This is a genomic window from Lentzea californiensis (assembly GCF_024648825.1).
Classification (GTDB): domain Bacteria; phylum Actinomycetota; class Actinomycetes; order Mycobacteriales; family Pseudonocardiaceae; genus Lentzea; species Lentzea californiensis.
This window is the reverse complement of the sequence record NZ_JANBBE010000016.1, coordinates 1-55,838: the sequence shown is the minus strand read 5'-3', so window position 1 is coordinate 55,838 and position 55,838 is coordinate 1. Positions and strand designations below refer to the sequence as shown.

The following is a 55,838-nucleotide window of genomic DNA, read 5'->3' as shown; positions in this document are numbered from 1 at the left end:
GGGGTCCGGCCGCGCTCGTGTTCGACAACGTCCGCGTGCCGCACGAGAACATCCTCGGCGAGGAGGGCAAGGGCTTCCACCTCGCGATGCAGTGGATCGGCCAGGGCCGCTACCTGCTGCCCGCCCGAGCGCTCGGCAGCGTCGAGCGGCTGGTCGAGATGGCGATCGAGCAGGCCAAGAACCGCGTCACGTTCGGGCAGCCCATCGCCGAGTACCAGGCCATCCAGTGGATGATCGCGGACTCCGCGGTCGAGATCGAGGCACTGCGCTGGCTCGTGCTGCACGCCGCGTGGCTCGTCGACCAGAAGCAGGACTCGCGGCAGGCGCAGTCGATCGCGAAGCTCTACGGCGGCATCAAGGCCAACGAGATCGTCGACCGCGTGCTGCAGATCCACGGCGGCATGGGCTACACCCGTGAGCTGCCGATCGAGCGCTGGTACCGCGAACTGCGGCTGCTGCGCATCTACGAGGGCACCGACGAGATCCAGCGCCGCACGATCGCCCGCAACCTCCTCAAGGGCCACGCGAACATCCGCGGCACGCTCGGGTAGCCCTATGTTGGGGTGATGCTCAACCACGGCATCCTCGGCGTCGTCGAACGACAGGTCCGCACCTGGTCGGCCGGCGACGCCGGGGTGTACGCGGCGGCGGCCGGCGGCTACTCCCCCGCGTTCGCCATCCCGCTGCTGCAGCAGGGCGGCCCGCAACTAGGGCTGACCGGCGCCGACATGACCCAGGTCCTGCACGCCGAGCAGTCCTTGTGGCTGCACGGCCCGCTCCCGTCGCACGGCTCGGCGGTCGTCACCAAGACCGTCACCGACATCTACGACAAGGGCTCCGGCGCGCTCGTGGTCAGCACGTGGGAGTCGACCCACGCGAGCACGCGGTCGTCGTGCTTCGTCAAGGGCGAAGGCGGTTTCGGCTGCGAACGCGGTGAGACGCGCGAGTTCACCGTCCCCGGCACCGCTCCCGAGGTCGGCTTCTTCCAGACGACCGGGGACCAGGCCCTGCGGTACCGCGAGACCGGCGACGTGAACCCGATGCACCACGACGCCGAGTTCGCGCGCCGGGCCGGGTTCGCGCAGCCCATCCTGCACGGCCTGTGCACGCTCGGGATCACCGTGCGCGGCCTGGACTTCACCGAGCTGCACGCCCGGTTCACCGCGCCGGTGACGCCCGGTGACGAGCTCCGGATCGAGCGCTGGCCGACCGGCGAGTTCCGCACGTTCGCGAACGACCGGCAGGTTCTGCTCGGATCGGTTCGGTTTTCCGAAGTGGACAGCCGCTGAAAGCTCGCACGATCGAGTCATGAGCAGCGCCCTGGCAACCGTGGACTCCGGAATCGAACCGGTGCGCGTGGCGGTGGAGTCCCGTGACCTGATCAGCTCGGCCGGCGTGACGCACCTGTTGAAGAACTCACCACGCGTGCGGGTGGTCCAGGACCGCTCGGACGCACATGTGCTGCTGGCCCTGGTGAACGAGCTGTGCGCGCAGCAGGCCGCACGGCTGAGGGCCTGCGGTTCGCCCAAGATCGTCGTGATCGCGGCCCGAATCCACGACCTCACCCCGTCGATCGCGGCCCAGGCCGGGCTGGCGGTTCCGTTGCGGCGGGCGGACGTCAACGCCGAACGGCTGATCAAGCTGCTCGTCGGTGGCCACGCGGTGCAGGACCGCTCGCCGGTGCTGAACGACCGCGACCTGCAACTGCTGAAGCTGCTGGCCGACGGCGCGACGATCGCGGAGGTCGCCGCGCGGCTGTTCTGCTCGGAGCGGACCGTGAAGTACGCGCTGCACCAGCTGCTGGAACGGTTCGGGCTGCGCAACCGGGTGCACGCGGTGGCGTGGGCGCTGCGTTCCGGCTTGCTCTGACAGCTCAGCGACTCCTGTTGAGACGCAACGGATCGAACAAACACGAATGGCCTATAACCTCTCCCCGAGATCGCTCCCGCGGAATGGCCGTCGTCGTCCGGACGAGGTGGGCGACGACCCCCTGCCGTTCCGACGAAGGAAAGTCATGCGTTTCAGCCCGTCCATCGTGCTGTCCCGGATCATCGAGGGCACACTCGCCCTGCTCGGCATCCCCATCTTCTTCGCGGAGGTGGGCGACACCCGTTGGATCGCGTTGTGGGACGTCCTCGCCGTCGTCTACCTCACGATCCGCGTCATCCGCCTCAGCCGGAGCAAGCGGGCGGGCGACGACCAGGGCGCCTGGGTCAAGACCGCGCTGGGCCGCCGCAGCGGCACCCTGTTCACCCTGTTCACCAGCCTGGTCGGGATCACGTCCGGCCTGACCATCGTGCTCATCGAGGAAGGCACCCCAGCCGCGGTGGCCGACAAGGCCTTCGGTGTGCTCGCCGTGCTGCTGGCATGGGCGATCCTGCACTTCGGCTACGCCGACCGCTACGCGCAGGCCTACTACAGCGCCCTGCCCGAGAAACTGCTGGTGTTCCCCGGCACCGAACACCCGACCTACATCGACTTCACGTACTTCTCCTTCACCGTCGGCACCACCTTCGCCGTCTCCGACGTCGACGCGCACACCTCCGCGATGCGGCTGCGGATCCTCGCGCACGGCGTGCTCTCGTTCATCTACAACACCGCGATGCTCGGCATCGCCATCGGCGTGATCGGCGGCTGATCACGCGTCAGGCGAGGCCGAAGACGGAGGAGAGCTGCACCCGCCTGCTGATGCCGGCTTTGCGGTAGACGCGGGTGAGGTGCAGCTCGACCGCCCGTTGCGTGACGTTGAACCGCGCCGCGATCGACCTGTTCGTCTCGCCTTCCAGCACCAGCGAGACGATTCGCGACTCGTGCGGCGTCAGCCGGTCCCACGCCGCCCCACGCGGCGGCCGGTGTTCCCGGCCCAGCGCCGCACGCGCCTGATCCGCCAGTTCGGCCGCCCCGGCGCGTTCGGCGTCGGCCAGTGCGGCACGGGCGGTGCCGAGCGCGAGGTGCATGCGGGCGCGCTGGTGCAGCAACAACGCGCACGTCCAGACCGGCGGCAGCGTGCCCGTGTAACCGAGCCGCACCAACATCTCCCGTGCGTCGCCAGGACGACCGGCGTCCACACAGGACGCGACGAACGCCGCCGCCCCCAGCGCCACGCAGCCCCGCAGCGGTGACGCCTGGGCGAGTTCGCGCATCAGCCGGGAGACCTCGGCGTGGTCGCCACCGGCCCGATGAGCCCACATCTCCAGCGCGGTCAGCCAGTCCCGTTCCGCACCGACGAGCCGGATCCGCAGCTCTGGCGCCAAGTCCAGCACGACTCGTTCGGAACCCCTGCGCAGCAGGCCGAGTCCGGCGAGAGCGAGCGGAACGATCCGCGGCCCCGTCTCGGGGAGATCTCGCAGGGCCCGTTCAGGATCCTCCGGCACGACGGGCGCGGCCGAGTGGCCGAGCAGGTCCTCGTCGCACTGCCAGTCGAGCACCACCGCGTCGAACCACTCCCCCGCGGCGGGCCGCTGCCGGGCGAGTTCGCCGGCCCGGGGCGCGATGCCGCAACGCAGGTGGAGTTCCGCCATCGTTACGGCCACGTGCTCGGCGATCTCGCCGTCCACCGGCTCGCGCAGAGCGGCGCGCAGGCACCTCACCGCCTGCTCCGGCCGCCCGGCGGCCTGGTGCAGCCGCGCCGCCCCGTGCAGGAGCGGTGCCACCCACCGCGCGCCGACGGGTTCCGCGCAGGCCACCACGTGCTCGGCGACGGCGACCGGCGGATCGCACCGCCGATGCGTGACCTCGGCGGCCGCTCGGTGCAGGGACTCACGTGACTCGGGTGTCATCTCGTGCCGGATCGCATGGCTCAGCGCCGGCGACTGGACGCGCATCGGGTCACTGACGGCGAGACGCACGTCGACAAGGCGTTCGAACGCGGCCAAGGTGCGGAACGACCCCATTCCAGCGACCTCGCACAGCACGTCGAGAGAGGCGCTGCCCAGCACCGCCAGCGCACGGGCGACCGCGACCGCGTCGGCGTCCAGCACCTCCCAGCTCCGGCGCACGGCCCGCAGCAGGCGCGGCAGCCGCAGGCCGGGAAGCACGGCACGCAACGAGGACAGGTCCGTGACCACGTCCAGGACGTCGCTCAGCACGCCGGGAGCCCCACCGCTGTACTCCAGGCACAACGCGGCCAGGTCCGGCGGCACCTCGGCGTCGAAGCGCCGCCGGATCATCTCCGCGACCGCTTCGGCATCGATCGGCCGCAACGGCATCCGCACGGCGTCCACGACCTCCAGGACGTCCGGATCGCAGTCGCCGGCGAGCAGCACCGCGCCCCGGAAACGCGCCAGCCGGTCGGCCTCCTCCGCGCACAGCCGCTCGGCGTCGTCGACCACCAGGACCGTGTGGCTGTCGACCCCGCTCAAAGCCCGCAATCCGCGCACCGGCCGCAACCCGCTGCGCACCGCGATTGAAGAAGCAACGGACAGCAATGCGCTTTTGCCCATACCAGTTGCACCATGCACAACGCACGAGCGAGCGCCACCGCTCAGCGCCTCCGTCAGGACGGCGATCTCCCGCTCACGTCCGACGAGCAGGCCACCCGCCCTGCGCACGGCGGTGCCCACGAGACCGGGGCTGAGCGGGGTGACCATGTCAACCAGCAAATCGCGGGCCGTCCCGCGTGACCATGCAGAAGCACCGGCAGAAGTTCCGCAGGTCTGCCCCTTCGCACAACATCGGGTGTCGAAGCACCCGCCTGGAACGCGAAAACCGTTCGACCAATCAATTGGTAATGACAACGACTCGTCGTGAACCAATTCGCTGCCCATTACGTGATTCCCTATGTACACCTCACGAACACCTCTAGGAGTTCCGATGCGGGTCGCGTCACGCACCGTCTTCGACTTCGTCCGGCCGAACGGCTCCACCGCGCCGGTCGAGACTGAGCTGCTCTACCGGTCGGAGGACCCGTTCGCGGTGACGATGAGGTTCCGTGCGGGCGGCTCGGTCGCCACCTGGGTCATGGGCAGGGACCTGCTCGCCGAGGGCATGAGCAGGAGAGCGGGTGACGGCGACGTGCGGTTGCGGCCGCATTCGAGCCGGGTGCTGGTGCTGGAGCTCGTCTCCGACCGGCACATGACGGTCTTCCGGGTGCCGGCGGGCACGCTGCGCAAGTTCCTCGCCGCCACCGACCGGCTGGTACCCCGTGGCACGGAGCACTTCGACGCCGACGCGTTCCTGAGCACCGTCCTGCGCTGAGAGGCCGAGCACTTCCGCGAGGTCGCGCTGCAGCCTGGTCATGCCGGGCGACTCGTAGCCCTCGCTCTCGGCCAGCGCCCGCACCCGGTGCCGGACGGCGGCGTCGTGGTCGCCGACGCGGTCGCAGAGCCCGGCGATCTTCATCAGCACGGCCACCTTGGCCTCCGGGTCGGACAGCGACACCACCGCGCCGGCCAGCTGGTCCCGTGCCTCGGCGAACCGCCCGGCCGCGGCCAGCACGCGGCCACAGGTGTGCCCGGCCATCGACAGCAGGTTCGCCGAGCCCCGCCCGAGGAGTTCCTCGGCGTGCGCCACCACGCTCAACGCCTCGTCGTGCTCGCCGGTCCCGACGAGGGCGTCCGCCAGGCGGAGCGCCAGCTGGGCGGCGTTCTCCAGCGTTACGCCGCGCTCGTCCCCTCACAATGCGCGTTCCTGCTCGACGCACGCCCTGTGCGTTTCGACGGCCTCTTCGAACCGGCCTTGCCGTTGCAGCAGGACGCGGGAGAACGACAGCGCGATCACCACGTCCATCGGCCGGCCCGCCTCCCGGAACAGCTCGGCGGCCTGCCTGGCGTGGACCACGCCGTCCGCCTGCGCGCCGTCGCGGTTCGCGATGCCCGCCCGGTAGCAGTGCGCCCAGGCCCGTTCCGCCAGCGAGCCGCACTCCCGCGCCGCCCGCAACGCCTCGTGGTGCCACCGCTTGGCCATCGGGATGTTCGTGTGCCGCGCGATGTGGACCCAGCACACGAAGTTGAGCTGCTGGGCCCGTTGCCGCAGTTCCAGCGGTGCGCACCGGCCAGGTCGGCGGTGCCCTGGTCGTCCGGCAGGAACGCCGACGCGTGACTCGTCGCGGTGGCCAGGAACCAGTCATGCGTGCGCAGGCGGTGTGTCTCCACGTCCGGTTCGTCGCTGTGCAGCCGCTCGCGCGCGTAGTCGCGGACCAGGTCGTGGAACGAGTACCGGCCGGGAACGCCCGCGCGGAGCAGGCTCGCGTCCACGAGCTCCTCCAGCAACGCCTCGGCGTCATCGGTCCCGGCCGCCACGGCGGCGAGTTCGACGGACGTGTCCGGGCCGTGGACCAGCGCGAGCCGGCTGAAAAGGGTCGCCGCTTCGGGTGCGAGCAGACGGTAGGACAGCTCGAAGGCGGTGCGGCCCGCGATGGCGAGCGCCAGCGGCACCCCTCCGCACAGCGCCGCGACCCGGTCCGCCGACTCCAGGTCGGCCGCGATCCGGCCGGCGCGATGAGCGTTTCGGCGGCGGACGCCCAGGCCGGTGCGAGCGGCGAGGTCCTCCTGGGTGAGTCCCCTGCGGCGCCGGTAGAAGCGCAGGAACTCGCTGAAGGTGGTCGCCCGCATTCCCTCACCCTCCGGACAGGCACTTCCGCACCTCGGCGGCGATCTCGCGCGTCGCGTCCGTGTCCCACCGCTCGCACGCCGCGAGCGAGTCTCGCAGATGATCTCGGTACGCGCTGTGGTCGCCACGTGACCCGGCGTTGTGCGCGAGGGCACGCAGGATCTCGATCTCGCCCACGCCGTCGCCCAGCGCGCGGAACCCGGCGAGCGCCTGGTCCAGGTCCTCGTCCGACTCGGCGAGGCGGCCCGCCGCGCGGTGGGCCAGACCGCGGTGCCACAACGTCGTGGCGAGCCAGGACGCCATCCGGGCACGCCGGTAGACCGCCTCTGCCTCGGTGAGTACCTCGACGGCGTCGTCCGGCCTGTCGACGTCTATCAGCGCGAGGCCGAGCCATCCGAGCGTGCGCCCCAGTGCGGACAGTTCGTAGATGGTGCTGGCGTAGGCGCGCTGTTCCTTCGCTACTTCTTCGTGGGCCGTCACGGCGGCGATGGGGCGGTTCATCGACCGCCACAGCACGCCGAGCACGGAACGCGCGTAGTGCTCGTCCATCGGCTCCCGCATCGAGCCGATCGCCTTGAGGCACACGCGTTCGGCCTCGTCGAACTCCCCGAGCCCGCTGTGCGCGGCCGACGCGATCAGCCACACCCAGCCGAGGTGCCCGGTCTCCCCCGACTCCCCGGCGATCCTGGCCGCGCCGGTCAGCACCTCCAGCGCCGGTCCCGGCCGATGTGCGACGTCGAACAGCACCCAGCCGAGCTGACCGCGCACCACGACCTCCTGCCACGGTTCGCGCGCGGAGGCCAGTGCGAGGCGGTAGACGCGTTCCCAGACCAGGCCCGGTTCGATGGCCGCGTAGTGCGACACGGCGATCACCGCGCGGGTCACTTCCTCGTGCAGCCCCCTCGCCTGCGCCCGTTCGACGATCTCGGGCAGCAGGTCGCGGTGCTGGTCCAGCCAGCGCCGTCCCGTGGCGACGTCGGGGAAGGCCCTGCGCCGCGGACTCACCCGCCGGGCGTCACCGGTCTGTCCGAAGAGGACTCCGGCGGCCACGGTGGTCTCCAGGAGCCAGGCGAGCATCCTGCGGTCCGCGTCGTCGTCGGTGGCGTCGACCAGGCCGGTGGCGAACGTCCGCACGAGGCCATGGATCGCGTAGCCGTGGTCGTCGGGGTCGAGGAGGCTTACCTCGGTGAGGTCCTCCAGCGCCTGTTCGGCCTCCTCGACGGTGACGCCGGCCAGTTCGGCCGCGAGTTGAGGGCCGACGTGCGTGCCGACAAGCAGCCCGAGCCGCCGGAACACCAGCCGCGCGGTCTGCGGCAGGTGCGCCAGCGACACCTCGAACGCGCCGCGCACGTCCAGGTCGCCGGCGGTGAGCGCGGCCAGGCGGCGTTCCTCGATCTGCTCCACGAGGTGGCGGAGCGGCCATCGTGGACGACTGGCGAGCCGGTTGCCCGCGATCCGGAGCGCCAGCGGCGACGTCCCGCAGAGCCGGACGAGTTCCCGCGCCGTCCCGGGATCGGCCTCGACGCGCTGTGCGCCGATGATCGACGAGAGCAGTTCGACGGCGCACGGTTCGGTGAGCCCGCCGAGCCGGATCCACGTCGCGCCCGCCAGCCCGGCGAGCCTGTGCCGGGACGTGACGATCGTGAGGCAGCCCGGAGCCGCACGCAGTGTGCGGACTTCCTCCTCCGTGCTCGCACCGTCGAGCACGAGCAGAAGGCGCTTGCCCGCGAGCAACGACCGGTAGAGCCGCGTCTGGCCGTGCGCGTCTTCTGGCACGTGTTCGGCGGGCACCCCGAGGTCTTTGAGCAACCGCTGGAGGGGCTGTGCGGAGCCCTCCAGGTCGATGAGCAGCTGACCGTCCGGAAAGCGGCCCTCCAGCAGATGGGCGGCCCTCACGGCGAGGCTCGTCTTACCGGTGCCCGCAGCCCCATGCAGCACCACGAGTCCGTTCGGCATGTTGGCGATGGCGTCGAGTTCGGCGTCACGGCCGACGAGGTCCGCCACGTACATCGGGAGCGACCAGACCGGGCTGGTGAGCGCGACCCGGCCGGTCCTGGCCAGCCGGCGCAGTTCGGCCTGGTCGTGATCGTCGAGGTCCAGCGCGTCGATCAGGGCCTCGGTCGTGCGGCGCTGCGGGGAACGGGCGCGGCCGCGTTCCATGTCGCTGATCGCGCGGACGCTCACCCCGGACCGCTCGCTGAGCTCCTCCTGGCTGAGCCCGGCGTTCTTGCGGTGCCGCAGGAGCCGGGCGCCGAACGTCATGAGACAAAAGTTAGTGGGTCAAGCTCGTGATCATCTGCGCGCACACGCGGGAGAGGTGCCGTCGCATCACGGTCGACGCCCTGGCCGCGTCGCCGTCCGCGATCGCCCGGACGAGCTCGTCGTGGTCGTCCAGCGACGCGTGCTGGTGCGGCGGGTCGTCGTCCAGCGCACTGCGCAGCAGCACCACTCGTTGCTGCACGAGCCGCACCTGCTCGGCGATGTACGGGCTGCGGGCGGCCTCGATCAGCGTCTGGTGGAACGCGAGGTCCAGCCGGTACGGGAACGGCTGCCCCGCCGTGTAGTTGCGCCGGCTCTCCGCGCACACGTCCTGCAGCCGCACGAGGTCGACGTCGGTCCGCCGCGACGCCGCCAGCTCCGCGGCCGCGCACTCCAGCGCGGTGCGCAGCTCGAACAACGCCCTGACGTCCTCGGGGCTGGCGTCGGGCACGAACGCGCCGCGGTGCGGGACCAGCGTCAGCAGGCCCTCGGAGGCCAGGTGCCGGATCGCCTCGCGCAACGGCCCGCGGCTGATGCCGAGCTTCTGCGCCACCTCGACCTCGTTGACCCGGGAGCCGGTGGGGATCTCCCCCGTGAGCACCTGCTCGCGCAGCACGTCCACGGCCTGCCCGGCCAGGCTGAGGTGCAGTGGGGCCGGAGGTGTCACCTTCGTCTCCTGATCTGGACGGCACCGGCCGTCCTCCCGTTAAAATAGCGAACATGTCAACTGTCGACAGTTGGCAGTTTCGCGAGCGGACTGGAGGGGCGACATGGCACACGAAGTGGTGGCTGAGGTCTGGCGGGGCGACTTCCTCGAGTCGGTGCACCACGGCACCGTCGTCGCCACCGATGCCTCCGGTGACGCGGTCCTCTCCATCGGCCGCCCCGGCGACGTCGCGTTCCCGCGTTCGTCGAACAAGCCCTTGCAGGCGCTCGCGATGCTGCGCGGCGGCCTCGACCTCGACGGCGAGTTGCTCGCCCTGGCCTGTGCCTCGCACTCGGGCGAGGACTTCCACGTCACCGGTGCCCTCCAGATCCTGGCCTCGGCCGGTCTCGGCGAGGACGCCCTGCAGTGCACCCCCGACCTCCCGCTCGGCGAGCAGGCGCGCGCCCGGCACCTCGCGCAGGGCCTCGCGCCCGCCCCGAAGTACATGAACTGCTCCGGCAAGCACGCCGCCATGCTCGCCACCTGTGTCGTCAACGGCTGGTCCACCCACGACTACCTGGACCCGGCGCACCCGTTGCAGGTCGCGACCCGCCTCACGATCGAGGACGTGGCCGGCGAGCCCGTCGCCCAGGTCGGCGTGGACGGCTGCGGCGCCCCGATCTTCGCCATCAGCCTCACCGGCCTCGCCCGCGCGTTCGGCCGCCTCGCCAGCGCTCCCGAGGGCACTCTCGAACACCGCGTCGCCACCGCCATGAGCACCTACCCGCAGTGGGTCGGCGGCACCGGCCGCGACGTCACCGCGCTCATGGACGTTCTGCCCGGCGTCATCGCCAAGGACGGCGCCGAGGGCGTCTACGCGGTCGGCCTGCCCACCGGCGAGGGCGTGGCGCTGAAGATCGCGGACGGCTCGTCGCGCGCCCGCGCGGTCGTCGTCGTCGCGGTGCTCAAGCGGCTCGGGGTCGACGTGAGCAAGCTCGAGGACCTCGCCACGGTGCCGGTTCTCGGGCACGGCCGCGCGGTCGGCGCGGTCCGGCCGTCGCTCGCGCTGGCGAGTTGACGCCCCGCCGCCCGTCAACGGCCGCCAGGCCCGAATCCCGCGCCCCAGCCACTAAGCTGGGGTTTATGGGCGATTCGAAGGACGAGGACGAGAAGTTCCAGGAGGAACTGATCGGTCTCGACCCACACGACCCCGAGACGAAGGCGTTCGCCGACCATCTCGACAAGATGAAGCGGCAACGCCCGGGCTACACCGTCGAGGGCTACCTGGAAGGCGTGCAGGACTTCGCCGACTCGGCGAACCGCACGACAGGGCACCAGCGGCTCGTCGCCGTCATCGTCGTCGGGCTCATCCTGCTGGGCGTGCTGCTCACGATCTGGTTCGCACTCGGCGACATCCTCGCCATCATCTTCTGAGCCGGGCTTCTTCTGGCCACAAACGAGAACGAGACCTTAACGGGGCCTTACGGCGCCGGCCCTCACAGCGCCGCCGGGAAGCCCTGAGGGCACGCCGGAGTTATAAAGAGACATGGAACCTGTTGTCGGCGCCACCCCCAAAGTCGTGCGTTCCGAAGAGGAATGGCGCGCCCAGCTCAACCCCGCCGAGTTCGCGGTGCTGCGGCAGGCGGGCACCGAGCGTCCATGGACCGGCGAGTACACCGAGACCAAGACCGAGGGCCTCTACGAGTGCCGTGCCTGCGGGGCCGAACTCTTCCGCAGTGACACCAAGTTCGACTCGCACTGCGGCTGGCCGTCGTTCTTCTCACCGCTGGCCGGGGACGCGGTGATCCTGCGTGAGGACCGCGCGCTCGGCATGAAGCGCGTGGAGGTGCTCTGCGCCACATGTCACAGCCACCTCGGGCATGTTTTCGAGGGCGAGGGGTACCCCACGCCGACGGATCAGCGGTACTGCATCAACTCCGTCTCCTTGAAACTCGTTCCGTCCGAATAGGAGACTGAGCTCAGTCCGGTCACCAAGGATCCGGACGGACCTGGGAGGCACCATGATCTTCCGCACCGCCCTGCGTGGCACTGACGGCGAAGGCTCCGGCGGAGTCGACGGCGGCTCGTCCAGCTAGCCATAGGCAAGAAGCAGAGGCAGAAGGCCGGCAACCCTAAGGCTTCGTCAACAAGCCTTGTGGGGCTGTGGCGCGGACCACACCATTGACTCACCGAAGCACTTTCGGGGCAGTCAGGGGGTGGGTCGAATGCCAAGGCCTTGGGGATTGTCCGGACCGGAGTTCCTTCAGCTGTACTGGATCGGGCTGGCACTGGCGGTGCTGGTCGCGATCGTCGTCCGGGTACGCGTGCGGGCTGGTCAGAGCACCCAGCCCGTGCGCTCTCTCGACATGGACGAGCTCGCATATCTTGCGGGCGGTCCAAGGCGCGTGGTCGAAACGGCCGTCGCGCGACTGCTCACCGCGGGTGAGCTCAGGACTTCACGGCGTGGCACCGTTCAGGCCACGTCCACCACGCAGTCGCTCAACCAGGTGGACCGCGCGGTCGTCACCGACTGCCAGCGCTACACCAACCGCACCGTCAACCTGATGATCCCGGCCGTCTCGGCGGAACCCGTGGTCACGGGGATCGGCCGGCGCCTCGAGGGCATGGGCCTCCTGGTCGACCCGGACGTCGCGAAAAGCGCGGTGCGCAAGGGATCCATCGCCCTCTGGGTGCTCCTCGCGATCGGGGTCGCGCGCTGGGTCAACGGCATCATGGTCGACGCACCCGTCGGCTGGCTCACGGTGCAGCTCGTCCTCACCGGCCTGCTGATCGTGCTCCTCACCCGCCGCGGCAAGAAGGTCGTGCGCACCGGCAAGGGCAACGAGGTCCTCGCCGGCGCCCGCCGCACGAGCACCAGGGCGGCGGGAAGCGTGGACGAGGTCCTGTACGCGGGCGCGGCCGGTGCGGTCCTCTTCGGCGGTCTCGTCGTCTACCCGGATCTGGCGGTGCGCACTTCGCTGCTCGCCTCGTCCGGTTCCGGCAGCTACAGCAGCAGCGGCTACAGCTCGTGTTCGGCCGGTTCTTCTTCGTGTTCAAGCGGAAGCAGCTGCGGCGGTGGAGGCGGCGGTTGCGGTGGCGGCGGAGGCGGCTGACCGGTCGTTCGGTCCTTTTCAGGTAACAACAGGAACCCAGGGGTAGATCTCACGTCGAAGATGCACTGACACCAGTGAGGGGAGTGCTGATGTCCAAGTCTTCGGCACCGCACCGGACCACGTGGTCCGCGGAGGAGATCGGGTTCCTGGCAGGGGGACCGGGCAGGGCGGCGGAGGCCGTTCTCGCCCGGCTGCTGGACGGCGGTCTCGTGCGCGTCTCCCGCGAGGGACTCGTGACCGCCGTCCACCAGAACGGTTACGGCGCCCGGAGCGCACTCGAGGCGTACGTCCTCGCTGGACTCCAGGGCAACGCCCGTCCGATCAACCAGGTCGTGCAGGTCGCGATGGCGAGCCACGAGATGGGCTCGCTGCAGGAGGGCCTCGTCGCCCGCGGGATGGTGCACCGCGGGTTCGGAAGGCCTCGCGGTGGCAGGGCCGCGTTGCGACTGGTGCTGTTCCTGCCGGCCTTCGTCTCGATGTTCGTCGCCGTCGTGGTGCTCGAGCCCTGGCTGTTCCTGCTGACGGCGCTGCTGGTGCTGGCCGTGGTCCTGCTGCGCAAGCCGGGCAGGCTCACGAGGAACGGCAAGACCGTGTTGGTGTACGCGCTGAGGAACCCGCACAGCAGCGCGGACTCGGTGGCGTTGTACGGCCTGCGCAGGGGCAAGCAGCGCTCGACGTCGTCCACTTCGTACGTCGCCGCGAGCAGTTGTAGCTCGTACGACTGGAACCACCACAGCTGCGGCGGGACGTCGAGTTGTTCGAGCAGCAGTTCGAGCGGTTGCAGCAGTTCCAGCAGCAGTTGTTCCAGCAGCAGCAGTTCGAGTTGTAGCAGTAGCAGCAGTAGTAGCTGCAGCAGCAGTTCCAGCAGTTGAGGGGGAGACTGATGGAAACACCGACAACGGCGCAGGGGACGTGGCTGTCCGCGGAGGAGGCCGGCTTCCTGACGGCCGGTCCCGGACGGGCCGCGGAAGCGGTGCTGGCCCGCCTGATCGACACCGGTCTCGTGCGGGTCTCCCGCGACGGCCTCGTCACCGCGGTGCACCAGACCGGCCACGAAGCCACCACCTCGATCGAGGCGCGGATGCTGGGCCACGCGCGGACCGCCGTCCGGTTCGACACGATCGTGCAGTCGACCGCGAACAGCACGGAGGTGGCCGACCTGTACCGGCACCTTTTCAGCCGCGGACTCCTGCAGGTGCCCCGCCGCCGCAGCGAGGCCCGGTGGTTCACCCTCGCGGTCGCGGGCGTGCTGACCGTGGCGGGCTTCGTCGCGCCACCGTTCTTCGCCGGCGTGCCGATAGCGTTGTGCCTCTTCGTCCTGCAGTACGGCAGGAGCCCGGTCACGAAGGCCGGCAAGGCCGCGCTGAAGCACGTGACGGCGCACGACAGGGTGCACGCGGTGGCGCTGCACGGGTTCACCGGCAAGGTCGCCCGGCAGCACGTCGGCGAGTTGTTCGAACTCCCGCAGAGCGTCGTGAAGATGATCCCGCCCAGGTCGCGCAAGCCCAGGAAGCGGTCCACTGCGGACGGTGGCGGGTGCGGTTCGGCGTCCAGCAGCAGTAGCTGTGGTACCACTTCCAGCGGTTGCAGCAGTTCGAGCGGTTCGAGTTGCAGCGGCGGCAGCAGCTGCGGTGGCGGAGGAGGAGGCGACTGATGGCGGCACCGACGACAGCACGCGGAACGCGGTTGCCCCCGGAGCAGATCGGCTACCTGGTGGCAGGCCCCGGCCGGGCGGCGGAGACCGCACTGGCCAGGCTGCTCGACGCCGATCTCGTGCGGGTGTCGCGCGACGGGCTCGTGTCCGCCGTGCACCAGACCGAGCTGGGCGTCTCCACCGCGGTCGAGACGTTCATCCTCGTCAACCTGCGCAGGGCGGTCCGGTTCGACGCGGTCGTGCGGAACGCCGCGAAGAGCGCGGAGATGCGGACGTTGCACCAGCAGCTGCGGGCACGCAGGCTGACCCGCGACCCCCGCCCCCGGCTGGCGGCGTGGTGGGTCTTCCTCGCGTTCGGCGTTCTCTTGAGCTTGCTGGCCTTTCTGGAGCCGTGGACCCTCTTCGGCGCGGTGGCGTTCTTGGGCGTCGCGTACTGGACGTTCGGCGCGAAACCGCTCACCAGGGCGGGCAGGGCGGCGTTGAAGGACGTGACCGCGAGCGACAGGGTCCTCACGGTGGCGTTGGAAGGCTTCCGCGGCAGGATCGGCAACCAGAGCGTCGGCGAGCTCTTCGGGCTGCCGCAGAGCGTCGTGAAAATGCTGCCGCGCAAGAAGAGGAAGGCCCGCAACGGAGGCGCCGCGAGCGCGGCCGGCTGCGGCAGCGGGTGTGGCAGCAGCAGTTGCGGAAGCAGCAGCAGCTGTTCGTCGGGCAGCAGCAGCTGCAGTGGCGGCGGCAGCAGCTGTGGCGGCGGCGGCGGAGGAGGCGACTGATGGCGGGCATCAAGGACCTGGGCGTCGGCATCGGCTGGCGTTCGGAGATCGACCTGACCGTGGAACGGTTGCCCGGCGTGGACTTCGTCGAGGTCGTCGCCGAGAACCTCCACATCGGACACCTGCCGGAGTCGGTGACGCTGCTGCTGGAGCGCGGCGTCCCGGTGCTCCCCCACGCCGTGTCGCTCTCGCTGGGCAGCGCCGACCAGGTCGACCTCCACCGGGTCGAGCACCTGGGCGCCGTCGCCGAGGCGGTCGGCGCGCCGATGGTCAGCGACCACGTGTGCTTCGTGCGGGCGGGCGGGCTCGACTCCGGCCACCTGATGCCGGTGCCGCGCACCAGGGACGCGCTCGACGTGCTCGTCGCGAACGTGAAGCTGGCGCAGCGGAACCTGCCCGTGCCGCTCGCGCTGGAGAACGTCGCCGCGCTGCTGGAGTGGCCGGACGGCGAGCTGTCCGAAGGCCAGTTCCTCGCCGAGCTCGTCGAGCGCACGGACTGCTGGCTGCTCGTGGACGTCGCGAACCTCTACGCGAACGCCCGCAACATCGGCACGGACCCGGAGCGGTTCCTCGACGAGATCCCGCTGGAGCGCCTGGCCTACGTGCACGTGGCCGGCGGCGAGCAGAACGGCGACATCTACCACGACACGCACGCCCACGCGGTTCTGCCGGAAGTCCTGGAAGTGCTGGACGAACTGTGCTCGCGCGTCGCCCCGCCGGGCGTTCTGCTGGAACGGGACGACAACTACCCGTCCGACACCGAAATCGCGGGCGAACTGGCCGCGATCCGCGCGGTCGTGAACAAACACCGTGGCTGAAATCGTGGACGAGAACAGCCTTTCGTCCGCACGCGAAAGGCTTGCCGCCCGGCAGACCGAGCTGTTGAATGCATTGCTCGCGAACGGACCGGCACCGGCGGGATTCGACGAACAACGCCTCGGCGTCGAACGCCTCGCGTTGCTGTCGAAACGGCGCGGCATCGTGCGGATGCTGGGGCCCGCGGTCGCCGACGAGCTCGGCGACCGGTTCCGGCCGCTCTTCGACGCCTACGCCGCCGAACATCCACGTCGTGCGGGCTCTCGCGCGCGTGAGGATGCCGCGTCGTTCGCGGAATGGTGCCGCGTCTCCGGAGAACTGTCAGAAAAGCGCAAGCCGCGCTGGAAGTTCTGGCAGTCGAACTGACGGACGAGCGAAACGGGGGCCAGAATCCCCCGTTCGGCCCTGTGTGACCCCCAGCACCATCGATACGTTCGAAAGGGTTGGGGGACCTTTTCGCATTGCCTTCGCTTTGCCGCGAAAGGCCTTCCGGCCTGCGCGGACCACAGCGCGCAGAATTCGAACCACGAGGGGATTCGAATGCGCGGAAAATCCACAGTGCTGGGCGCCGTCACGGCGCTCGCCCTGACCGCGGCACCGGCCGCCACAGCCGCGGCCGCTCCACCGGCGGGCAACGCCCCGCAGAAGACCGCCGACGAGGTCACCCTCGTCACGGGCGACAAGGTCCTGCTGGGACACGACAGGCAGGTCGTCGCGATCCAGCCCGGTGAGGGCCGCAAGAAGATGGCTTTCAAGACCGCACGCACCGCGGACGGCCACCTGGTGGTCGTGCCTGAGGACGCGTTCGAGCCCCTGGCGGCGGGCCGGCTCGACACCAGGCTCTTCGACGTCACCACGTTGCTGGAGTTCGGCTACCGCGACCGCATGCCGTTGATCGTGGACGGCCGGGCGAGACTCGGTGCCCGGTCCTCGGACGACTGGACGGCGCTCAAGGCCGAGGCAGCGACCGGGGACAAGGTCTGGCTCGACGGCATCCGCAAACCGAGCCTCGACCGCAGCGTCGCCCAGATCGGCGCGCCGGCCGCCCACCAGAGGGGCATCACCGGCAAGGGGACCAAGGTCGCGATCGTCGACACCGGTGTCGACGAGAAGCACCCGGACCTCGCCGGTCAGCAGATCGCGGAGAAGAACTTCACCTCCGACCCGGACAACACCGACAACGTCGGCCACGGCACGCACGTCGGGTCGACCGTCGCGAGCCACGACTCGAAGTACGGCGGCGTCGCGCCGGGCGCGCAGCTCATCGACGCGAAGGTCTGCGTCGAGTTCGGCTGCCAGGAGTCCTGGATCCTCGACGGCATGCGCTGGGCGGCGGAGCAGGGCGCTCAGGTCGTCAACATGAGCCTCGGTGGTGGCGACACCCCCGAGGTCGACCCGCTGGAGCAGGCCGTCAACGACCTGACGGCCCAGTACGGCACGTTGTTCGTCGTCGCGGCGGGCAACTCGGGCTCGCCCGGCTCGGTGAGCTCCCCCAGCACGGCCGAGGCCGCGCTGTCGGTCGGCGCCGTCGACCGCGACGACAAGATCGCGCCGTTCTCCAGCAAGGGCCCTCGCGTCGGGGACAGCGGGCTCAAGCCCGAGGTGACCGCACCGGGCGTCGACATCGTCGCCGCCAAGGCCGGATCCGCCGACCACCTCGCGGGCAGCGGCACGTCCATGGCGACGCCGCACGTGGCGGGCGCGGCGGCGTTGCTCAAGCAGCAGCACCCGGAGTGGACGCCGGCGCAGCTCAAGTCGGCGCTCGCGACCACGGCCAAGCCCACCGGGGGCGTCAGCGCGTTCGACCAGGGCGCCGGGCGCATCGACGTGGCCAAGGCGATCGAGCAGGTGCTGACCGGCGACGTCACCGTCAACCTCGGCTTGCACGAGTGGCCGCACGGTGACGACAAGCCGGTGACCAAGGCGATCACCTACACCAACCCGACGGACGCGACCATCACGCTCGACCTCGCGTTCAAGGGCACCGCACCGGCGGGCATGTTCACGCTGGGCGCCACCAAGGTCACCGTGCCCGCCAAGGGCACCGCGTCCGTCAACGTCACCGGTGACTCGCGCGCCGGCACGCGGGACGCCGCGTACGCGGGCGAGGTCGTCGCGACGTCCGGTCCGCACACCGTCCGCACGCTCGTCGGCATCGACCGCGAGGTGGAGAGCTACACCCTCACGGTCGACATGATCGGCCGCGACGGGCAGGACGCGGGGAGCTCGTTCACGTTCCTGGTCGGCTTGGACAACGACACGTTCATGCCGGTCGCCGGTACGGGCGACGTGAAGATCCGCCTGCCCAAGGGCACGTACTTCCTCGACACGACGCTGTACAGCGGTGAACAGGACATGGACCTGCTCTACCAGCCCACCGTGGAGCTGACCGGCGACGCGACGGTCACGCAGGACGCCCGGCTGGCCCAGCCCGTGTCGGTGAAGGCGCCGGAGGAGACCGGTGACTTCACGCTCGGGATCATCGCCTTCCGCCGTGCGGTCGACGGCGAGAGCCGTCTGCAGGGCACGATGCTCATGTTCGGCGGCTTCGCGGGCGTCGGGATCGCTCAGGCCGGTGGACCGCTGCCGCCCGCCGACCTGTCGTCGCTCGCGATGCTGCAGGCGAACACCACGGCCGACCCGCACACGTTCTACCGGCTCGCCTACCCGGTGCCCGGCAGCCTCCCGGTCGGCCTCGTGAAGGCACCGGCCAGGCAGGACCTGGCCAGGGTCGAGTCCACCATCGGCGGCCAGAAGCCGGACAGCCAGGCGTCGAAGGGCGAGTTGCCGTTGTCCCCGCAGGGTCTGGGCGGCAGCACCGCGCTCTACCCGGTGGCGCCGGGCGCGACCGCGGTCGACTACGTGACGACCGAGGACGTGCGCTGGCAGTCCGCGATCATGACGCGGCACGCCAACGGCGCGCAGGAACGCATCACCTCGGCGCTGCGCGAGTACGAAGCGGGCAAGACCTACAAGGAGCGCGAAGTCCGGCCGGTGTTCTCGCCGGGTCTGCCCGAGTCGGAGTACGGGTTCGTCGAGCGGTACGGCAAGCAGTTCTACGTCGGCGTGCCGCTGACGAGCGACGCCAACCACGGCGATGGCACGTCCACTGTGGACAGCGCCAGGACCGCGTTGTACCGCAACGGTGTCCTGCTCGGTGAGACCACCACGCCGGGCGGGGTGTTCAACGACGTGCCGCTGCCCCGGGCCGACTTCCGCGCCGAGATGAGCATCGACCGGAGCTCGCAGTTCGAGTTCAGCACCAAGGTGTCCGCGGTGTGGACCTTCAAGTCCCAGGGCACCGAGGGCAGGATCGACGCGCCGCCGCTGTCGGTGGTGCGCTTCGAACCGAAGCTCGACGCCAACGGCGCGGTGCCCGCGGGCACGTTGCAGCGCATCGGTTTGCTCACCCAGACGCAGGGTGACGCGGGCAAGGTGCGCATCACCGGAGTCGAGTACTCGCACGACGACGGCAAGTCGTGGCGCCGTGCGGGCGTGGCCGGCAACAGCGCGTTGGTCTACAACCCGGCGAACGCGCAGTGGACTTCGCTGAAGGCCACTGCGACGGACGCCAAGGGTGGAACCGTTGAGCTGACGGTGATCCGCGCTTATCGAGTGACCGCGTAGCGGCCACCTAGATCAGGGCAGGTTGAGGACGAGCTCGGCCGCCGGGACGCGGGTGCCCGTGTAGAAGGGGATTTCCTCTCGCACGTGCAGCCGCGCCTCGGTGCCGCGCAGGTGCCGCATGAGGTCGACGATGCGGTGCAGTTCGTCGGCCTCGAACGCGAGCAGCCACTCGTAGTCGCCGAGAGCGAACGACGCGACGGTGTTCGCGCGCACGTCCGGGAAGTCGCGGGCCTCCTTGCCGTGGTCCGCCAGCATCTTGCGGCGGTCCTCCTCCGGCAGCAGGTACCACTCGTAGGACCGCACGAACGGGTAGACGCAGATGTACTTGCGCGCCTCTTCACCCGCGAGGAACGCGGGGATGTGGCTGCGGTTGAACTCCGCGGGGCGGTGCAGGGCGACCTGCGACCAGACCGGCGTGGAGACCTTGCCGAGCGGGGTGCGGCGGAAGCCCGTGTAGGCGGCCTGCACCTGCTCGATCTCCTCGGCGTGCCACCAGATCATGAAGTCCGCGTCGGCACGCAGACCGGCCACGTCGTAGACGCCGCGCACGACGACGCCCTTGCCTTCCAACGCGTCCAGGTAGTTCTGGGTCTCACCGGCGGCGGCCGAACGGTCGTCCGGCAGCTTGCCGGGTTCGACCCGGAACACGGACCACATCGTGTAGCGGATGGTGTCGTTGAGCTCGTTGTAGTTCAGGCGCGCCATACGTCCATCTTGGCACGGGCCTCTCAACGGCGAACGCGGCCCAGCAGGTGTGCTGCGACACGGGCGGCGGCCGCGTCGGCGGTCGCGATGCAGGCCGGTACGCCCACTCCGTGCAGGGTGGCGCCCGCGACGGCGAGGCCCGGCACGTCGGCGATGCCGCGTTCGATGGTGTCCACCAGGTCGTTGTGGCCGACGCCGTACTGCGGCAGCCCACCGCCCCAGCGCTGCACCACGTAGTCGATGGGCGCGGCCTTGATCCCCGTCAGCTCGTGCAGGTCGTTGCGCACGGCTTTGACGAGGTCGGCGTCGCTGCGCTGCAGGAGCGCCGTCTCGCCGTGCCGCCCGACCGAACCGCGCAGGATGACAGGTTCGCCGTAGTGCGACCACTTGCGGCTGGAGAACGTGAAGGCCTTGGCGGTGAAGGGGGTGATGCGGTCCGAGTACCGCTCGCCCTCCGCGATCAGGACGCCGGAGCGCTGCGGCAGTTCGGTGCCCGGAGGCAGGGCCAGCGCGACCACGGCCATCGAGGCGACCTCGACCTTGCCGTACGCCGCGGACACCTGCGGGGCGATCTCGTGCAGCAGCTTGCGCGCGGACGGGGCCGGGACCGCGAGGACGACGCCGTCGCACTCCAGGTACTCCGGGGTCGCGGCCGAACCGATCTCGAGCCGCCAGCCGGCGCCGAGCCAGGACAGCACGCGGACCGGTAACCCGAGCCTGACCTCGGGCTTCGCGACCTCGGCGAGACGGTCGGCGAGCGACGACACGCCGTTGGTGAGGCTGGCGAAGACCGGCGGGCGGGCAGCACGGGGCTGTGGTGGCGCGGGCATCATCATCGCGGCGGCCGCGAGCAGTGAGCCGACGCCCTTGTCCAGCAGCGTTGCGATCTGCGGCATCGTGGCGCGCAGGCCCAGCTCGTCCGCGCGACCCGCGTAGACACCGCCCAGCAACGGGCCGACCAGGCGGTCCGCGACCTCCGGGCCGAACCTGTCCTTCATCAGCGCGCCGACCGCGACGTCGCCGCCCCCGAGTTCGACCGGCGGCAGCGTCGGTTCCATCTCGACCCGCAGCGCGCCCTCGGACGACAGCATGTGCCGGACCGTCTCGACGCTCGCCGGAACACCCATGAACGTGTGCGCCGGCAGCTGGTGCGTGCGCCCGGCCGCGTGCACGCTCGCCTTCGCGGCCGTCGGGTGCACGACCTGTCCGGCGAGCCCGACCTCGTTGATCAGCTCCTGCGCCTCGGGCTTGCGGTGCAGGAACGCCTCCGCGCCCACGTCGAACCGCACGCCCGCGAGCTCGGTCGTGCGCAGCTTGCCGCCGAGCCGGTCGGACTGCTCGATCACCGTGATCCGCGCGGCGGGCCCGAGCAGCATCCTCAACCGGTGCGCGGCGGCGAGACCGGAGATGCCTCCCCCGACGACTGCGACGTGTGGCGCTCTTGCCTGCATTACAAGCTGTGGATCAGTTCGACGGTCCGGGTGATGATCTCCGGATCGGTGTCGGGCAGCACGCCGTGACCGAGGTTGAAGATGTGGCCCGCGGCGGCCTTGCCCTCGGCGTGGATGCGGCGCACCTCGCGTTCGACGGCCTCGAAGCCCGCGAAGAACAGCGCCGGGTCGAGGTTGCCCTGCACGACCGGCTTCGGCAACTCGGGGTTCGCCTGCTCGAGGCGCCGCACGGCGACGTCGAGCGGGAGGCGCCAGTCGACACCGACGACGTCCGCGCCGGCCTCGCGCATCGCGGGCAGCAGTTCGCCGGTGCCGACGCCGAAGTGGATCCGCGGGACGGTGGTGATCGTCTCCAGGACGCGCTTCGAGTGCGGCAGCACGAACTCGCGGTAGTCGCACTCGGACAGCGCGCCCGCCCACGAGTCGAACAGCTGGACGGCCTGGACGCCCGCGTCGAGCTGCGCGTGCAGGAACGCCGTCGTGACGCCGGCGATCTTGGCGAGCAGCGCGTGCCACAGCTCCGGGTTGCCGTGCATGAGCGCCTTGGTGCGCTCGTGGTTCTTGCTCGGCCCGCCCTCGACGAGGTAGGAGGCCAGCGTGAACGGCGCTCCGGCGAACCCGATGAGGGCGACTTCCTGCGGGAGTTCCTTGAGCAGCAACCCGATCGCGTCCGCGACCGGCTGGACCTGCTCGGCGTGCAGCTCGGGAAGAGCATTCACGTCCTCGAGCGTCCTGACGGGGTGCGCGACCACGGGACCGGTGCCCGCGACGATGTCGAGGTCGACACCGGCGGCCTTGAGCGGAACGACGATGTCGGAGAAGAGGATCGCGGCGTCGACCCCGTGCCGCCGGACGGGCTGCATGGTGATCTCGCAGACCATCTCGGGGTCCATGCACGCGTCGAGCATCGCGGTGCCCTGGCGGAGCGCCCGGTACTCGGGCAGCGACCGTCCCGCCTGCCTCATGAACCAGACAGGGGTGTGCGACGGGGTGCCGCCACTTGCGGCCACGAGGAGGGGAACTTGAGTGCTCATATCTCTTTCATGGTCCCACGTCTCGGCGTGCCGCCATCACCCGGCCGGATTGCGAGGCATACAGTCAGTTGTGTGACCGAGCCGGAAATCTTCCGCCGGGCGGTGGGGACGCTCAAGTCGGTTCGCCACAGGCCCGAGATCGAACTCACCGAAGTTCGCCCACCGCAGCGGCTCGCTCCGTGGGCGTACGCGCTGACGGCTGAGGTCACCGGCCCGTCGGACGAACTGTCGACCGGAAGGCTCGTGCTGCTGCACGATCCGGACGGCGACGAGGCGTGGGGCGGTGTCCTTCGCGTCGTGGCGTACGTGCGTGTCGAGCTGGACCACGAGCTGGCGTCCGACCCCCTGCTGCCCGAGGTCGGGTGGTCGTGGCTGACCGAGGCGCTGGAGCAGTCCGGCGCCGGGTTCACCGCGCTGGGCGGCACCGTGACGCAGACGTCGTCGGCCCGGTTCGGCGACATAGCGGGTCCCGCGCGCACCGACGACCTGGAGCTGCGTGCGTCGTGGACCGCGCTCGACGGGGAACTCGCCGAGCACGGCACCGCGTTCTACGAGCTGATGGCGACGGCCGTGGGGCTGCCGCCGGTCGGCGTCACCATGTTCGGGCAGCGCTAGTCAGTCGGCGTCGCCCGTCAGTCGGCGTCGCGCAGGACCCTGAGGACGTTCGCGCCCGCGAGCTTGGCGCAGTCGTCCTCGGACCAGCCCTTGTCGAGCAGCGCGCCGAAGAGGTTCGGGTAGGTCGACACGTCCTCGAGCCCCTGCGGCAGCGCCTGGACGCCGTCGTAGTCGCCGCCGACGCCGATGTGGTCGATGCCGACGACCTCGCGCGCGTGCTCGACGTGCGCGACGACGTCGTCGAGCGTCGCGGTCGGCGCCGGGTGGCCGACGACCCACTCCTCGTTGAACGTCTTGCGCTCCCCCATGTCGGCGTGGTTCGCGCCGGCCGCCGTCATGGCGTCACGAAGGGCTGCGTCCCATTCAGCGAACCCAGGTGAGACGAAGCTCGGCACGAATGTGATCATGGCCACACCGCCATTCGCCTTCAACTTGACCAGCACGTCGTCCGGGACGTTGCGCGGGTGGTCCGCGACGTGACGGCACGACGAGTGGCTGAAGATGACGGGCTTGACGCTCGTGTCGAGCGCGGCGTGCATCGTGCTGGGCGCGACGTGGCTCAGGTCGACGAGCATGCCGATGCGGTTCATCTCGCGCACGACGTCGCGGCCGAACTCGGTGAGCCCGCCGTGTTCTGGCTGGTCAGTCGCGCTGTCGGCCCACGGGGTGTTGTCGTTGTGCGTCAGCGTCATGTAGCGGACGCCCAGGCGGCGCAACGCGCGCAGGACACCGAGTGAAGAGTTGATGGAATGTCCGCCCTCGGCCCCGAGGAGGGAGGCGACACGCCCGGAGCGGAAAACTTCTTCGGCCTCGGCGGCGGTCGTCGCGATGCCCAGGTGGCCGGAGTACCGCCCGGCGAGCTCGTAGACCAGCTCGACCTGTTCCAGCACGGCGGTCACCGCTCCGTCGCCCGCCAGCCTGCCGGGGATCCAGACGGACCAGAACTGCATCCCCAGGCCGCCCTCGCGCATTTTCACGAGGTCCGTGTGCAGGCTGGGATGACGTTCCGTGAGATCGATCTTCGCGGCGGTCGTGTAGACGTCCTCGCCCGTTCCGTCGCCGAACTCGCGCAGAGCCCACGGCAGGTCGTTGTGGCCGTCGACGAGGGGAACGCGCCGCAGCAACGCCCGCGCCCGCTCGACACCAGAACTGCTAGGCACAACCAACTCCAAGATGTCGTTCTGAGAGGGGCTCGCGTTACACCCCCTATCTAGTTGTCATCCAATCGTGTGACACATGGGGCCATCTGTCACAACTCAATAGGGATAGATACCCGATTGATCGTCCCGTAGACCCGCATGGGCGGCTACGCTGCCCCAGACGACACCACTTTCGGTCGATCAGTGGCGCGGCTGATTGGACGAAAGTCTCCGGTGCCGGTCGGGGGGCACGACCGACTCCAGGGAGGTAGTGACGTGGCTGCCGTCGGCTTAGGTCAGGCCGTTCGTACCACGCCAGCCGGCTCGTTGCCGGCGAACATGGTCCCGCACCCGCGGGAAGAGCTTTTTTCAGTGCTGGTGGTCGACGACCACCCACTGCTGAGGGAGGCGATATCAGCCCGGCTCACACAAATGGGAGCCGGCACAGTTCATGAGGCCGCTTCGGTGGCGGAGGCTCGGGCGCGGGCACTCGCTACCGGACCATGCGACCTCGCGATCCTCGATCTGGGTCTGCCGGATGGCACCGGCATCGACCTGGTCACGGAACTCCGTGCCCAGGGCTGGCCCCGCATCGTGGTCCTCGCATCCTCCGACGACCCCTACGCGGTCAGGTCGGCCTTCCAGGCGGGCGCCCAGGCGTACCTCCTGAAGTCCGCCTCTCCGATGGTGGTCACCGACGGGGTGCGCAGGGTTCTCGATGGTGGCGTTTACGCAGATCCGAGCGTGGCACCAGTACTCGCAGCGGGTACTCGGGTGCCGGGCACGGACAACACGCCGCGGGAACTCTCCGCGCGTGAGGTCGAGGTGCTCCAGCTGGTCGCCGATGGCCAGAGCAACAAGGAAATCGGCGAGGCTCTGAGCTTGTCCGCGTTGACGGTGAAGTCTCACCTGTCGCGGATCGGCCGGAAGCTGGGCACAGGAGATCGCGCTCAGATGGTCGCGCTGGCAATGCGTGCCGGCGTGATCCGTTAGATACCGGTTTGAAGCACTGAACCGGCCGAGAACACCTGTGAGTGGTGCGATCGTCGTAGGGTCATCCCCTGTGGATGTACCCGCCGACGAGCCAACCGCACCAACCGGACCAGAACCGGTACCGCTGACGGAACCTGCTGATGGGGTCCCGCCCGTGGTCGCCGATCCAGCTGCGCTCCGGCGAGCCGCTGATGCGCTCGCCGGGGCGAAGGGCCCGGTCGCGGTGGACACCGAGCGAGCCTCGGGCTACCGCTACTCACAGCGTGCCTATCTGGTGCAACTGCGCCGGGAAGGCGCCGGCACCTGGTTGGTCGACCCGATCGCCCTTGGCGGACGGCTAGACCCACTGGTGGAGGCGCTCGAGGGCACTGAGTGGGTGTTGCACGCGGCGTCTCAGGACCTGCCGTGCCTCGCCGAACTCGGGCTCCGACCCGGCGTGCTGTTCGACACCGAGCTGGCGGGCAGGCTGGCTGGGTTCGAACGTGTCGCACTGGGCACGCTGGTGGAACGGCTACTCGGTTACAGGCTCGAGAAGGGGCATGGCGCGGCCGACTGGTCGCGCCGGCCCCTTCCTGCCGATTGGCTGACGTATGCCGCTCTCGACGTGGAGCTGCTCGTGCAGCTGCGCGACGTTCTCGAAACAGAGCTGGAGCGCCAGGGCAAACTCGCCTGGGCGCTCGAAGAGTTCGAGGCGGTGCGGACGGCGCCATTGCCGCGCCCCCGCACCGCCCCCTGGCGGCGCACGTCAGGTATCCACCGCGTGCGCAACCAGCGGCAACTGGCCCTCGTGCGCTCGCTGTGGGAAGCCCGGGACACCGTGGCCCGCGAACGCGACATCGCCCCAGGCCGAGTCCTCCCGGACTCCGCGCTCATGGAGGCAGCCGCCCGCAACCCGGCCAACGAGGCCGAACTGCTCGCCCTGCCGGTCTTCCGCGGGCGGTCCCAGCGCCGCATGTCCAGCGTCTGGATGAACGCCCTGCGCAAGGCAGGCGCCCTGCCGAAGTCGGAGCTCCCGGAGCCCGCGGGCCAGCACGACGGCCCGCCCCCGCCCAACCGCTGGGCGGACAAGGACCCGGACGCCGCGGCCCGCCTGGCCGCGACCAGGGCGGCACTGGGAACCATCGCCGAGGCGAACACCCTCCCGGTGGAGAACCTGCTGCTGCCCGACCTCGTGCGCCGCACCTGCTGGCAACCGCCGGCCGACCTCTCCCCCGAATCCGTGGCCACCGTGCTGCGCGACGGAGGGGCCAGGTCGTGGCAGATCGACCTCACGCTGGAAGCCCTCTCCAAGGCGCTGACGGCAACGGCACCGACGCCGTCCGAGTGAGGCCCTCTAACTGATATCCGATATATCAGCTGTCGTGCGTGACCCATTCACGCACGACAGCTGATCTCCATTCCGTCCTCGACGGGAAACGCGACGCTGACGTATCCGTTAGCCGGATCGCGCACGTATTCGAGATAACCGGCCATCGAGTCCTGGTCGATGTCGTCGGCGACGACGAGCGCACCGGGCGCGAGCCGAGACTCCAGATCCCGCAACACCGGCAAGCACAGCTCTTTCCACCCGTCGAGCAGCACCAGCCCGATCGGCCCCGCGATATCCGCCAACGTGCGACGAGCATCGCCGGGCAGGATCGTCACGACTCCACCGAGCCCCGCCTCGTCAAGGTTCCTCCGCGCCGCCTTCGCGACGAAGACCGCCTGACCGGCACCGTCCAAGCGACCATCACCCACGCCGACGAATCGGCCGAGATCGCGTGGGTCGTCGGCACGCCGTGGCAGGGCCGCGGCATCGCCCGCGAAGCCGCGCGAGGTCTCGTCACCTGGCTGGCCACCCAACCGGTCCGCATTGTGATTGCACACGTCCACCCCGACCACCACGCGTCCGCCGCCGTCGCTGCGGCCGCCGGCCTCACCGCCACCGACGAGGTCCACGACGGCGAGACCCGCTGGCTCCTCCGCCTCCCCTGATCCCACCCCTTGCAACGACTCTTTTGCGGGCGAAGTCCAAAGAGTCATTGCTAAGCAGCAGGTCATAACGGTGTTGAACTGATATATCGCTCGCTACTCACTCGGCCATGCGCTCGCCGAGCTGCCGAGCGAGGTCCGCGACCTCGTCGTCGGGCAAGTCGAGGACGCCGCGTGAAGCCTCGAAGACGGCAATCTGCTGATCTTCGTAAGGCACACCGGGCGGCAACGGCGCGAGGTGCCAGTGGACGTGCCGGTTGGCCTGCTGGCTGCCGAGCGACAGGACGTAGAGCCGCTCGACGGGCAGCAACGAACTCAGGGCGGTGCCCGCCCGGTGCACGACGCGTTGGATCGCCGCGTACTCGTCGGGCGTGAAGTCGGTGACGGCGTGCTCGCGGTGGTCGACCGGCGCCACCAGGAAGTGGCCGACTACCGAGGGGAACCTGCTCGCGAAGACGATCGCGGTCTCGTCGCGGTAGGCGACGTGGTGCGGGTAGTCCGGGTTGCCGGCGAGGAGTTCGCAGATGAAGCAGGCCCGGCGGGCGAGCGCAAGGTAGCTGTCGGCGGCCCAGGGCACGCGAGTGGTCATGATCCAGCTGTACTGGACCGCGCTCAGCAGCGCCGCCGGAAGTGTTGACAGTTGCCGTTGCGAAATATCGGGGCGGGTGACGGACATATGCCGCCGAGGAGTTGTCCGTCCCTAGGAGAGGCCTCCCTTGAAACCTCATCTCCCCCTCACCGTGGCCGGCCTCATGCTGGCCACGGCCCTGAGCGGCGCCACCCCCGCCGCCGCGACCACGGCCGGCACCACGACAGGTGCCAGCCGGACGTCCGGCCAGCAGCACTGGATCACCCTCCTCACTGGCGACCAGGTGCTGACCGACGACAAGGGCAAGCCGATCCAGTTCAAGCCCGCACCAGGCCGTGAGCACATCGCGGTCTCCACGAGAGAGGACGGCGCGCACCTCTACGCCGTGCCCGCCGACGTGGAGCCGATGATCACCCAGGGCCGGCTGGACCGGCGCCTGTTCGACCTCGCTCTCCTGAGCAGGCCCGAGTACACCAAGCGCCAGGGTCTCGGCGTGCTCGTGTCGGCAGGGTCCGGTCTGCCGGCCGCGCGGTCGTTCAGCCGCATCGGCGTCGACGCCGTCACGGTGACCGCCGGCAGCGCCCCGGACGTGTGGAAGTCACTGGCCACCGGCCGCGGTGCGCAGACCACGATCTGGCTGGACGCGGTGCGCAAGGCCGCGCTCGACCGCAGCACCGCCCAGATCGGGGCGCCGCAGGCGTGGCAGGCCGGGTTCGACGGCAAGGGCGTGAAGATCGCCGTGCTGGACACCGGCGTCGACAACACGCATCCGGACCTCACCACGCAGGAGATCGCGGAGAAGAACTTCACCGATTCCCCCGACAACCAGGACCGCGTCGGGCACGGCACGCACGTCGCGTCCATCGCGGCCGGTACCGGGGCGAAGTCGGGCGGCGAGTTCAAGGGTGTGGCCCCCGGCGCGCGCATCCTCGACGGCAAGGTGCTCGGCGACGACGGGTCCGGCTACGAGTCGGGGATCCTCGCGGGCATCGAGTGGGCGGTCGAACAGCAGGCGGACGTCGTCAACATGAGCCTCGGCGGCGACGACGGCCCGTTGCTGGACCCGATGGAGATCCTGGTCAACAGGCTCTCGCAGGAGACCGGCACGCTGTTCGTGATCGCGTCGGGCAACGCCGGGCCGAACTCCGTCGGGTCCCCCGGCAGCGCGGACGCCGCTCTCACCGTCGGTGCGGTGGACCGTGACGACAGGCTCGCGAGCTTCTCCAGCACCGGTCCGCGCAACGGTGACGGCGCCATCAAGCCGGACATCACCGCTCCCGGCGTCGGCATCGGCGCCGCGGCGGCGGGCAGGCTCGGCGAAAGCATGCCCAGTCCGGCCGAGGGCTACATCTCGCTGAACGGCACGTCGATGGCCACCCCGCACGTCGCGGGCGCGGCGGCGATCCTGGCGCAGGCGCACCCCGACTGGCGTGGCGACCAGATCAAGGCGGCGCTGATGGCGTCGGCGAAGCCGGGCGCGCACAACCCGTTCGAACAGGGTGCCGGGCGCACGGACGTCGCCCAGGCGATCAAGCAGACGATCTCGTCCGGCTCGGTCTCCTTCGGCACGGCGCTGTGGCCGCACCACGACGACGCCCCGATGACCAAGAACGTCGTCTACCGCAACGAGGGCGACCAGCCGGTCACCCTCACGCTCAAGGTCGACACGGCGGCACCGCAGGGCTTCTTCACGCTCAAGGACACCACTCTGGCCGTGCCCGCACACGGCACGGCCACCACCACTCTGACAGCGGACACGAAGCTCGGCGGTGACGCGTCCGGCACGTTCAGCGCGTACATCAACGCGAGCGGCGGCGGCCAGTCCGTCGTGACCCCTGCGGCCGTGACGCGCGAACCCGAGCGCTACACCATCACGGTCAAGGCGATCGGCCGCGACGGCAAGCCCGCCGCGAACTGGGGCGCGAGCCTGCAGGGCGTGACCGGAGACGCGACGGGTGCCTACGCCGGTCTCGGCACCGGCCTGGAGTCGCTGCGCGTCGCCAAGGGCCGCTACCTGCTCAACGGCCACCAGTGGATCCCCGCCGACCAGCCGAACCCGTACTACAACTGGTTCAACGGCACGAACATCGAGATCGGCGCCGACACCACGATCACGCTCGACGCCCGCCAGGCCAAGCCCGTCGACATCGGACTGCCGGGCAAGCCGGCCGAGCGCCACGCGTACATCCGCGTCGGCCACAAGATGCCGTCGATGGAGTACGGCTTCGGCCTGCTCGGCGTGCCGCTCAGTGTCCTGAGCACCGCGCACGTCGGTCCCGAGGGCAAGTCCGGCGAGATGAACGAACTGGTCATCGCCTCCTACACGGGCGCCGGCCGCGAGGAGTTCCACGTCGTCGACCAGAACACGACGCTCACGAAGTTCTGGACGGGCTACCGCAAGCAGCTGAAGTCCAAGGACCTCGTGACCATCACGGCCTCGGCGGGCGCCACCGCCGAGGGACGCACCGGCTACCTGCACGCGCAGGCCGAGGTCGGTGACAGCCCGCTGTTCGGGGTGGCGTTCGGGTATGCGCTGCCGCACACGCGAAAGCTGAACCTGCACTCCCCCAACAACACCTGGAGCCTCCGCTTCGAACAGGACCACGGCGACGTCTCCGAGGCGTACTGGAACGCCGAGAACGAGCAGTTCAAGCCGGGCCGCACCTACCGGAAGACCTTCAACACCGGCGTCTTCGGCCCGGCGCTCACCGACGAGCGTCGCGTCGGCCTCTACCGCGACGGGGACATCCTCTTCGGCAGCCTGCCGTTCTTCGCGGACGGGCAGGGCCGCTCCGGCGGTTCGGCCGTGGAGTCGGGCTCGACGGTGCTGAAGGTCGGCGGCGAGGTGGTCGACTCGACGGACCGGCCGCTCGACCTGGAGACGTTCTTCTCGATGCCCGCGGCTCCCGGCCGCTACGAGCTGACCACCACGGCGAACCGGTCGGGCGTCGCGGCGATCAGCACCTCGGTCACCACTACGTGGGGCTTCGACTCGGCCACGACCCCGGGCGTCACGCAGGTGCCGTTGTCGATGGTCAGGTTCACGCCGGAGCTCGGCCTCGACGGAACGCTTCCCGCGCACCGGTTCCAGCGGATCCCGCTGACGGTGCAGGGCAAGACGAGGTCGCTGACCGCGCAGGTGTCCTACGACAAGGGCGCGACCTGGCAGAAGGCGCTGGTCTTCGGCGACTCGCTGCTCGTGGTCAACCCGGCCAGGGGCGGCAGCGTCTCGCTGCGGGCCACGGCCGTCGGCAGGGGCGGTGACTCGGTCACCCAGACCGTGATCAACGCCTACCTGACGAAGTAACCCGGAACGGCGATGCGCCCGTGGCAGGGCGCATCGCCGTCGTCCTTCAGCGCTTCGGGAACGCCTCGTCGTAGACGGCCCGCAGCTCGGGCTCGTCGAGTCCGCTGTAGCCGCAGCCCATGACCTGCAGATCGCTCGCCGCGACGAGGTACCTCCGGCCGACCTCGGGCTCGAACCCGGCCAGCACCGGCGCGCCGGTGGCGTTCCTGACCTCGACGAGATCGGCCTCGCCGATCCAGGCGCGGTGGACCTGCAGCGTCACGACACCGCCCTCGAGCCGCAGCACGGTCGCCTCGAACGCCATCTGCGCGCGTTCCCCGAGCACCGCCGCCTCCGGCCTGCGGCACCGGACGTCCGGATCGTCGACACCCTCCGTGAGCACGGCGACCGTGGTCTTGCGGCCTTCAGACGGGGTGGTGGCCGGCGGCGCGGTCTCCGGCGGCGTGCTGGTGACGGTCTGCGGCTGGCCGCTGGCGCTCGGTCGTCCCCCACCGTCATCGGGCAGCCCCGATCCGTTCACCACACCGGTCTCCGGACCGCGCTGCGTCGACGTCGGCAACGCCACGCCCGCTCCCGGTGTCTGCTCGGAACCACCGCTGGTCAGCACCAACATCCCGGCGACCAACGCGATCGCGGCCGCGGCCCCGACCAGCACCGGCAGCCGCCGCGAGGAGAACCGCGGCACCACTGGACTGCCGAGCGCCGCTCCGGCCACCAGCCGCCGCGCCTCGTCATCGGGCAGCGGACGAAGGGAGGCCGCCGGATCGGCACGGCGCATCCGGTCGCGCAGGTCGTCGTCGGTCATGGCCGCTCTCCTTCCGCCTGCTCGTCCAGCAGGGACTTCAACTTCCGGCGTGCCCGGTGCAGCCGGATGCTGACCGCGTTGGCACTCATCCCGACGACCTGGGCGATCTCGGCGGGGCCCAGTTCCTCCCACGCCCAGAGCCGCATCAGTTCGGCGTCCGCGGAGGACAACCGCGCGAGCGCCCTGGCCAGCCCCGGATCCGGGTCGTCCCGTGCCGGCGCGTGCTCGGGCGGTCTCGCGAGCTGCCAGATCCGCACCAGCAACCGGTCCTGCCTGCGCCGCGTGCGGTCCGCGTTGGCGAGACAGTTGCGCGCGACGGCGTACGCCCAGGCGAGCGGTTCGGCCGGCATCTCGTCACGCCGGCGCCACGCAACGAGCAACGTCTCGGACAGCACGTCGTCCGCGGTCGCGGCATCGGTCCGCCGCGCCAGGTACCGGCGCAGCGGCTCGATCAGCTCCTGCGCGACGGCCTCGAAACCCGTCTGGCGCGGTTCCACGTCCACCTGCTCCACCCCGGGTCATGTCCGGCAGGACGCCCGCTCTTTCACCTCGCGCCGAGGCCATTGCAACAGTTCTTTTGCGGACGAAGTCAAAAGAGTCATTGCTAAGGCGCAGGTAGCGGCACGACGAACTGATATATCGGCCGATATATCAGTTGGAAGAGTCAGGATCCGGGCTGCCGCTGAGCGCACCGCGTGACACCTCGGCGTGCGCGAGCCGGCGCACGGCCTTGAGGACGGTGTCGCCGATGAGGGTGCCGATGACCATCGCCTCGATGACGTCGTCGGGCGACGTGTGCTGGATGACGTACTCGAGGTCGGCCTTGGCGATGATCTTCAACCCCTCCAGGTAGGGGTCGAGGAGCTCGTGGATCCGGTCGTGACCGATCGAGCGGGCCGAGGACAACGCGGCCGCGAGCATGAGGGTCACGTTGGACTCGGTGACGTCGATGCACTCGGTTTGACCGTGCCGCGCGAAGAACGCCTGGACGTCCGCGACCGCGAGCGGGTCCAGTTCGGCAGCGCTCGGCTGGCTGATGGCCTCCTGGACGGCGCCGAGCTTGTTGTGCAGCGAATCGTCGCGGGTGTCGATGGCGGCGAGCACCTCGCGCACGGTGGCGATGGACAGGCCTCCCACGTCGACGAGGGCACGGACCAGACGAAGCCGGCGCAGGTGCTCGTCGTCGTAGTGGGCCTGGTTCGGGCTGGTCAGCACGCCGGCGGGCAGCAGTCCCTCGCGCAGGTAGTACTTGATCGTCGGCACCGCGACGCCGCTTCTCTTGGAAAGCTCGCCAACACGCATATGGATAGTGTAGCTTCCGGATAGTAGAGAGTACTGCTATCCATTCAGGGGGTAAAGAGAAATGCTTCGCACATGGCACCGGCCGTTAGTCCTCTTCGGCTGGTCGATGGCGCTGCTGATCCCGGTCTCGCTCGTCGGGCTGCTGCTCGACGACCGGCTCGTGGTCAACTCGCCGATCTGGCTCAAGCCGTTCAAGTTCGCCGTGTCGCTGGCGCTCTACGCGTTCACGCTGGCGTGGCTGCTCACGTACCTGAAGCGGTTCCAGCGCGTCGGCTGGTGGGCCGGCACCGTGCTGGCGGCGGCCGGAGCGGCGGAGATGGTCGTCATCGTCGGCCAGGTCCTGCGCGGCAGGCGCAGTCACTTCAACTTCGAGACGCCGCTCGACGCGATGTTGTTCTCGATCATGGGCGCGACGATCGTCGTGCTGTGGGTGACCCACGCGATCGTGGCCGTCCTGCTGTGGCGTACGAAGATCGAGAACGAAGCCCTGTCGTGGTCGATCCGGCTCGGGCTCGTCATCTCGTTCCTGGGTCTCGGCGTCGGGTTCCTGATGACGCAGCCGAAGCCCGGCCAGGCCCTCGACGGCGGCACCCTCGGCTCGCACACGATCGGCGCGGCCGACGGCGGTGCCTACATGGCGATCACCGGGTGGAGCACCGAGCACGGCGACCTGAGGGTCGGGCACTTCGTCGGCATGCACGCGCTGCAGGTCCTGCCGGTGCTCATCGCTCTTCTCGGCACCCGCGCCACCACGAAGCTCGCCTGGGTCCAAAGCGGGTCGTTCCTGGGGATCTTCCTGCTCGTGACCTGGCAGGCGTTGCGCGGCCAGCCGCTGCTCCAGCCCGATGGCACGACGCTGCTCGCGCTTGCCGGGATCGTCGTCGCGACCGCACTCGGCGTGGTGTGGGCGCGCGCACCGAAGAAGGAGCTCGTGAACGCATGACCGCCATCCTGTTCGACCTGACGTTCCTGCTGATCGCACCGTTCTGGGCGCTCATGATCCTCGCGCCGAAGTGGTCGTGGACGCGGCGGATCGCCGAGTCGTACCTCATCGTGCTGCCGCCGGTCGTGATCTACGTCGTGCTGATGGTCCCCGTCCTGCCGGAGCTGCTGCCGCTGGTCACGAGCCCCGAGATCGGCGCACTGGCCGAGTTCATGAGCACGCCGACGGGCGCCGCGCTGGTCTGGGCGCACATGCTCGCGTGGGACCTGTTCGTCGGGCGCTGGATGTACCTCGAAGGACGCAGGCTCGACGTCCACCCAGTGGTCATGGCACCCGTTCTGGTGATCACGATCCTGCTGGCCCCCGTCGGGTTGCCGCTGTTCCTGATCGTGCGCAAGGTGTGTGACACAAAGAACAGGGGTGCCGCTGTGGTTACTCACCAGTAACTAGGGTTAGAGTTGGCGTTACCGACCGGTAGGGATGTCGCGCAACCCGACCGGTAGTGGACAGAGTTGTCACCACAAGTGGAGGAGACGCCGTGGCCGCACCAGCAGCGCCGGCACGCGTTCGGAACGTGGTCTTCGTCGACGGCGTCCGCACGCCGTTCGGCAAGGCCGGCCCGAAGGGCATTTTCGCCGAGACCCGTGCAGACGACCTCATCGTGAAGGTCATCCGTGAGCTGCTGCGCAGGCACCCCGAGCTGCCGCCGGAGCGGGTCGACGAGGTCGCCATCGCCGCGACCACGCAGATCGGCGACCAGGGCCTCACGCTCGGCCGCACCGCCGCACTGCTCGCGGGCCTGCCGAAGTCGGTCCCCGGCTACTCGATCGACCGCATGTGCGCGGGCGCGATGACCGCCGTGACCACGGCCGCGAGCGGCATCGCGTTCGGCGCCTACGACGTCGCCATCGCGGGCGGTGTCGAGCACATGGGCCGCCACCCGATGGGCGAAGGTGTCGACCCGAACCCGCGCTTCCTGTCGGACAAGATCGTCGACACCAGCGCGCTCGTGATGGGCCAGACCGCCGAGAACCTGCACGACCGGTTCCCGCACATCACCAAGGACCGCACCGACGCCTACGCGGCCGCTTCCCAGGCCAAGTACGCCGACGCGCTCAAGAACGGCAAGATCGGGCCGGAGCTCGTGCCCGTCGCGACCCGCTCCGCGGAGAACGGCTGGGGCCTCGCGACGGCCGACGAGCCGCCGCGTCCGGGCACCACGGTCGAGGACCTGGGCAAGCTCAAGACCCCGTTCCGCCCGCACGGCCGGATCACCGCGGGCAACGCGGCCGGTCTGAACGACGGCGCGACCGGCTGCATCCTCGCCGAGGAGGAGACCGCGCGCGAACTCGGTCTTCCCATCGGCATGCGGATGGTCGGCTACTCGTTCCTGGGTGTCGAGCCCGAGGTCATGGGCATCGGCCCGGTCCCGGCCACCGAGAAGGCCCTCCAGCGCGCCGGTCTGTCCATTGAGGACATCGGCCTGTTCGAGGTCAACGAGGCGTTCGCCATCCAGGTGCTCGCGTTCCTCGACCACTTCGGCATCGCCGACGACGACCCCCGCGTGAACCAGTGGGGCGGCGCGATCGCGACCGGCCACCCGCTGGCTTCCTCGGGCGTGCGCCTCATGACGCAGCTGTCGCGTCAGTTCGCCGAGCGTCCGGACGTCCGTTACGGCCTCACCACCATGTGCATCGGCATCGGCATGGGTGGAACGGTCATCTGGGAGAACCCGAACTGGAGTGGCAAGTGACCATCACCGCTGAGGAAGCAAAGGCGATCTTCCCCGACGAGGTCGTCACCCACGCCAAGACGCGTCTGATCTCCGTGCCCGGCTTGGACAAGCCGGTCGCGTTCATCACGATCGACAACGGCCTGGACCACACCCGCCCGTCGACGTTCGGCCCGCAGTCGCTCGTCTCGCTCGGCGCGGCGTTCGACGAGGCCTACGCGGCTTCTCCGGCCGCCATCGCGGTGACCGGCAAGCCGTTCATCTTCGCCGTCGGCGCGGACCTGACCGCCGTCGAGCAGGCCACGGACCGCTCGCAGGGCGTCACGATCGGCCAGCTCGGCCACGAGGTCTTCAAGAAGTTCACCGACTCGGACATCCCGACCTTCGCCTTCGTCAACGGCGCGGTCATGGGCGGCGGGCTCGAGCTCGCGCTGTCGTGCCACTACCGCACGCTGGCGTCGAACGCGGCCGCGATCGCACTGCCCGAGGTCTTCTTGGGCCTGTTCCCGGGCTGGGGCGGCACGCAGCTGCTGCCGAACCTGATCGGCGCCAACGACGCCGTGACGGTGATCTTCGAGAACGCGCTGAACCAGAACAAGATGCTCAAGCCGAAGGAAGCTCTCGCGCTGGGCATCGCGGACGTGCTGTTCGACTCCGCCGACTACCTGGAGCAGTCGCTGCTGTGGCTGTCCGGCGTCGTGCGCGGCGAGATCTCCGTGCCCCGCAAGGAGATCGACCGCGGTGACGCGTGGGACGCCGCCGTCGCGCGGGCCAAGGGCATCGTGCACGGCAAGACCAAGGGCGCGGCGCCGGGTGCGCAGAAGGCCCTGGAACTGCTGGAGCTGGCGCGCGAGAACGACCTGGAGAAGGGCTACGCCGCCGAGACCGAGGGCCTCGCGGACCTCGTCATGAGCGACGAGCTGCGTGCGGGCCTGTACTCGTTCAACCTGGTGCAGAAGCGCGCGAAGCGTCCGGCCGGCGCGCCGGACAAGTCGCTGGCGCGCAAGGTCACCAAGGTCGGTGTCGTCGGCGCGGGCCTGATGGCCTCGCAGATGGCGCTGCTGTTCATCCGCCGCCTGCACGTGCCGGTCGTGCTGACCGACATCGACCAGGCGCGCGTGGACAAGGGCGTCGGCTACGTCCACAGCGAGATCGACAAGCTGGCGGGCAAGAAGCGGATCTCCCCGGACGAGGCGAACCGCCTGAAGGCGCTGGTCTCCGGCTCGCTCGACAAGTCCGCGTTCTCCGACGCCGACTTCGTGATCGAGGCCGTGTTCGAGGACCTCGCCGTGAAGCAGCAGGTGTTCGCCGAGGTCGAGGAGCACGTCTCCGCCGAGGCGATCCTCGCCACGAACACGTCGTCGCTGTCCATCACGGACATGGCGTCGAAGCTCAAGCACCCCGAGCGGGTCGTGGGCTTCCACTTCTTCAACCCGGTCGCGGTCATGCCGCTGCTGGAGATCGTGCGCGCCGAGCAGACCGACGACGCCACGCTCGCCACGGCGTTCTCGATCGGCAAGCAGCTCAAGAAGTCCTCGGTGCTCGTGAAGGACGCGCCCGCGTTCGTCGTGAACCGCCTGCTGACCCGCTTCATGGGCGAGGTCATCAAGTCGGTCGACGAGGGCACGTCGTTCGAGGTCGCCGACAAGGCCACCGAGCCGCTCGGCCTGCCGATGTCGCCGATGATCCTGCTGCAGCTCGTCGGTTCCGCCGTCGCGCTGCACGTGTCGGAGACGATGCACGGCGCGTTCCCGGACCGCTTCTCGGTGTCGGAGAACATGAAGAAGTTCGTCGCCGCCGGCAAGGGTGCGGTCTGGCAGTGGGACTCCACGGGCAAGCAGACCGTCGACCCCGAGGTCCAGGCACTGTGGGAGTTCGGCTCCTCACCGCTGACGGGTGACGAGGTCAAGACCCGCGCACTGGAGGCGCTTGCCGAGGAGATCCGGCTCATGCTCGACGAGGGCGTGGTCGCGGAGGCGCAGGACATCGACCTGTGCATGCTCCTGGGCGCCGGGTGGCCGTTCTGGCTGGGCGGCATCACGCCGTACCTGGACCGCACCGGCATCTCGGAGAAGGTGACCGGAAAGCGTTTCCTGGCACCGGGTGTGGCCTCCGTGCCTGCCTAGTCCGCTGTGCCAGAAGCCCCCGGCTCCTCCTCGACGGAGCCGGGGGCTTCTGCATTCACGACTGGTGGACCAGCGTTTCCGGCGTCTGGCCGGTGACCCACGCCTTGGCGAGCTTGCCGGCGGCCGCGCGGAAGATCCCGTCGGCGTTGCCGTCGTCGGGGAGGATCGTCTCGGTCTGCTTGTCCAGGACGAGGTGGCGCGCCGTGCCGCCGTCGGTGTGGAACCGGTAGCGGACGGACGTCGCCGTCTCCTCTTCCTTGTGCAGGTACACGAGCAGTGCCATCCGTACTACCTCCACGGCTTGCTGAAGTCTTCGCTCTCGTCCGCTGTGCGGCGGATGTTGGTCGCGATCTCGGTGACACCGTTGTTGCCGGCGACGAGCGCGTCGTAGGCCTGCTGCTCGATGTCCCGGGGCAACGGCGGCAGGAAGGCGCAGATCTGCCCGTACGCGGCGTCGTCCATGCTCACGGTTCGCGCGGCGTGCAGGGCCTGGCCGAGTCGTTCGGCGAGACCGTCGAGCTTGCCGGCGTGCGACCGCAGTTCGGTCGGCAGGTCGTCGCCGACCGCCGCCGCTGTCGCCTCCCGCACCTGCTGGGCGATCCGCGACTGCGCAGCCCTGATGCAGCCCATGACCAACGGCCCCAGCTCACTCGGCCGCACCGCCGCCGCGCGGTCGTCGAACCGGATGTCGAGCGGCTTTCCCGTCGCGTCGATGGTCACCGTGACGGCGCCGTTCTGGCTGGTCTCGGGCACCTGGATCCGGTCGGCCTGGGACCGCAACCGCTCCAGACGATCGGCGCGCTGCTGAAGACCTTCCACCCACTGGTCGACACCACGTTCGAGCCGCGAGATCCAGGCCGCCACGCCCGAACTGACGACCACGGCTGCCCGTCAGGCCTCCGGCACCATCACCGGCTGGTGGAGCTCGGCCGACCCGTCCTCGCGGATGAAGTAGGCGTCGATGTTCGTCGCGCGCAGCGTCACCTCGGAGCCGGCCACCAGTTCCCGGTAGCGCAGCAGGTCCGGCAGCCCGATGGCGACGGTGTCGAACGGGTGCGTCTGGCGCAGCATCAACGACCTGCGCAGCGCCTCGCTGAACGCCCAGCGGGGCGCGGCGTCGTCTCCGGGGACTTCTACCAGCGCACCTTCGAGGTGACGTTCGAGAGCGGCTCGCACGTGGTCCGCCGTGCCCCACGACGCGATGTCCGTGACAGTCATGTGTCACGTATCGGGATAAATCGCGGGATCATTAGCCGTTGGGATGTTTCGATCAGGTCATGTTCATGCGTCCTGCGATCCTGCTGGACGTCGACGGCCCGCTGAACCCGTTCCTGGCGAAGCCGACCCGGCGTCCGGCCGGCTACACCACACATCGAATCCGTCCCTACGGTTTCTTCCGGCCACTGCGCGTCTGGCTGGACCCGTCACACGGCCCGTGGCTGCTCTCGCTCGCCGCCGCGACCGGTGCTGACCTGGTGTGGGCGACGACGTGGGAACACGAGGCGAACGAGTTCATCGGACCGTGCATCGGACTGCCCGAGCTGGAGTGGATCGACTTCGGCGGCCGTGGCTCCGATCACGCCGACGGCCTCCACGGCAAGGTCGCGGCGATCACCGAGTGGGCGCGGACGCGTCCGATCGCGTGGCTGGACGACGAGTTCCAGCCACGCGACCAGGAATGGGCGGCGAGCAGGCCGGGCACGTTGCTGGTGCCGGTCGACCCGCGCAAGGGGATCGGCGTGGACCACCTGGAACGGGTCCGGGCCTTCCTCACTGGTGCAGAGCGAACTCCGCGAACTCCTGCACCCTCGCGACCGTGATGCCCTCGCGCTGTTCCACGGCGAGCGGGTGATCGGTGGGCTCGACCTCGACCAACGGCCGCACCCCGATCCCCTGCGTGTGCAGGTTGACCTTGAGGTTGAGCGTCGTGGGCTCGTAGCCGGGCAGGATCGTCGACAGCCAACCGAAGTAGGGCGGCTCGTTCACGCGGTCCGGGTCCTCGAACACCTCGATCATGCGGCCGAAGTTCGCCGGCGAGAGCGACACCCACACGCCCCACTCGAAGTCCTCGTCGGCGTCGCGCACCGGCAGCACGATGCGGCCGCGCACGAAGAAGTGCTCGTTCTCGATCACGCACTGCTCCCCCGAGAGGAAGCTGCCGGGCTTCTCGGCGACGTCCGGCGACCAGTACACGGGCGCGGCCATCGAGTAGCCGGACGGAAGGCCTTCGTGCACCTCACCACAGCGAGAACAGGTGAACCCCGGAGAGATCATGGCGACCAGCCTAGAGTCGCCGGCCTGCCTGCTCCGCTCAGACCTGACGGATGGGCACCACCTCGACGAGCCGCCCGACGTCCTTGAAGTCCTTGACGTTCATGGTCAGCACCGGCAGGCCCGCGACCGCCGCCGTGGCCGCGATCTGCAGGTCCATCCGCCGCGGGCGCGGGCTCCGGCCGGCCCGCCGCACCAACGAGGCCATCTGCCCGTAGACCTTGGCCTCCTCGACACCGAACGGCAGCACCTCGAACGTCTGCAGCGCCGCGTAATACCGTTCCGTGCGCGCGAACCGCTCGACCGGGTCCTCGGTGTCGAGCCCGAACGCGAGCTCCGCGATCGTGACGGCGCTCAGGAACGGCTGGGCGTTCACGTACTCACCCAGGTTCGCCCGCTCGAGCCTGATCAGCACACAGGTGTCGAGCAGACAGCTCAGCTCTGCCACGGGTCGTCCAGCGGGTCGTCGGCGCCGAACACCTCGTCGGCCGCGCGGCGGTCGGCCTCCCACCGGTCCGCGTCGACCGGCGGCAGGGTGCCGAACAGCACCTGGACGTCCCCCAGAGGCGGACGGGTCACCGCGTCCTCCCGGTACGGCGAGAGCTGGGCGACGGGCTTGTTGTTGCGGGTGACGACGAAGCTCTCACCCGCCTCGACGCGCCGCATGATCTCCGCGTTGTCGTTGCGGAGCTCACGCTGGCCGATGGCTTTGAGCTGCTGCATGCCACCACCGTAGCGCAAAATGCAGAAAAGTGCTACGGAGTAGCTACAGCGCTGCCGGGCTACCCGGACGGCATGATCAGGGTCGGCACGTCGGGCTGGCGCTACCCCGAGTGGCGCGACGACTTCTACCGCGGCGTCCCCCAGCGGCTGTGGCTGAACCACCTCGCCACCCACGTGGACACGATCGAGATCAACAGCTCCTTCTACCGCCTGCAACCGGCGTCGAACTACCGCAAGTGGGTCGCCGAGACCCCACCGGACTTCGTCTTCGCCGTCAAGGGCCCGAAGCTGATCACGCACGTCAAACGCCTGCGCGACATCGAAGACCCGCTCAAGACGTTCACCGAATCGCTTGCGCTGGGCCCGAAGCAGGGACCGGTCATCTGGCAGCTGCCGCCATCACTGCGCTTCGACCGCGCGACGATCCAGGACTTCCTCGCCGCGCTCCCGCAAGGCCGGCACGCGCTCGAACCACGCCACGAGTCGTTTCGCACGGACGCCTACTTCGACTTACTCCACGCGCACAACGTCGCTCACGTCGTGTCGGACGCACCGACTTTCCCGTGCATCGAGGCCGTGACGGCCGACTTCGCCTACGTGCGCCTGCACGGCCACGACGAGCTGTACATCAGCTCCTACGACGACGAACAGCTCGACGAGTGGGCCGGGAAGATCCGCGAGTGGGACCGCGACACCTACCTCTACTTCGACAACACCATGCACGGCGCCGCTCCCGTGAACGCGCTGAGCCTCATGGCCCGCTCCACGTCCGCAACGCGGCGGTGAGCGTCTCCGGGTCGGCCACCCACGCGACGTGACCGTCCGGTCTGATCAGCATCCCGCCGAGCTCGTCCAGCAGCACCGGCCGGCCGGGACGCAGCAACTCGGCGACGGTCGTGGACCTGCCGCCGACCTCCACCGCGAGGTTCGGTGCCAGCCGCCCGAGCAACGGGTGGTCGCCCGGTATACGAGGGTCATACCGCGTGTCGACACCCGTGACCAGCTCCGCGAGGTACGTGCCTGCCGCCGCACCCAGCTCTGCGACAAGCTCTCGCACCGGCGAGAGGTCCTCACGGCCGAGCAACGACTGCGCCCGCGCCGTGCGCACCACGCGTGCACCGACCGGATGCCGTTCGTCGTGGTAGGTCTGCAGCAGGCCGTCGGGCGCGCGGCCCGACACGGTCGCGGCCAGTTTCCAGCCGAGGTTCATCGCGTCGGCGAGCGCCACGTTCACGCCGACCGCCCCCGCTGGCGGGTGTACGTGCGCGGAGTCCCCGGCGAGGACCACCCGGCCCCGCACGTAGCTCTCCGCCTGCCGGGCGGCGTCGGAGAACCTGCTGAGCCACAGTGGTCTTCCGAGCGGCACCTCCCGGCCGAGCCGGGCGTTCAGCAGTTCCCGCACGTACCCGAGCTCGACCGGCCCGGTGCGCGGTTCCGGCTCGTCGAGCACGATCCGCACGTACCCCGGCCGCGGCAGCACGAACACCTCCCCCGTCGCCAGCGCGTCGAAGTCGGCCTCGACGTCCGCGATCAGTCCGTACGACGTCGCGTTCACGCCGGGAAAGCCGATGCCGGCCCGCTTGCGCACCGTGCTGCGGCTGCCGTCGCACCCGACCAGGTACGAGGCGCGCCACCGCTCCTCGCCGACGACGACGTCGACACCGTCGGCGTCCTGCGAGAAGTCCACGACCTCGTGTCCCCACCGCACGCGCACACCGAGTTCGGCGAGCCACTCCTCCAGCAACTCCTCGACGCGGTTCTGCCCGATGCCGAGCGCGTACGGGTGGTCGGTGTCCATGGCCGAGAAGTCGAGCCCCATGCCCGGCAGGAACATCCCATACGGCACAACGGGTCCCTCGGCGAGGAACCGCTCGGCGAGCCCGCGCCGGTCGAGCAACTCCAGGCTGCGCACGGACAACGTGAAGCCACGCGGGTGCGCGAACCGTCTGGGCGCCGCGTCCACCACGGTCACTTCGACACCGGCCAGCGCCAGTTCGGCCGCCACCACCAACCCAGCCGGGCCCGCGCCGGCGACCAGGACGGTCATGACTCCTCCGGCCACGGAAGACGCCCGGACTCGACGTCGCCGATGATCTCCCCGACCCACCCCAGCTCGGCCTCGGCCATACGCACCGCGTACTCGACCTCCACCACGAACAGCCGCGGCACCTGCTCCAGCGCGTCCCGGTGAGAGCCTCGCATCTCCTCCAGCGACGTCCGCAACCGCTCCGCCCGTTCCCGCAACGCCTCCACCGCACCACGGGGTCCCAGCGCACCGAGGTAGCTGACGGCGGAGAGGAACTTCGGGAACTCGGGCTGCGGTTCGCGCACCAGCCGGTCTACCCAGCGGGTGAACTCCTCCCGTCCCACCTCGGTGAGCCCGTAGACGGTGCGTTCCGGCCGGGCACCGACCTTCACCGTCTCGCGTGCCTCGATCCACCCCTCACGCATGAGCGCGCGCACCACGTCGTAGAGCGAACCTGTCGTGACTTTGAAAGCCCGGTCCAAGCCGCGTTCGCGCAACGTCGCCGCCATCGCGTGCGGGTGCAACGGTGACTCCAGCAGCAGTCCCAGCACCGCCATACCCAGCGGATTCTTCATCACTCGGCTCCGATCGCTCGAAACCGAGTATTTGCGGCGCGGTCCGGGTTGTCAACTAGCCTGTTCAGATATGAGAACGATTCGCGTCTTGGCTCCCCTGCTCCTGGCCGCGAGTCTCGTGGCTCCCGTGCAAGCGCATGCGGAGGAGGCGGCCTGGACCGGCCCCCTCAGCACCCGAGGCCGGTGGATCGTCGACGCACACGGCGACCGCTTCAAGCTCAAGTCCGGCAACTGGCACGGTGCGAGCGGCACCTACACCGGATCCGGCGACATCAACGACCCCGCCAACCACCACTCCGGCGAGAAGGCCGACCAGGTCCCGCTCGGCCTCGACCGCGCGGCCATGGCCACGATCATCAGTAGTTTCAAGGAGATCGGCGTCAACAGCGTCAGGCTGCCGTTCTCCAACCAGATGATCAAGGACACCAACCCCGTCCACGGGCTGAAAGACGCGCAGCTCAACGGAAAGCGGCCGCTCGAGGTCTACGACGCGGTCGTGGCGGAGCTGACCCGCAACAACCTCGCCGTCATCCTCAACAACCACACCACGACGTCCCGGTGGTGCTGCGGCGTCGACGGCAACGAGCGGTGGAACACCAGCCAGAGCACCGACCAGTGGATCGGCGACTGGGCGTTCATGGCCGACCGCTACAAGGCGAACAAGCGCGTGGTCGGCGCGGACCTCTACAACGAGGTGCGCCGCAACGTCTGGGACGACCCGAACTGGGGCTGGGGCAACGACCACGACTGGCACAAGGCCTCCCAGCAGGCCGCCGACCGCCTCCAGCAGACCGCGCCCGACCTGCTCGTCATCGTCGAGGGCATCAACTGGACGGGCATCCCCGTCGACGGCTTCGCGCACGGCCGGCCGACGCTGGAGCCGGCGCGCTTCCTCAGCCACACGCTCGCCAACCCCGCCAAGCTCGTCTACTCCGCCCACTTCTACGGCTACACCGGACCGAACCACAGCGGTGCCACCGGAATCGGCGAGACGACCGACCCCCGCTACCAGGACCTCTCGCCGCAGGAGCACGTCAACGTCCTGCAGCGCCAGGCCTTCTTCATCACCGAGGCGCAAAAGCACTTCACCGCACCGCTGTGGATCAGCGAGTTCGGCGTCGGCGGCCGCGGAGAGAACAACCCCAAGGCGCGCGACTGGTTCGAGCGGTTCGTGGACCAGCTGATCGCCAACGACACCGACTTCGCCTACTGGCCGCTGGTCGGCTTCCACACCGACCGCGGTGGCAACGGATGGGCGTTGCTGCACTGGGACGCGGCCGGCAACCGCATGGGCGTCAACGACGGCGACGACTGGCGGGCCGGCGCGTGGAACCGCCTCGTCAGCGCGCCGAGCCGCACCGGGCAGGTCCCGCAGGAGACCCGGTGGAACCAGCTCCTCAAGGAGTCCTGCCCGCAGAGCCAGAAGCTCGCCGGCATCAGCCACACCGGCAACCGCGGCCTGTGCGTCAGCGGTCCACAGTGGAGCGGCACGACCAGGGTCACCGACGAGCAGCACGTGACCAACGACTGGGCGTCCGGCTACACGAAGCTGCAGTGCCCGAACAACAACGCGGCCGTCGGGTACGCGAACTTCACGCTGGTCTGCGCACCGGTCGCCACCGGATCGACCAGCCGCGTCCTCTGGTTCGACCGCGGCGACAACCGGCCTGACCAGGGTGGCGACTGGGCCAACGGGCACTACAAGGGTCAGTGCGCGCAGGACGAGCACATCGCCGGCGTCGCCTACAACTGGCGCAGGACCCCGGACGCGTTGCTCTGCCGGAAGTGAAGCCCCAGGTGTTCAAGGAACGCGGCCGCGGGATCTTCGACCTCCGTCGAGGTCTTGCGGCCGTTCTCCGTCAGCACGACCTTCTTGTCCGTCACGGTGATCCGCCCTGCTGGTAGCGCGAGCGACGCCATCGGCCCGGCACGGAAGTGCGACTCCGGCGCGGTCTGGTGCCACCAGCAGGTCGGCACGAACTCGGCGAGGTCACGCGGCCGGCGTTCGAGCCGGTAGGAGGGCTTGCCGTTCATCAGCACCTCCACGTCGTCGCCGGAGTCCACGAGCCGGAACACGCCGTACGGGTCGTGCTGGTCCTCTCGCGACTTCCACTCGAGCGGGTGCAGCATGAACGCCCCGAACCCGACGTCGGCGAGCCAGGTGCCGTCCACGAGCAGTGCCATGTGGTCGAGCGGCGGGCCGAGCCGCTGCTGCTCGCCCACCGTCCGCGCGGCGAGCAGGTCGACGTTGTGTCCCAAGTGCCGCAACAGCTCCGCGAACATCCCGTTGAGCTCGTAGCAGAACCCGCCGCGCCGCTGCGTCACGATCTTGTCGTGGAGCCACGGGACCTCCAGCACGATCCGGGTGTCCATGTGCGTGTAGAGGTTCTCGAACGGGACGCTCAGCAGGTGCCGTTCGTGCAGCTCTGCCAACGACGACGTGCGAGAGGCACCGATGCGCTGTAGGTAGTCGTCCACCGTGCCACGATATCCGCATGGGCGAGGTCAGGATCGGGACTTCGGGGTGGGTCTACCCGCCCTGGCGCGGTGTGTTCTACCCCAAGGGCGTCACGCAGAAGCGCGAGCTGGCCTACCTCAGCGAGCAGCTGGGATCGGTCGAGATCAACGGCTCCTTCTACTCGCTGCAACGCCCGTCCAGCTACCAGAAGTGGGCCGCCGACACACCGGACGACTTCGTGTTCTCGGTCAAGGGCAGCCGTTTCATCACGCACATGAAGCGCCTGAAGGACGGCAACGAGCTGCTCTCGAACTACCTCGCGTCCGGAGTCCTCGCCCTGGGTCCGAAACTCGGCCCGATCCTCTGGCAGCTCCCGCCCACGCTGCAGTTCGACGCGGACCTGCTCACGAGCTTCTTCGAGGGCCTGCCCCGCACCACCACCGAGGCCGCCGAGGTCGCGAAACGCCACGACCACCGCGTCGATCCGGCCCACACCACCACCGACGCCGAACGGCCGATGCGCTACGCCCTCGAAGTGCGCCACGACAGCTTCAAGACGCCGGAGTTCATCGAGTTGCTCCGGCGCCACGACATCGCGCTGGTGGTCGCGGACGCGGCCGGCAAGTACCCGTTGATCGAAGAGGTGACGAGCGACTTCGTCTACGTCCGGCTGCACGGCCACGACGAGCTCTACGTCAGCGGCTACACCGGCGAGGGCCTCGACCAGTGGGCGGAGAAGGTCCGCGCCTGGCGGCGGCAGGGCGACGTGTTCGTCTACTTCGACAACGACGCGAAGGCCTACGCCCCGCGCGACGCCAGGGCGTTGCAAGATCGTCTGGCCGATTGAGCCGAATGGACGCACACTCTTCTCCGACGGAGGTGCGCCCATGTCGACGAAGAGCATCATCGCCGCCCTGGTGGTCACTGCGGGCGCGGTCGCCTCCAGTGGGATCGCTGTAGCGCAGAGTGACAAGACCTGCGACAAGGGCGAGTTCTGCGTCTGGTCGGGCGCGGAGTACACGGGAACGGTCCAGCGCCTCGACGTGGAATCGGCGAACCCCGGCGAGTGCATCACGCTCACGGTGACCGGCAAGTCCTTCGCCAACCGCCTGAGCAGGGACGCGACCGTCTACCAGCGCGAGAACTGCTCGACCGAGGCCGAGTTCACGACCTATCCGAAGCACGGCACCTACGTACCGGACGCCTACTTCGTGATCAGGGGCCTGCAGGTGTGGGGTCCCTAACGACGCAGACCTACTTTAGTCACCCTATGTAACACCACTCGATCGTGTGAGTACTCGTCAGTAGGTCCCCTTTCGTGCCTAAGTTGCCGCCCTATCGAGTGGTGGCAGCTGGAGGAAATGTGACCGTGGCGGGTGAAGCCGGGTTACTCGAACTGATGGCCGGGCGACTGGCCAAAGACGATCTCACCCCACGTGCGGCAGAACTGGTGCTGGCGGCGTGCCGGGGCGAGACGGCTCTGGAGCGCGCGCTCGCCGGTGTGCCCTCACGAGAAGAGGCCCCGAGAGAGCGGACCGACGGCCCTGGCCAGGAGATCTTCGTGTCGGAGATCCGGGTGCGCGGCTTCCGCGGCATCGGCCCCCAGGCACGTCTGCCGCTGGCGCCGGGTCCAGGACTGACCGTCGTCACCGGACGCAACGGCTCGGGCAAGTCGAGCTTCGCCGAGGCCGCCGAACTGGCGCTGACCGGCTACAACTCGCGCTGGACCCGAGCACGGCACGACGTGTGGCGGCAGGGCTGGCGCAACCTGCACCAGAGGGACACCGCCGTCGAACTGGAGCTCGTCCAGGCCACTCGGACGGACAGGACGACGATCCGAAGACAGTGGGCACCGCAGGACGACCTGGCGCAGGGCGAGTGGACGCAGGACAACAGGCCGTTCGACGACAGCAAGTGGCACGAGGCGCTGGAGACCTACCGGCCGTTCCTGCCCTACAGCGAACTGGGGACCGTTCTCGACGCACAACCCGAGGACCTCTACGAGGCGATGCACCGCCTCTTGGGCCTGGAAGCGATCACCGAGGCACAGCAGGCGCTCGCCGAGCACCGCAAACGTCTCGCCGAGATCGTCGCCCGCCCTCACGACCGGCGGGAACGCGTGCGCACGGAACTGCTGGCGTCCCAGGACGAACGCGCCCGCCGCGCCGCCGCACTGCTCGGCAGCGACTCCCCCGACCTCGACGCCATCGCGGACCTCGCGCTCGGCGCGGACGTCGGCACCGGCACGAACCTGCTGCACCAGATCGTGGACGTGGCGCTGCCGCCCGACGACGAGGTCGACCGGGTCCGCGAGACGCTGGACCTGGCACTCGGCGCAGTCACCGCGGTGGCCACGGCGAACGCGCAGGACTCGTTGCGGTGCAGCGAGATCCTGCGGCTCGCGATCCAGCTGCAGGAGTCGGGCGGCGGTCAGACGTGCCCGGTGTGCGATCTCGGCCGGCTCGACGGGTTGTGGCTCGGCAAGGCCAAGGAACGCGCCGAGCACCTCGCCAGGGCCGCCGCCGAACTGCACGAGGCCGCCGACCGCCTGGACCTCGCCGTCGCGGCCACGCGGGCGTTGTGCCTGCCGGCGCCCGAGGTCCTGGCCGAGGCGCAGGGCGTGCTCGACACGACGACCGTGCTGCAGGCCTGGCACGCGTGGGAGTCCTGCGTCTCGATCGACGACCCGGTGCGGCTGCGCCAGGAGTTGTTCGACCGGTACGCGGACCTCGTGCGGGGCGTGGACCAGCTGAAGGCCGTGGCGCGCGAACAGATCGACCGGCGTGACCTGGTGTGGCGGCCGATGGCGATCGCGTTGTTCGAGTGGCATTCGCAGGCGCAGCAAGCGATTGCCGACGCCGAGGTGCTCGCCGACGTGACGGAGGCGGAGAACTGGATCCGCAAGACCGCGGCCACGCTGCGGTCCGAGCGGATCGCGCCGTTCGCCAAGGAGTCCCAGCGGATCTGGCAGCGGTTGCGCCAGCAGAGCAACGTCGACCTGGGCGCGGTGCGGCTCGGCGGCACCCGCAACGTCGAGCTGGACGTGTCGGTCGACGGCGTCTCGAACTCGGCGCTCGCGGTGATGAGCCAGGGCGAACTGCACTCGCTGGGGCTCGCGTTGTTCCTGCCGCGCGCGCTGGTGGACGAGAGCCCGTTCCGGTTCGTGGTGATCGACGACCCGGTGCAGGCGATGGACCCGACCAAGGTGGACGGTCTCGCGCAGGTGCTCGCCGACGTCGGGCTGACCCGCCAGGTCGTGGTCTTCACGCACGACGAACGGCTGGTGGAGGCGTTGCGGCGGCTGCGGTTGCCGGCGACGGTCTGGGAGGTCTGCCGCAGCGAGGACTCCGTCGTGCAGGTGCGGATGTCCGACGACCCCGTCGGCCGCTGCCTGGCCGACGCCCGCGCGATGCGGGTCGACGAGGACCTGCCGGACGCGTTGCGGGCCGAGCTCGTGGCGTCGTGCTGCCGGGCGGCCCTGGAAGCGGCGTCGCACGCCCGGTTCCGCCGCGAGCGGCTCGGCCGCGGCGTACCGCACGCCGAGGTCGAGCGCCTGCTCGAGTGCGCGCTGACGACCAGGCAGAAACTCGCGCTGGCCGTCCTCGACGACCTCGCGGAACCCTCGAAGTTGTTGCCACACCTGGAGGAGGTCGTCGGATCGTGGGCGGTGGACTTGTTGCTGGCGTGCCGGGTCGGCGGCGAGAGCGGAGATTTGGACGTGCTGATCCGCGACACCGAGCTGCTCGCGGGGTGGCTGCAGCGATGAGCCTCCCCTCCGACGTCCAGGACCGGCTGACCTGCGTGGCGAACCTGCTGGCGCGCCCCGACCAGCTCGACGGCGTGCGGATCCGGTGCTGTGCCGAGCTGTTGCGCACCGCGGTGGAACGGTCGGTGGCCCGCGCCTGCGGAGCCGAGAACACCGATCAGCCCGTGCACGCGTTGCTGCTCAACCTCCCGTCCCACGTGGACGCCGACCTGGCGCACGACGCCTCCCAGCTGTGGCACGCGCTGAGCCGCGCGATCCGGCACCACGGCTACGAGCTGACCCCGACCGTCGCGGAACTGACCGGCTGGCACGCCGACACCGCTTTGGTCGCGGCGACTCTCAGGCCGACCCTGACCCTGTCCGGCAACATCGACCTCACCTGAGGGCATTGGTGAAACTGCTGCTGTTCGCGGACCTGCACCTGGACACGCGCTTTCCCAGCGCGGGCCCGGAGCGGCGTCAAGCGTTGCGTGACACGCTGGGCCACATCGTCGACCTCGCGCAGGAATCCGGCGTGGACGCGATGCTCTGCGCCGGCGACCTGTACGAGCACGATCGCTGCTCCCCTTCCACCGCGGAGTTCCTGCGGTCGTCCTTCGACTGCCCGGTACCGGTGTTCCTCGCCCCGGGCAACGACGACTGGTACGGGCCGCAGTCGGTCTACCAGCAGGTGGACTGGACGCCGAACGTGCACGTGTTCTCGTCGGAGTCGATGACACCCGTGGAGCTCTCCGACGGCATCACGCTGTGGGGTTCCGCGAACGTCGGGCCCGGCCCGGCGCGTGACGTCCTGGACGGGTTCGCGGTGAACCGCGGCGGCGTGAACCTGGCCCTGTGCCACGGTTCCACGCCCGATGACGTCGCGATCACCGGGCTGGACCACGCGTTCCTCGGGCACGTGCACACGCCGGAGCACGCCACCGACTACACGTTCCCCGGCAACCCGGATCCGCTGACACCGGGCGAGACCGGCGAGCGCGGGGCCGTTCTGTGCACGGTGAACGAGGACGGTTCGGTGTCGCGCGAGGTGTTCGACGTGTCCGCGTCGCGGTCGCTCGGCTGGCTGGACTCAGAGAAGACGTTCCCGTTGCTGGACTTCGACACCGTCGCCGCGGAACGGACCGTGCGCGGCCAGTTCGTGCGCGATGTGCTCGCCGACCCCGCTCTGGACGTGGCTCTGCGCGGCCGCGTTCTCTCGGCCGGCCTGCGCGCGCTGGAGGAACGATGAGGATCGAGTCCGTCACCGCGCACGCGTTCGGGCCGTTGCACGACCGCACGTTGTCGTTGGCGCCTGGGCTGACCGTGGTGTCGGGCGCGAACGAGTCCGCGAAGTCGTCGTGGCACGCCGCGATCCGCGCGGCCCTGTGCGGCGATCCCTCGGCGCGGCACCGTCCGTGGCAGGGCGAGTCCTGGCGGGTGGCGGCCACGGTGTCGCTGGAGTCGGGCGAGGTCGTCGCGGTGGACCGCGACCTCAACGCCGACCTGGCTCCGGACGCAGCGCGCTGGGTCGGGCTGGACCGCACGTCGTTCGCCGCCACCGCGTGCGTGGACCAGGCGCAGCTGCTGACCGTGCTGGACGCGGCGAACGGCTTGCAGGACCACTTGCGCCGGGCGGCGGCCACCGCGGGCACGGACGGCACGGTGGAGCAGGCGCTGCAACGGCTCACCGCGCCCGTGGACGCGCTGCGGGACGCGCGGAACCGCTTGCGCGAGGCCGAAACCGACCTGACCGCGGCTCGCCGTGAGCACGCGCGTTACCTGGAACTGAGCGCGCAGGCGCGTTCGGCCGCCGCCGCGCGTGCACGCCTGGCCGTTCAGGAGCACGCGGAGTCGCTCGGCGCGATCTCCGCCAGGGTGGCCCGGCTGGCCGAGTTGCAGGAGCGCTTCGGCGACTCGCCGCCGTCCGGGATCGCGGCGCAGGAGGAACTGACCCACGTGGTCAACCGCGCGCTGGCCGCGTGGCGTGCCGCGCCGACCCCGCGCGTGCTGCCGGGCCCGTCCGCGGAGGCGCTGGAGGCCGAACTCGCGGCCCTGCCGGACTTCCCCGTCGGCGAGACCGCGCTGGACGACGAACTCCGCCTCGTGGCCTCGGCCTACGCGACCGCGTCCGCCGTCGCCGCCGCGCACCACGAACGCCGGCCGTCACCGCGGACGAACGCCGAACCGTCCGTGCTGCGCGGCCTCGCCACGCGCCTGGACCCGGCCGCCGGTGGCCGCCTGACCACGGCGTCGATCGACGTGGACAACGCCCGCCAGGCCCAGGACGAGGCAGCCGCCGTCGCGGCCCGCACCCAGGTCGAGGCCGACGTGGCGGCGGCGCACGTGCAGGAGATCGCGGTGCCGAACCCGTTCCTGCGCAACGCTCTGCTGGCCCTGAGCTGCCTCACGAGCCTGGTGGGCCTGCTGCTGTTCCTGACCGGCCAGCAACTCGCCGCCATCGGCGTCCTCGTCGCCGCCCTGGTGGCCGGTGTCGGCGGCGCGCTGTCACGCGGCAACGCCGAGCAACGCGAGACCGCCGTGACCTTCGCCGCCGAACGCGCGGCCGGCGCCGCCCAGGCGCGGAGCGTGTTGTTCAGCGCCGACCGCGCCCTGGCCGAGGCCGAGGGCCAGCGAGCGGTGGCCGCGGAAGCCGCGCGCGTGCACGACGAGGCGGTGGCCGAGTGCGCGTCGCTGGGCGTGCCGGCGGACCGCGAAACGTTGTGGCGCCTGGCCAACCGCCCCGCGTGGGAGGCCGAACACGCCGACCTGGTGTCCGAGGTGGCCCGCACCGAGAAGGCCATCCGCGTGGAACTCGCCGCACGCGGCAAGTCCGACGCCGCGATGACCGTGCCGGACCTCCTGGTGGACTACGAGACGGACTGCAAGGTGCGCGCCCGCCAGGCGTCGATCGCCGCCCAGCGCCCCCAGCTGTCCCAAACCCTGGCAGACCGCCGCCTCGCCGAGGCCACCGTCGCCGAGGCGACCGCCGCGCACACCCGAGCCCTGGACCTGCTGCGCGAAGCCGTCACCGCGATCGGCGGCACCGGCGACCGCCCGGAGGACCTCCTGCGCGCGATCGCCGAGTGGCAACGCGGCTGGGACCGCCTGCTGCGCGAGGCCGAGGACGAACGCAACGCGTGGGCAGAACTCCAATCCTTGATCGCCGCAGGCACCCTGAACGACCTGGAAGCCACCCGCTCAGCCGCCCAGAACCACCACGCCACCCTGCTGGAGGCAGCCGCCCGCTACGCCGCCTGCGACCCGGTGGACCCGGCCCTGGCCTCCACCGCGGACTCCCTGGCGGCCACCGTCGCCGAACTGGCCCGCGCCCTGCCGAGCGTCCCGGACGCCGAAGAGGCAGTGCAGGCCGCCACCGCGGTCCTCACCGAGGTGAGCGCCGAAGTGGAAGCCATCGGCCTAGCCTCCCGCTACCTGACCGCGGCCCGCGAAAAGGTGCACAGCACCATCGCCCCAGCCCTGGAGAACACACTCCGGACATGGCTGCCTTCAGTGACCGACGGCCGTTACGTGGACGCCGCCGTGGACCCGTCGACCCTGACCGTGCGCGTGTGCGCGGCCTCCGAGTCGTGGCACCAGGCCTCACGCCTGTCCCTCGGCACCGCGGAACAGATCTACCTGCTGCTGCGCGTCGCCCTCGCCCAGCACCTCGCCACCGAGTCCTGCCCACTGCTGCTGGACGACGTCACCGTGCAGGCCGACGACGCCCGCACCCGTGCCGTGCTGGACCTGCTGCTGCAGCTGTCCGCCGACCGGCAGATCGTTCTGTTCGCGCAGGACGTGGCGGTGGCCGAGTGGGCGCAGGAGCGGCTGGGTGAGCGGGACTTGCTGCACCAGCTCACCCCGGTGGCGGCCTGACCGGGAGAAAGGCCGCTGGTGCGGTGCCCTGGACTCGGTCCGGGGCACCGCACCACCACTTGCGGTTCGCCTTCGGCAGTTGCCCGTGCTCCGGGCACAAGTGCCAGAACCAACCGTCGACGAACAACGCGATCCGCGTCTCTCCCAACAGAACGTCGACACGTCTCCGGCGGTACAGCTCTCGCCTCACTGCAGTTCCGGCGCGGTGCCGACACGGCAGTGCGGCGCATGACCAGCAGTTTCCCGGAAATGTCAGACCCCGTCGCTACCGTCGTCCCATGACCAACGCCGCCTTCCGCAAGCTCACCCCCACCGCCGACGACAGGCTCGCCGACCTGGGCCTGCGCACCGCGATCCTGGACCGGGCGATCGCCGCCGGTATCGACGCGCGCGCCGCCTCGCCGCCGTTCGGGCCCACCAACGCGCCAGGGCTGCTCGACTGGATCCACCGGGTGGGCACGCTGCGGCAGCTGCTGGCGGCGGAGGGGTGGCAGCGCCTCGACCACTGGAACGCGGGGCTGATCCGGCACCCGTCGCGCCCGGTGCTGCTCGGCACGTTGCAGGGCAACCGGGGCACTGGGTCGCCGGAGGCGCCGTTGCGCAGCGACTACGCGAAGGGGCCTGCCCTCGCGGCGATGATGCGGGACAACGACCACGACCAGTTCGCGCTGTTCGAGGGCGCGCGCACCGAGGGGCTGAAGTTGTGGTTCCTGGTGACGTACCCGTTGCAGCTCGAAGACCGGCTCGTGGTGTTGCGCGAGGTGTCGCAGCCGGAGCCGACGCCGCAGAACCAGATCATCGAGCGGTGGGCACACCGGATTCCGTTGCCGCCGATGGAGTTCCCGCAACTGAAGGCGCCCAACGTGGACGGTCCGGAGGAGGTGGACTTCCCGATCGCGCTGCGGGGGTGATCCACTCCCTAACAGCGGCGCGGACGAACGACGTCAGTCCGGCACTCGCATCGCAGTAGCACCAAAGTTCGTCCGCCTCGAAGAGCGGCCCAGTACCCCGCTCAGCGGACGGATGCGTGCGTTCAACTCTGAAAACGCTGACCAGTCTCACCCGCGCAATCGTCGACGCCAGCCGACTCCATGTCACCACGGATACCGCCTGGTTCTGCCATAACGAACGATCTCAACCACTAGCAAGGTGTGTTCTGGCGTGCGTGATCACCACGTTCCCAAGGAACAGCTGACGTTCCAGCCAGCCGATTCCGCGAGGCGACAGCCCTCCGCCGCACAAGAGAGCACGGTCGTTCACTCGCGCCACCCTGGAAAGGCCTGACCGGACAGTTTGTTCGACACGGGCGAACGATAAATGCCTGTCGCCAGCGTCGCCGGTGAGCCGATGCCAGGTGACGTACCCGAGCAACCTGTTAGGTATCCATCGCCTCTAGATGACTGATTCCAAGGGGTCAGTGGTCGTAGGCGGTCAATGACCGCATGACTGGCTGCCCGGTCTTGTCGTTGTGCCAGATCGCGGTGGTCAGCGCCAGAACCCGTTGCAGGACACGGACTATGACTCCGGCTGGAGTGCGTCCGCCGTGCTGCTCCAGGTCGAGCTGTCCTTTGAAGGTCTGGTTGATCGACTCGATGGTCTGGCGCAGTGGCTTGAACAACCGTGCGCCAGGCCGCTCGGGCTCGCCCTTGCGAGCCGGTCGCAGCAACTCGATCCCTGCCTCGGCCAGGTCGCGTTCGAAGGCCTTGCCGTAGTAGTTCTTGTCGCCGATCAGGGTCTGGCCTGGCCGCTCGTGAACCAGCGCGGGCTCGGCGGCGAAAATCCCGAGCAGGGTCTGACGCTCGTCGGCCTTGGCACCGGTCAACGCGAAGGCGACCGGCAAGCCGCCCAGCGTGCACACCAGGTGCAGCCGCAGGCCCCAGAAGTAGCGAGAGTGGGAGGCGCAATACCCGTACTGCGCCCATCCGGCCAGATCAGAGCGTTTCGCGGTCTCCCGCGAGCGGCCGCATTCCACCGGGGTCGAGTCGACCACCCACACGTCATCGGTCCACAGCGTGGTG

57 protein-coding genes (1 of these 57 running past the window's edge) are annotated in these 55,838 nt (G+C 69.8%); 34 read left to right on the top strand and 23 right to left on the bottom strand.

The window, feature by feature from the left end:
* The 4 genes from LX88_RS38460 to LX88_RS38445 form a co-directional block, all read left to right on the top strand.
* Nucleotides 1-551, top strand: partial view of an acyl-CoA dehydrogenase family protein gene (locus tag LX88_RS38460; protein ID WP_258952673.1) — the 3' portion only. Its footprint begins 619 nt before the window's first position; 551 of the gene's 1,170 nt are visible here — the last part of the coding sequence; its start codon lies off the left edge, out of view; the stop codon is at nt 549-551.
* Nucleotides 552-566: 15 nt separating this feature from the next.
* Complete coding sequence (locus tag LX88_RS38455) at nt 567-1,289, top strand: MaoC/PaaZ C-terminal domain-containing protein (protein WP_258952672.1); 723 nt, start codon at nt 567-569, stop codon at nt 1,287-1,289.
* A gap of 19 nt (nt 1,290-1,308) precedes the next feature.
* Nucleotides 1,309-1,869, top strand: a complete 561-nt coding sequence (locus LX88_RS38450; RefSeq protein ID WP_258952671.1) for a helix-turn-helix transcriptional regulator — start codon at nt 1,309-1,311, stop codon at nt 1,867-1,869.
* Between the two features lie 145 nt (nt 1,870-2,014).
* Nucleotides 2,015-2,638, top strand: coding sequence for a DUF1345 domain-containing protein (locus LX88_RS38445; RefSeq protein WP_258952670.1), 624 nt, complete (start codon nt 2,015-2,017; stop codon nt 2,636-2,638).
* 7 nt (nt 2,639-2,645) lie between these two features.
* Here the strand turns inward: LX88_RS38445 and LX88_RS38440 are convergent, their stop codons facing one another.
* Nucleotides 2,646-4,589: a helix-turn-helix transcriptional regulator gene (locus LX88_RS38440; RefSeq protein WP_258952669.1), complete on the bottom strand. Its 1,944-nt coding sequence runs from the start codon at nt 4,587-4,589 to the stop codon at nt 2,646-2,648.
* A gap of 223 nt (nt 4,590-4,812) precedes the next feature.
* Here LX88_RS38440 and LX88_RS38435 point away from each other — a divergent pair, with 223 nt between their 5' ends.
* Nucleotides 4,813-5,196 (top strand): SsgA family sporulation/cell division regulator, encoded by a 384-nt coding sequence (locus LX88_RS38435; RefSeq protein ID WP_090069274.1) that lies wholly within the window; start codon nt 4,813-4,815, stop codon nt 5,194-5,196.
* A gap of 518 nt (nt 5,197-5,714) precedes the next feature.
* On the opposite strand, the gene LX88_RS38430 is transcribed toward LX88_RS38435, so the two are convergent.
* From LX88_RS38430 to LX88_RS38420, 3 genes are read right to left on the bottom strand one after another with little or no spacing between them, the layout of a single operon-like run.
* Complete coding sequence (locus LX88_RS38430) at nt 5,715-6,551, bottom strand: helix-turn-helix transcriptional regulator (protein ID WP_258952668.1); 837 nt, start codon at nt 6,549-6,551, stop codon at nt 5,715-5,717.
* A 4-nt stretch (nt 6,552-6,555) separates the two neighbouring features.
* Entirely contained in the window at nt 6,556-8,811 is a 2,256-nt protein-coding gene (locus LX88_RS38425) for an XRE family transcriptional regulator (RefSeq protein WP_258952667.1), read from the bottom strand.
* 10 nt (nt 8,812-8,821) lie between these two features.
* A complete protein-coding gene (locus tag LX88_RS38420) occupies nt 8,822-9,475 on the bottom strand; it encodes a GntR family transcriptional regulator (protein WP_258952666.1) in 654 nt (217 codons plus the stop codon).
* 103 nt (nt 9,476-9,578) lie between these two features.
* Here LX88_RS38420 and LX88_RS38415 point away from each other — a divergent pair, with 103 nt between their 5' ends.
* The 10 genes from LX88_RS38415 (at nt 9,579) to LX88_RS38370 (ending at nt 19,434) form a co-directional block, all read left to right on the top strand.
* A complete protein-coding gene (locus tag LX88_RS38415; RefSeq protein WP_258952665.1) occupies nt 9,579-10,532 on the top strand; it encodes an asparaginase in 954 nt (317 codons plus the stop codon).
* A 65-nt stretch (nt 10,533-10,597) separates the two neighbouring features.
* A complete protein-coding gene (locus tag LX88_RS38410; protein ID WP_258952664.1) occupies nt 10,598-10,888 on the top strand; it encodes a hypothetical protein in 291 nt (96 codons plus the stop codon).
* A 112-nt stretch (nt 10,889-11,000) separates the two neighbouring features.
* On the top strand, nt 11,001-11,423 hold the full coding sequence (gene msrB / locus LX88_RS38405) for a peptide-methionine (R)-S-oxide reductase MsrB (RefSeq protein WP_090013446.1): 423 nt from the start codon (nt 11,001-11,003) through the stop codon (nt 11,421-11,423).
* A gap of 256 nt (nt 11,424-11,679) precedes the next feature.
* Complete coding sequence (locus LX88_RS38400; protein ID WP_258952663.1) at nt 11,680-12,567, top strand: TIGR04222 domain-containing membrane protein; 888 nt, start codon at nt 11,680-11,682, stop codon at nt 12,565-12,567.
* A gap of 89 nt (nt 12,568-12,656) precedes the next feature.
* Nucleotides 12,657-13,439 carry a TIGR04222 domain-containing membrane protein gene (locus LX88_RS38395; RefSeq protein WP_258952662.1) on the top strand — a complete coding sequence of 261 codons (783 nt, stop codon included), beginning with the start codon at nt 12,657-12,659 and terminating at the stop codon, nt 13,437-13,439.
* A gap of 11 nt (nt 13,440-13,450) precedes the next feature.
* Nucleotides 13,451-14,221 carry a TIGR04222 domain-containing membrane protein gene (locus tag LX88_RS38390; RefSeq protein WP_258952661.1) on the top strand — a complete coding sequence of 257 codons (771 nt, stop codon included), beginning with the start codon at nt 13,451-13,453 and terminating at the stop codon, nt 14,219-14,221.
* Nucleotides 14,221-14,991: a TIGR04222 domain-containing membrane protein gene (locus LX88_RS38385; RefSeq protein ID WP_258952660.1), complete on the top strand. Its 771-nt coding sequence runs from the start codon at nt 14,221-14,223 to the stop codon at nt 14,989-14,991. The genes LX88_RS38390 and LX88_RS38385 overlap by 1 nt, the downstream gene beginning before the upstream one ends.
* Nucleotides 14,991-15,809, top strand: a complete 819-nt coding sequence (locus LX88_RS38380) for an MbnB/TglH/ChrH family RiPP precursor modification enzyme (RefSeq protein ID WP_258952659.1) — start codon at nt 14,991-14,993, stop codon at nt 15,807-15,809. Before LX88_RS38385 ends, LX88_RS38380 begins: the two co-directional genes overlap by 1 nt.
* The gene (locus tag LX88_RS38375) at nt 15,802-16,173 is read left to right on the top strand and encodes an SCO6045 C-terminal-like domain-containing protein (RefSeq protein ID WP_258952658.1); all 372 of its coding nucleotides are present in this window, start codon (nt 15,802-15,804) and stop codon (nt 16,171-16,173) included. Before LX88_RS38380 ends, LX88_RS38375 begins: the two co-directional genes overlap by 8 nt.
* Nucleotides 16,174-16,347: 174 nt before the next feature.
* Nucleotides 16,348-19,434: a S8 family peptidase gene (locus tag LX88_RS38370; protein ID WP_258952657.1), complete on the top strand. Its 3,087-nt coding sequence runs from the start codon at nt 16,348-16,350 to the stop codon at nt 19,432-19,434.
* Between the two features lie 12 nt (nt 19,435-19,446).
* On the opposite strand, the gene hemQ is transcribed toward LX88_RS38370, so the two are convergent.
* From hemQ to hemE, 3 genes are read right to left on the bottom strand one after another with little or no spacing between them, the layout of a single operon-like run.
* Nucleotides 19,447-20,139 (bottom strand): hydrogen peroxide-dependent heme synthase, encoded by a 693-nt coding sequence (gene hemQ / locus LX88_RS38365; RefSeq protein ID WP_258952656.1) that lies wholly within the window; start codon nt 20,137-20,139, stop codon nt 19,447-19,449.
* 23 nt (nt 20,140-20,162) lie between these two features.
* Nucleotides 20,163-21,590, bottom strand: a complete 1,428-nt coding sequence (gene hemG, locus LX88_RS38360) for a protoporphyrinogen oxidase (RefSeq protein WP_258952655.1) — start codon at nt 21,588-21,590, stop codon at nt 20,163-20,165.
* A complete protein-coding gene (hemE, locus tag LX88_RS38355) occupies nt 21,590-22,624 on the bottom strand; it encodes a uroporphyrinogen decarboxylase (protein WP_258952654.1) in 1,035 nt (344 codons plus the stop codon). The genes hemG and hemE overlap by 1 nt, the downstream gene beginning before the upstream one ends.
* Nucleotides 22,625-22,696: 72 nt before the next feature.
* Here hemE and LX88_RS38350 point away from each other — a divergent pair, with 72 nt between their 5' ends.
* Complete coding sequence (locus tag LX88_RS38350) at nt 22,697-23,239, top strand: DUF3000 domain-containing protein (RefSeq protein ID WP_045314992.1); 543 nt, start codon at nt 22,697-22,699, stop codon at nt 23,237-23,239.
* A 17-nt stretch (nt 23,240-23,256) separates the two neighbouring features.
* Here the strand turns inward: LX88_RS38350 and LX88_RS38345 are convergent, their stop codons facing one another.
* Nucleotides 23,257-24,399, bottom strand: coding sequence for a dipeptidase (locus LX88_RS38345; protein WP_258952653.1), 1,143 nt, complete (start codon nt 24,397-24,399; stop codon nt 23,257-23,259).
* Between the two features lie 255 nt (nt 24,400-24,654).
* On the opposite strand from LX88_RS38345, the gene LX88_RS38340 reads away from it, so the two are divergent.
* A complete protein-coding gene (locus LX88_RS38340; RefSeq protein ID WP_015099292.1) occupies nt 24,655-25,371 on the top strand; it encodes a response regulator in 717 nt (238 codons plus the stop codon).
* A 70-nt stretch (nt 25,372-25,441) separates the two neighbouring features.
* Complete coding sequence (locus tag LX88_RS38335; protein ID WP_258952652.1) at nt 25,442-26,698, top strand: HRDC domain-containing protein; 1,257 nt, start codon at nt 25,442-25,444, stop codon at nt 26,696-26,698.
* A 47-nt stretch (nt 26,699-26,745) separates the two neighbouring features.
* Here the strand turns inward: LX88_RS38335 and LX88_RS38330 are convergent, their stop codons facing one another.
* A complete protein-coding gene (locus tag LX88_RS38330) occupies nt 26,746-27,108 on the bottom strand; it encodes an O-methyltransferase (protein WP_258952777.1) in 363 nt (120 codons plus the stop codon).
* Here LX88_RS38330 and LX88_RS38325 point away from each other — a divergent pair.
* Entirely contained in the window at nt 26,995-27,345 is a 351-nt protein-coding gene (locus LX88_RS38325; RefSeq protein WP_258952776.1) for a GNAT family N-acetyltransferase, read from the top strand. The genes LX88_RS38330 and LX88_RS38325 overlap by 114 nt on opposite strands.
* Before the next feature lie 97 nt (nt 27,346-27,442).
* On the opposite strand, the gene LX88_RS38320 is transcribed toward LX88_RS38325, so the two are convergent.
* Nucleotides 27,443-27,931, bottom strand: coding sequence for an HIT family protein (locus LX88_RS38320; RefSeq protein WP_258952651.1), 489 nt, complete (start codon nt 27,929-27,931; stop codon nt 27,443-27,445).
* 127 nt (nt 27,932-28,058) lie between these two features.
* Here LX88_RS38320 and LX88_RS38315 point away from each other — a divergent pair, with 127 nt between their 5' ends.
* Nucleotides 28,059-31,238: a S8 family serine peptidase gene (locus LX88_RS38315; protein ID WP_258952650.1), complete on the top strand. Its 3,180-nt coding sequence runs from the start codon at nt 28,059-28,061 to the stop codon at nt 31,236-31,238.
* Nucleotides 31,239-31,284: 46 nt separating this feature from the next.
* Here LX88_RS38315 and LX88_RS38310 read toward each other — a convergent pair whose 3' ends face one another.
* The 3 genes from LX88_RS38310 to LX88_RS38300 form a co-directional block, all read right to left on the bottom strand.
* Complete coding sequence (locus LX88_RS38310; protein WP_258952649.1) at nt 31,285-32,043, bottom strand: hypothetical protein; 759 nt, start codon at nt 32,041-32,043, stop codon at nt 31,285-31,287.
* Nucleotides 32,040-32,546, bottom strand: a complete 507-nt coding sequence (locus LX88_RS38305) for an RNA polymerase sigma factor (protein WP_258952648.1) — start codon at nt 32,544-32,546, stop codon at nt 32,040-32,042. The genes LX88_RS38310 and LX88_RS38305 overlap by 4 nt, the downstream gene beginning before the upstream one ends.
* Before the next feature lie 148 nt (nt 32,547-32,694).
* A complete protein-coding gene (locus tag LX88_RS38300) occupies nt 32,695-33,345 on the bottom strand; it encodes a MerR family transcriptional regulator (protein WP_258952647.1) in 651 nt (216 codons plus the stop codon).
* A gap of 61 nt (nt 33,346-33,406) precedes the next feature.
* Between LX88_RS38300 and LX88_RS38295 the strand changes: the two genes are divergently transcribed.
* The 4 genes from LX88_RS38295 to LX88_RS38280 all read left to right on the top strand — a co-directional run bounded on the left by LX88_RS38295 (nt 33,407) and on the right by LX88_RS38280 (nt 38,146).
* Nucleotides 33,407-34,288, top strand: a complete 882-nt coding sequence (locus tag LX88_RS38295; protein WP_258952646.1) for a hypothetical protein — start codon at nt 33,407-33,409, stop codon at nt 34,286-34,288.
* Complete coding sequence (locus tag LX88_RS38290; protein ID WP_258952645.1) at nt 34,285-34,734, top strand: ABA4-like family protein; 450 nt, start codon at nt 34,285-34,287, stop codon at nt 34,732-34,734. The genes LX88_RS38295 and LX88_RS38290 overlap by 4 nt, the downstream gene beginning before the upstream one ends.
* Before the next feature lie 92 nt (nt 34,735-34,826).
* On the top strand, nt 34,827-36,041 hold the full coding sequence (locus LX88_RS38285; protein ID WP_090069237.1) for a thiolase family protein: 1,215 nt from the start codon (nt 34,827-34,829) through the stop codon (nt 36,039-36,041).
* A complete protein-coding gene (locus LX88_RS38280) occupies nt 36,038-38,146 on the top strand; it encodes a 3-hydroxyacyl-CoA dehydrogenase NAD-binding domain-containing protein (protein ID WP_258952644.1) in 2,109 nt (702 codons plus the stop codon). The genes LX88_RS38285 and LX88_RS38280 overlap by 4 nt, the downstream gene beginning before the upstream one ends.
* Nucleotides 38,147-38,201: 55 nt before the next feature.
* Here LX88_RS38280 and LX88_RS38275 read toward each other — a convergent pair whose 3' ends face one another.
* Genes LX88_RS38275 through LX88_RS38265 form a run of 3 tightly spaced genes read right to left on the bottom strand, consistent with a single transcriptional unit; the run spans nt 38,202 to nt 39,364 of the window.
* Complete coding sequence (locus LX88_RS38275; RefSeq protein WP_258952643.1) at nt 38,202-38,429, bottom strand: hypothetical protein; 228 nt, start codon at nt 38,427-38,429, stop codon at nt 38,202-38,204.
* A 5-nt stretch (nt 38,430-38,434) separates the two neighbouring features.
* Nucleotides 38,435-39,028: a YbaB/EbfC family nucleoid-associated protein gene (locus LX88_RS38270; RefSeq protein WP_258952642.1), complete on the bottom strand. Its 594-nt coding sequence runs from the start codon at nt 39,026-39,028 to the stop codon at nt 38,435-38,437.
* 9 nt (nt 39,029-39,037) lie between these two features.
* On the bottom strand, nt 39,038-39,364 hold the full coding sequence (locus LX88_RS38265) for a hypothetical protein (protein ID WP_090069230.1): 327 nt from the start codon (nt 39,362-39,364) through the stop codon (nt 39,038-39,040).
* A gap of 59 nt (nt 39,365-39,423) precedes the next feature.
* Here LX88_RS38265 and LX88_RS38260 point away from each other — a divergent pair, with 59 nt between their 5' ends.
* On the top strand, nt 39,424-39,966 hold the full coding sequence (locus LX88_RS38260) for an HAD domain-containing protein (RefSeq protein ID WP_258952641.1): 543 nt from the start codon (nt 39,424-39,426) through the stop codon (nt 39,964-39,966).
* Here the strand turns inward: LX88_RS38260 and LX88_RS38255 are convergent.
* From LX88_RS38255 to LX88_RS38245, 3 genes are read right to left on the bottom strand one after another with little or no spacing between them, the layout of a single operon-like run.
* Entirely contained in the window at nt 39,917-40,420 is a 504-nt protein-coding gene (locus LX88_RS38255) for a DUF2199 domain-containing protein (protein WP_258952640.1), read from the bottom strand. The genes LX88_RS38260 and LX88_RS38255 overlap by 50 nt on opposite strands.
* Nucleotides 40,421-40,457: 37 nt before the next feature.
* The gene (locus LX88_RS38250; RefSeq protein WP_245983624.1) at nt 40,458-40,865 is read right to left on the bottom strand and encodes a type II toxin-antitoxin system VapC family toxin; all 408 of its coding nucleotides are present in this window, start codon (nt 40,863-40,865) and stop codon (nt 40,458-40,460) included.
* Nucleotides 40,853-41,140: a type II toxin-antitoxin system Phd/YefM family antitoxin gene (locus tag LX88_RS38245; RefSeq protein ID WP_258952639.1), complete on the bottom strand. Its 288-nt coding sequence runs from the start codon at nt 41,138-41,140 to the stop codon at nt 40,853-40,855. The genes LX88_RS38250 and LX88_RS38245 overlap by 13 nt, the downstream gene beginning before the upstream one ends.
* A 72-nt stretch (nt 41,141-41,212) precedes the next feature.
* Here LX88_RS38245 and LX88_RS38240 point away from each other — a divergent pair, with 72 nt between their 5' ends.
* Nucleotides 41,213-41,926, top strand: coding sequence for a DUF72 domain-containing protein (locus tag LX88_RS38240; protein ID WP_258952638.1), 714 nt, complete (start codon nt 41,213-41,215; stop codon nt 41,924-41,926).
* Here LX88_RS38240 and LX88_RS38235 read toward each other — a convergent pair.
* Together LX88_RS38235 and LX88_RS38230 are read right to left on the bottom strand one after the other, a co-directional pair.
* Complete coding sequence (locus tag LX88_RS38235; protein ID WP_258952637.1) at nt 41,892-43,187, bottom strand: FAD-dependent monooxygenase; 1,296 nt, start codon at nt 43,185-43,187, stop codon at nt 41,892-41,894. The genes LX88_RS38240 and LX88_RS38235 overlap by 35 nt on opposite strands.
* Nucleotides 43,184-43,741: a PadR family transcriptional regulator gene (locus LX88_RS38230; RefSeq protein ID WP_258952636.1), complete on the bottom strand. Its 558-nt coding sequence runs from the start codon at nt 43,739-43,741 to the stop codon at nt 43,184-43,186. Before LX88_RS38230 ends, LX88_RS38235 begins: the two co-directional genes overlap by 4 nt.
* Nucleotides 43,742-43,829: 88 nt before the next feature.
* On the opposite strand from LX88_RS38230, the gene LX88_RS38225 reads away from it, so the two are divergent.
* On the top strand, nt 43,830-45,530 hold the full coding sequence (locus tag LX88_RS38225) for a glycoside hydrolase family 5 protein (protein WP_307791891.1): 1,701 nt from the start codon (nt 43,830-43,832) through the stop codon (nt 45,528-45,530).
* Here the strand turns inward: LX88_RS38225 and LX88_RS38220 are convergent.
* Nucleotides 45,485-46,219 carry an arylamine N-acetyltransferase family protein gene (locus LX88_RS38220; protein ID WP_258952634.1) on the bottom strand — a complete coding sequence of 245 codons (735 nt, stop codon included), beginning with the start codon at nt 46,217-46,219 and terminating at the stop codon, nt 45,485-45,487. The two genes, LX88_RS38225 and LX88_RS38220, sit on opposite strands and share 46 nt — an antisense overlap.
* Before the next feature lie 17 nt (nt 46,220-46,236).
* On the opposite strand from LX88_RS38220, the gene LX88_RS38215 reads away from it, so the two are divergent.
* From LX88_RS38215 to LX88_RS38185, 7 genes are all read left to right on the top strand, one after another.
* A complete protein-coding gene (locus tag LX88_RS38215; protein ID WP_258952633.1) occupies nt 46,237-47,046 on the top strand; it encodes a DUF72 domain-containing protein in 810 nt (269 codons plus the stop codon).
* A 40-nt stretch (nt 47,047-47,086) separates the two neighbouring features.
* A complete protein-coding gene (locus LX88_RS38210; protein WP_090069218.1) occupies nt 47,087-47,443 on the top strand; it encodes a peptidase inhibitor family I36 protein in 357 nt (118 codons plus the stop codon).
* Nucleotides 47,444-47,562: 119 nt separating this feature from the next.
* On the top strand, nt 47,563-49,965 hold the full coding sequence (locus tag LX88_RS38205) for an AAA family ATPase (protein ID WP_258952632.1): 2,403 nt from the start codon (nt 47,563-47,565) through the stop codon (nt 49,963-49,965).
* The gene (locus tag LX88_RS38200) at nt 49,962-50,348 is read left to right on the top strand and encodes a hypothetical protein (RefSeq protein WP_258952631.1); all 387 of its coding nucleotides are present in this window, start codon (nt 49,962-49,964) and stop codon (nt 50,346-50,348) included. Before LX88_RS38205 ends, LX88_RS38200 begins: the two co-directional genes overlap by 4 nt.
* Nucleotides 50,349-50,356: 8 nt before the next feature.
* A complete protein-coding gene (locus LX88_RS38195; RefSeq protein ID WP_258952630.1) occupies nt 50,357-51,193 on the top strand; it encodes a metallophosphoesterase family protein in 837 nt (278 codons plus the stop codon).
* Entirely contained in the window at nt 51,190-53,820 is a 2,631-nt protein-coding gene (locus tag LX88_RS38190; RefSeq protein ID WP_258952629.1) for an AAA family ATPase, read from the top strand. The genes LX88_RS38195 and LX88_RS38190 overlap by 4 nt, the downstream gene beginning before the upstream one ends.
* Before the next feature lie 278 nt (nt 53,821-54,098).
* Nucleotides 54,099-54,731 (top strand): hypothetical protein, encoded by a 633-nt coding sequence (locus LX88_RS38185; RefSeq protein ID WP_258952628.1) that lies wholly within the window; start codon nt 54,099-54,101, stop codon nt 54,729-54,731.
* A 503-nt stretch (nt 54,732-55,234) separates the two neighbouring features.
* On the opposite strand, the gene LX88_RS38180 is transcribed toward LX88_RS38185, so the two are convergent.
* Nucleotides 55,235-55,838: IS982 family transposase (locus tag LX88_RS38180; RefSeq protein WP_258952627.1), on the bottom strand; the 604-nt coding region annotated here is incomplete at its 5' end.

Excerpts from the sequence above, each read along its gene's own strand:
- LX88_RS38310 (WP_258952649.1), bottom strand. The coding sequence starts at position 32,043 with ATGACCGACGACGACCTGCGCGACCGGATGCGCCGTGCCGATCCGGCG.
- LX88_RS38380 (WP_258952659.1), top strand. The coding sequence starts at position 14,991 with ATGGCGGGCATCAAGGACCTGGGCGTCGGCATCGGCTGGCGTTCGGAG.
- LX88_RS38290 (WP_258952645.1), top strand. The coding sequence starts at position 34,285 with ATGACCGCCATCCTGTTCGACCTGACGTTCCTGCTGATCGCACCGTTC.
- LX88_RS38240 (WP_258952638.1), top strand. The coding sequence starts at position 41,213 with ATGATCAGGGTCGGCACGTCGGGCTGGCGCTACCCCGAGTGGCGCGAC.
- LX88_RS38440 (WP_258952669.1), bottom strand. The coding sequence starts at position 4,589 with ATGGTCACCCCGCTCAGCCCCGGTCTCGTGGGCACCGCCGTGCGCAGG.
- LX88_RS38445 (WP_258952670.1), top strand. The coding sequence starts at position 2,015 with ATGCGTTTCAGCCCGTCCATCGTGCTGTCCCGGATCATCGAGGGCACA.
- LX88_RS38185 (WP_258952628.1), top strand. The coding sequence starts at position 54,099 with ATGACCAACGCCGCCTTCCGCAAGCTCACCCCCACCGCCGACGACAGG.
- LX88_RS38245 (WP_258952639.1), bottom strand. The coding sequence starts at position 41,140 with ATGCAGCAGCTCAAAGCCATCGGCCAGCGTGAGCTCCGCAACGACAAC.
- LX88_RS38300 (WP_258952647.1), bottom strand. The coding sequence starts at position 33,345 with ATGCGTGTTGGCGAGCTTTCCAAGAGAAGCGGCGTCGCGGTGCCGACG.
- LX88_RS38295 (WP_258952646.1), top strand. The coding sequence starts at position 33,407 with ATGCTTCGCACATGGCACCGGCCGTTAGTCCTCTTCGGCTGGTCGATG.
- LX88_RS38255 (WP_258952640.1), bottom strand. The coding sequence starts at position 40,420 with ATGATCTCTCCGGGGTTCACCTGTTCTCGCTGTGGTGAGGTGCACGAA.
- LX88_RS38235 (WP_258952637.1), bottom strand. The coding sequence starts at position 43,187 with ATGACCGTCCTGGTCGCCGGCGCGGGCCCGGCTGGGTTGGTGGTGGCG.
- LX88_RS38230 (WP_258952636.1), bottom strand. The coding sequence starts at position 43,741 with ATGAAGAATCCGCTGGGTATGGCGGTGCTGGGACTGCTGCTGGAGTCA.
- LX88_RS38455 (WP_258952672.1), top strand. The coding sequence starts at position 567 with ATGCTCAACCACGGCATCCTCGGCGTCGTCGAACGACAGGTCCGCACC.
- LX88_RS38410 (WP_258952664.1), top strand. The coding sequence starts at position 10,598 with ATGGGCGATTCGAAGGACGAGGACGAGAAGTTCCAGGAGGAACTGATC.
- LX88_RS38400 (WP_258952663.1), top strand. The coding sequence starts at position 11,680 with ATGCCAAGGCCTTGGGGATTGTCCGGACCGGAGTTCCTTCAGCTGTAC.
- LX88_RS38190 (WP_258952629.1), top strand. The coding sequence starts at position 51,190 with ATGAGGATCGAGTCCGTCACCGCGCACGCGTTCGGGCCGTTGCACGAC.
- LX88_RS38390 (WP_258952661.1), top strand. The coding sequence starts at position 13,451 with ATGGAAACACCGACAACGGCGCAGGGGACGTGGCTGTCCGCGGAGGAG.
- LX88_RS38200 (WP_258952631.1), top strand. The coding sequence starts at position 49,962 with ATGAGCCTCCCCTCCGACGTCCAGGACCGGCTGACCTGCGTGGCGAAC.
- LX88_RS38430 (WP_258952668.1), bottom strand. The coding sequence starts at position 6,551 with ATGCGGGCGACCACCTTCAGCGAGTTCCTGCGCTTCTACCGGCGCCGC.
- LX88_RS38260 (WP_258952641.1), top strand. The coding sequence starts at position 39,424 with ATGTTCATGCGTCCTGCGATCCTGCTGGACGTCGACGGCCCGCTGAAC.
- hemQ (WP_258952656.1), bottom strand. The coding sequence starts at position 20,139 with ATGGCGCGCCTGAACTACAACGAGCTCAACGACACCATCCGCTACACG.
- LX88_RS38415 (WP_258952665.1), top strand. The coding sequence starts at position 9,579 with ATGGCACACGAAGTGGTGGCTGAGGTCTGGCGGGGCGACTTCCTCGAG.
- LX88_RS38275 (WP_258952643.1), bottom strand. The coding sequence starts at position 38,429 with ATGGCACTGCTCGTGTACCTGCACAAGGAAGAGGAGACGGCGACGTCC.
- hemG (WP_258952655.1), bottom strand. The coding sequence starts at position 21,590 with ATGCAGGCAAGAGCGCCACACGTCGCAGTCGTCGGGGGAGGCATCTCC.
- LX88_RS38320 (WP_258952651.1), bottom strand. The coding sequence starts at position 27,931 with ATGACCACTCGCGTGCCCTGGGCCGCCGACAGCTACCTTGCGCTCGCC.
- LX88_RS38215 (WP_258952633.1), top strand. The coding sequence starts at position 46,237 with ATGGGCGAGGTCAGGATCGGGACTTCGGGGTGGGTCTACCCGCCCTGG.
- LX88_RS38395 (WP_258952662.1), top strand. The coding sequence starts at position 12,657 with ATGTCCAAGTCTTCGGCACCGCACCGGACCACGTGGTCCGCGGAGGAG.
- LX88_RS38450 (WP_258952671.1), top strand. The coding sequence starts at position 1,309 with ATGAGCAGCGCCCTGGCAACCGTGGACTCCGGAATCGAACCGGTGCGC.
- LX88_RS38385 (WP_258952660.1), top strand. The coding sequence starts at position 14,221 with ATGGCGGCACCGACGACAGCACGCGGAACGCGGTTGCCCCCGGAGCAG.
- LX88_RS38210 (WP_090069218.1), top strand. The coding sequence starts at position 47,087 with ATGTCGACGAAGAGCATCATCGCCGCCCTGGTGGTCACTGCGGGCGCG.
- msrB (WP_090013446.1), top strand. The coding sequence starts at position 11,001 with ATGGAACCTGTTGTCGGCGCCACCCCCAAAGTCGTGCGTTCCGAAGAG.
- LX88_RS38435 (WP_090069274.1), top strand. The coding sequence starts at position 4,813 with ATGCGGGTCGCGTCACGCACCGTCTTCGACTTCGTCCGGCCGAACGGC.
- LX88_RS38265 (WP_090069230.1), bottom strand. The coding sequence starts at position 39,364 with ATGACTGTCACGGACATCGCGTCGTGGGGCACGGCGGACCACGTGCGA.
- LX88_RS38425 (WP_258952667.1), bottom strand. The coding sequence starts at position 8,811 with ATGACGTTCGGCGCCCGGCTCCTGCGGCACCGCAAGAACGCCGGGCTC.
- LX88_RS38370 (WP_258952657.1), top strand. The coding sequence starts at position 16,348 with ATGCGCGGAAAATCCACAGTGCTGGGCGCCGTCACGGCGCTCGCCCTG.
- hemE (WP_258952654.1), bottom strand. The coding sequence starts at position 22,624 with ATGAGCACTCAAGTTCCCCTCCTCGTGGCCGCAAGTGGCGGCACCCCG.